Raw genomic sequence first — 57,671 nt, 5'->3', positions numbered from 1 at the left:
TATATCATTTGCAGGGCAACCCTTCAGGGTTGTTTAACAGGCTGTTGAAAAAGTCTTTTGTGGTTCGACAGGCTCACCACGAACGGATAAATACGAATAAATTCAATACACGCTCCGTTCGCCCTGAGCCCTGAGCTTGCCGAAGGGTCGAAGGGTAAACTAAGCGTTTTTCAACAACCTGTTAAAGCAAAACTAAAGCCTTGCCCTACAGGTAACAATATTTTATGCGTTTGTATTAGTTCGGAGTATTGAGTTTGTAGTTAAGAGCATTAAATTCGGCGCTTTGGATACTGCCTCTTCTTCGGCCCTCCGAACTACGAACTCCCAACTCCAAACTGTTTTAACGCTACTCCGCCGTATAAATATAAACAGGCTTCTCCCTGCCCTTTACCTTGACATTACCGATCAACTTGCAATTAATTTTGTCCTTGATCTTCTCATACGTGTATTCCGAGAACAGCAAGGGGGTCTTATATTCCTTGGTGATGCTTTCAAGCCGCGATGAGAGATTAACCGTGTCCCCGACGATCGTATAGTTCTTTTTTTGCTCGGAGCCGATGTTCCCGATCGTGGCAACACCGGTATTGATGCCGATGCCGATATTAATTTCATGATCAAACCCAAGCTCTATCAGGGCGTTGTTCACGGTTTTGAGGCCTTCGAGCATCTCCATTGCGGCCAGCACCGCCCGCTCCGCATGGTCCTCCGTCTTGACCGGCGCTCCCCAGAAGGCCATGATCGCATCGCCGATGTATTTGTCAATCGTGCCGTTATGTTTCAGGATGATGCCGGCCATGACCGAAAAATGGATATTCAGCATTTCCACGATCTTCTCAGGCGGAGTGGTCTCGGAGATCGTCGTGAACCCCCGGATGTCCGAAAACAGGACCGTAAGCTCGACCCTCTGGCCGGCGCTCGTCTTCAGGTACTCCTTATAATTGTTCAGGACCTCATTGAGCACTTCCTTGGATACATACTGGGCGAAGAGGTGCGATACCTGTCGCTTTTCCGCGGCCTCGGTAAAGGTGAGATAGCCGAAGGAGAGGAACCCGCTTGAGACTGTGGCGAAAACAAAGGGGACCATTTCGACGAGTATGTTCGATTTAAATGAGAATAACGCAAAACCGATATAGAGCGCGAGAATGGCGAACGGGAACACTGCCCTGAAAATAAGCCGTTTGTTGAACATCACGGCCCAGGACGTGAGGAACACCCCGATGAACATGGAGGTGAATGTCAGCAATTTTTCCGGCGGCCTCATGAAATCATTCTTGAGATAGTTGTTCGCGAGGAAGACATGGAGCATTACACCGGGCGCGCTGGGGGCCATCGGTATCGGTTTGAGGTCCGCGCCGCCCACGGCGCTCACGCCGACGAACACGATGCTGTCCCTGAAGATCTCCGGGTCTACCAGGAGGTTTTCCACTTCGCCGCTTCTGATCTTCTGGAGCGACGCGAACACGCCGCTCATGGAATACGTGTCGACCTTGTTCAGACCGTACATGTTGATGATACAATTGCCGTTCTCGTCAACCGGGATGGTACGGTCATTGATCGTAATGGTATTATTTTGTATGACGACACCGCTTGTGTCATCGATAAAAGGAGCAAGGCCAAGCACGGGAAAATAATTTCCCTGATATTCACGGATCGGTTGGGTCCTCCGGTATACCCCGTCGCCGTCAGGGGAAAATTCAACAACGGTTATCCCTTTTGAAACCCCGGCCAGGCCTGCAATGGGAAGCTTAAAGTCGTTGTACTCACTGCCAGGCTGCACCTGCAGCATACCGCTGACATTCTTAAGCGCAAACCGGTTTATAAATTCACCAGGCATGGGCCGATTCAAGTATGTGTTGTTCTCCGCGTTGTCGTCCGGTTCCTCCTTTCTTATCATTATGCTATGGTATGCATTCTGCGATGCATTCGTGGCATCGATGAGCGCCCTGTCATTTTTCTCACTGTATCGGTCTCGCTCGAAAAAAACAATATCGAAGAGCACTTTCCGCGCTCCACCCATCGAGAGATAATCAAGCAGGTCCGCCCAGATGGCCCGAGGCCAGGGCCATCTGCCCGCAATGTCCGACATTGACGAGAAGGCGGCCTCATCAGCGAGAATGACTTTGATCTTGCTGTCCGAAACCTTATCAGCACGAAGGAGCTTTGCCTGGACATCGTAGAAGAACAATTCAGGTTTTTTGAACTGGCCGCTGAAATAGAGGGAGATCGTGATACCGAATACCATGAAGGCCATGAGAAGTGATATGACGATTTTTTTTGTCATGATTTTTTAGCAGTCGTTAGTAAATAAATACTACTCGAATCTTTTCAATCTGTAAAGGTAATATTCACGTTCCCTGAGCGACCTTGCGATGAACAGTGCTGTTTATTACCGGAAGCAGGTCGATAGGCGCTACCCATCCTCCGGTTTGACCATCAGGGACTTCCGCTCCTGGAGCGTCACCAGTCCCGGCTTCGCGCCCCTTGGTTTTTTTACCAGACCTGCGCGGGTATACGTCACCGGCACTTTACCCGCATGTTTTCCCTTGCTATGAAACGCCGCCAGGGCGGCCGCTTTCACCAGCACTTCGGGCGGAATGACCCCTGCATTCGGATTCCTGACGAGCACGTGAGAGCCGGGCATTCCCTCGGCATGGAGCCAGAGATCGTCGGGGCGGGCCAGTTTCATCGTAAGATGATCGTTGCCTGCCGCGCTCTTGCCCACCAGGATCTCCCAGCCGTTGAACATAATCGTTCTTATCGCCGGAGATGCGGTCTTCTGCCGCGTTATTTTATGCGGGACGGCCTTTTTATCAAGTCGTCCCTGTGCAATAAGCCCGGACCGGATGGACAGGAGGGCTTTGACCTCGTGAGCCTGTTCAATGTCATTCAAAAGCGATTTGAGATATGAGTTCTGATCAACAGACTGGCGCAGACGCCCTGCGATGATGTCCCTGCCCTTCTTTGCTTTTTTATACTTTTTGAAATAGAGTTCCGCGTTCCCCGACGGAGAACGCTTCGGGTCGAGTAGAACCGGAACTGTTGTGCCGTCATACCCCGTCAGGTCCGCCCGTTCCATTCCGGTCCTCAGCTCTTTCAGATGCGCAAGGACCAGGTCCCCGGCCTGCCGGTATTCGTCAACCCGATCGGCTGATTCCAAATCTCCTGACAAGGCGCTGATCAGACGAACGGTCTTTGAAAGGTCTTTTCTTATTCGGGAGGAAAGTTCGGTCCGGAGTGCTGCGATATGCTTCCGCTCGATGAGGTTTTCGTAATAGCGTTCCGCAGCCTTGTTGGCGGAAGCACCTGTTTCGAAGCCGCTTGGGAGGTTGCTCTTCTGAAAGCCGGTGTTGCCCGGTTTTTCGGGAGCGCTGTAACGGAGTCCCGGAAGCAGCGAACGTGACGCTTCTTCCGCGGGCGGGACCGGGTTGTACACCGCGAGGATCGTCGATGATGCATCAACAACGATAAGATTGGCCGATGAACCGAAGAGTTCGAAAAGGAGGAGACATTCTTCTCCCTGCCTGCTGAAGCGGATTTCCACGACCCGGTCCTGATTCATGAGGCTGATGCCCTTTAACCGTGCGCCGGACACGCGGCTCCTGAGGAAGAGAATAAAGCCGTGGGGCGGGTCCTCGGCATCCGGTTTCACGCTCACCAGATGCAGTCGGGGCAGGGCACGGTCCGGGGAAAGCAGAAGGATGAACTTTTTCCGCTCGCGATTAAGAAGAAGATACAATCCGCCGCCGCTCCCCTGATACACGCGGTCCACCCGCGCGTTCGTGAGGAGCGCGTCAAGTTCTTCTACGACCAGAGAGAGGATGTTGAAATGCATGCGCTGTTATACCGTTTATAATTTCTGTTTATGATTCCGTCTCCCGTATTCTTCTACGGTACGTTCAACATCGTATGCGCCTGAGGAATGACGCGAACATCTGACAGGATCCCGAGCGCCGCATCTTGAAAATCCATGAGCAGGATAGATTCAGGAGCATGAGCCCCCCCCGCAGGCTGAATAATGAGCGTCGTGAATAGGTCAAAACCGGCAATGATCCCGGCGGAAGTGAGGATATCATTCTTCTCCGTGTCTTTTGTCACAACAACTTTTATAAAAAGTGCTTTCCCCTGCGCTGCCTGCAAAAACTTCTTGTGTTCCTCCCAAAACGGTCGCAGCCCGGTGGCGGAAGGAAGCTTAAAATCGATGCTTACGACGTCCACCAGATCTCTCATGTCCGTCATGGCATCGTGATGAATACCGCTTGTTTCGAGATAAATCCTGAATGTGCCGCGCACCGTAGGAAGCCAGTCCGCCAGAAACGATGCCTGCAACAGCGGCTCGCCACCGGTCAGACTGATCACCGGGCGCGACGGGCCCGGTATCATGAGGCGTGTGCAGTATTGTGTAAGCATCTCGGATGAAAGCGAACTCGGCGCCTGTTCGCGCTTGTTCGATCCCGGCACGGGTTGAACGCTGCAGAATTGAAGGTCCGGTTCTTTAGTTCCCAAGTGAGAGTCAGTTTGTGTATCGCAGTAACGGCATCGGATATCGCACCCCGCAAAGCGTACAAAGATATGCCGCTGGCCGACCCATGGGCCCTCTCCTTGAATTGAGCTGAAGATCTCGTGAATACGGGCGTGTTCCATGCAGGCAATAATACAGAACAATACCGTGAATTACAAGTGTAACCTCGGAGGAGAGCTTCGAACAATATAGTTCAACCAGTATCACCTCAAAAAAATAATAGGCTGCGGTTCCGGCATTACAGAAACACAGTCCGCGTCGAGACACGGATTAATTTTTTTACAGGCCGTTGAAAAAGTCTTTTTGTGGTTCGACAGGCTCACCACGAACGGATAAATACGAATAAATTCAAGACACGCTCCGTTCGCCCTGAGTTTGCCGAAGGGTCGAAGGGTAAACTAAGTGTTTTTCAACAACCTGTTAAAGGACTCTTTCAGAATATTGTAGTAATATCGATGAAATCGCAATAAGTCGAATTTAACCGCGGAGACGCGGAGGCACAGAGAAAATCCTTACCATTTTCGTTGTGGTTTTACCTGAAAATAAACCAAAATTAATATTAAGTTCCACATATTTTATTCGTCTTTTTTCTTGACAATAATCAACAGATAATGTAAGTTTTAAGTACGCAAAGGAGAAAATATGAACTATAAAATTGTCCTTATTTTATTGATACTTAGTGTTCTTTCCCTTTTCCCCGTTCAACCCGTGCATTCAGATGCTATTTCACCTGAAACGGAGGAAGTAATCCCCTCTCAATTGAAGCCTCCATCCGAAGATTTGGCCCAACTGGATGAAGTCATTGAATATCCAGCCTATGTAAAACCCTATAATATCCCCATGATCCTGAACGACAGCGTGGAAAACCACCTGGATTATTTCAAGACGCGCGGGCGCGATGTGTTTCAGATCTGGCTTGACCGGTCCGCACGGTATATTCCCGTAATGAGGGAGATCTTCAAAGAAAAGAACCTTCCAGAGGACCTTGTCTACGTGGCAATGATCGAGAGCGGATTCAACCCCTATGCAGTGTCCTGGGCGCGGGCCGTCGGTCCCTGGCAATTCATGTCCGCAACGGGAAAAATCTACGGACTCAGGATCGACTGGTGGATCGATGAACGGAAGGACCCCATTAAGTCCACGAATGCTGCTGCTGAGCATCTGAAAGACCTGCACAACCTCTTTGGCTCCTGGCCCCTGGCCCTCGCATCGTATAATGCGGGCGCCGGCAAAGTCCAGCGCGCCGTGCGCAGGACCCGCTCCGATGACTTCTGGGACCTGAAAGCCTCGCGGTACATCAGGCCGGAAACGAAGAATTATGTTCCCAAATACATGGCCGCAACCATCATAGCCAAGAACCCGGAGGCCTACGGCTTCATCGTAACGGCGGTCGATCCCTACACGTATGATGAAGTGGTGATCGAAGAAAGCACGGACCTTCGACTGATAGCCCGTTGCGCTGAATGCGCTTATCAGGATATCAAAGAGTTGAACCCCGAGATCAAACGGTGGGTAACTCCTCCGCACTATGACCGGTACACCCTGAGAATCCCCGTTGGCAAGAAAGAGAAATTCCTTGCGAACTATGCCGCTATCCCTCCGGAGCAGAAAATCAAGTGGGAACGGCATGAGGTCAGAAAAGGCGAAACGCTCTCCTCGCTGGCAAAACAGTACAACACGAACCCGGAGGCTATCCGCGACATCAACGGGCTTAAAAAGAACCGGATAGCGCCGGGCAGGCACCTGCTCATTCCCATAGACATAAACGGGAAAAACCATGACGTCAGCTACTTGTCAATGGGGCAGGCAAGCAAACAACAGCAGATACTCTACCGCGTCAGGCGCGGCGAAACGCTTATTCGGATCGCGAAGAATCACAATGTGACCATCGCCGACATCCGGGAGTGGAACAAGGGTATCGGCAGAAGTGTGCGCGCAGGACAGAAGATCAAACTGGTCGTTGACACCGACCAGATTTAACCTTGCATTATGACAAAAAAACGGGTCAGGGAATATTCCCTGACCCGTTTTTTAATTATTAGCAGGCTGTTGAAAAAGTCTTTTTGTGGTTCGACAGGCTCACCACGAACGGATAAATACGAATAAATTCAATACACGCTCCGTTCGCCCTGAACCCTGAGCTTGCCGAAGGGTCGAAGGGTAAACTAAGTGTTTTTCAACAACCTGTTAGATCAATCATAATCTGCGAATTACGCCGCTATCACCGATGATACCTGTCCGACCCTCCGCACGATATACGGAAAGATCGAAAATCGCATTATCCTGGATAGATGCATTGCTCTATCGTTTGTTCCGGAATCCAATCTATCTTTACGAATGCCCTTCGGGTGCGCCTGATACGCTATTCTGAATTACGGCATGCAAGGTCTCTCCCAGGTCACTGATACGGAAGGGCTTTCTTACCATTCCACAGAAACCGTACTTTTTGTAATCTTCCACGATCGGATGGTCCAGATGTCCGCTCGACAAGATCGCCCTGACGTTCGGGTCGATTGCAAGCAATCTCTCAATCGCTTCGTTCCCGCCCATGCCGTTCGGAATGGTCAGGTCCATGATCACGGCATCAAAGGGTTTTCCTGCCTCCCTCGCCTCTTGATACAGATCGACGGCACGTGATCCATCACCGGCGAATTCCACCGTATAACCAAGTCGCTTGAGCACGTCTCCCGTGCTTTGCCTGATGTCCTCTTCGTCATCCATCAGCAATATTTTCCCTGTGCCCGTGAATGATATCATTGTACTGGTCCTTTTTGCGCTGTTCCCGAATCGGTTGCGGGAAGATAGATGATCAAGGTTGTGCCTTTCCCTGGTTTCGATTCCGCATAAATATGTCCGCTGTGCTGGCTGATAATGGAATATGCCATGGCAAGGCCCAGCCCGCTCCCTTTCTGCTTTGTCGTAAAATATGGATCGAATATCTTCGAGAGATTCTCCTGCGTTATGCCGATACCATGGTCCCGAATGTTGATCCTCACGTAATTTCCCTGTTTCAAGGGCAGTTTTGAAGGCTCAGCAACAACGGTATTTTCACAGCTGATCGTGATCGTCCCCCCCCTGGGCATTGCCTGGTCCGCATTGATGATAAGATTATGGAGAACCTGGCTGATCTGACCTTCGTCTGCGTCCGCAGGCCAGAGGTCCTCGGGGAGGGAAAAAAAGAACTTTACGCGTGAACCGTGCACGGTAAAACCGGTGACTTCCCGGATCAGGTCGCCGATGGCCACCGCTTTTTTTACCGGAGCTCCGCCCTTCGAGAACGTGAGCAGCTGTCGGATAAGGTCCCGGGCCCTGAGCGAAGCCTTCTCCGCTCCTTCGAGCTGCCGATAGGCGCTGTTCGTTGGATCGACGTCCAGCATTGCGAGCGAGATGTTACCCGCAATCGACGCAAGCAGGTTATTGAAGTCATGCGCAATGCCGCCGGCGAGGATGCCGAGCGATTCGAGTTTCTGCGACTTGAGCAGTTCCTGTTCAATTTTTTCACGATCCGCGATCTCACTGAGGAGCTTCTGATTTGCGCTTGACAGTTCCCGGGTGCGTTCTTCAACCAGCTTCATAAGCTGGTCATGATTCTGTTTCATGGTCTCTTCTGCCTGTTTGCGCTCGGTAATATCCTGAATGGAGCTTATCATTGCAATGGGCCGGCCGTGCTCGCTCTTCACGAGGGACGTGGAAAACCAGATTGGAAAGGTTCTCCTGTCCTTATGGACAGCCATAAGCTCTCCGCTCCACTGACCCGTTTCTCTGACCTTCGGGATGATGAACCGGTCGGCAAACTCCCGGTCAGCGTTCATCTCACTGATATGCTTCCCCACAAGTTCCTCATGCGAAAATCCGTAGATCAGCCCTATTGCTTTGTTGGAATAGACGATATGGTCGTCGAGATCGACGATTTGAATGCCGTCAATCGCCTCTTCAATGGCAACGGAAAACATCCTTAATTTCTCTTCCGCGCGTTTGCGTGCCGTAATGTCCCTGACCTCTTCGATGCCGGCGACGACATTGCCTGAGGCATCCAGCACGGGAGAGGCTTTGATCTCAACGATTCGAACATCACCATTACTTGACAGCTCTTTTTCCAGCCGATGGATCTTTCCATCTTTAAAGGTATCCTCCACCGGACAGCCGGGACAGAGTGAATCAGCATGAGTGTATGCCTGGTAACAATATCCACCCCCGGCCTCCCTGCCGAAGATACGCAGGTGCGCCTGATTCCGGTAAAGGACCTTAAAATCCGTATTCTGAATACTGATGCCCTCGTCGATCGTTGAAAGAATGGATTCCAACCTCGTCTTATCATCAGTTACTCGCGCAAGAGCCTTCTGCATCGATTCTTCCGCGCGCTTGCCCTCGGTAATATTTCTCGCGATGCCAAGCATCCCGACAAGCGCTCCCGCATTATCAGTGAGCACGCGGACCGTGTGGAGGACCGTTATGGATTTTCCGCTCTTCGTACTGAACCGGCTCTCAACAATGAACGTATCGGTTCTCAGTTTTTCCAGTTCTTCGCGCTTTCCCAGGTATCTTTTTCTGTCATCGGGGTGCACGAGTTCCATGAACGGGCTGCCGATCACTTCTATCGGTTTTCGTTCGAGAATACGACAGGCTGCATCATTCATGAACAACAATTTCCCGTCCTTGTCGGTGATCGTGATAATGTCGTTCGATAGTTCGACGAGATTCTTGAATTGTTCCCCGGTCAGGCGATATTTTGCCAGTATTCTTTTAGCCAGCATGCCGAACAGGCCTGCAAGGGCTCCGAAAACAACGAGACCGGCAAGAAATAATGAGTTAAAATTAAGTTCATAATCGGAGAGGTCAAAAAGCAACGCATTCGGAAACGTCCCGTGCGGGAACAGGAACGAATGAACAGCCGTATATGCCGCAAAGAGCAGGAAGCCCGCGACGATCAAGAACAGTATTTTCTTATTCTTGTTCTTTATCTTCATAGGACACTGCAACAGGATCGATGAAAATCAGATGAAGTGGGGACCGGTGACGACACTCGACATTTAGTACGTATGCTGTAAACTACCTGGGAAATAGCGGGTTGAGTCTTATTTTATTACGCGTGAACGAGCATCATGCGGCGTCTGCACCGTATAGATATGGCGGCTATCCGCATGCCTGACCCTCTCGGGCATCTTCCCCTCGGTAAGAGCGCTAATTCCGGCAAGGATGATCTTCCGCATTCCATCCGAGTAGCGATTTTTCAGAGAGCGGCATTCAGCAACCGGGACAGGGAATGTTCGCGTTTTCCTCCGAAAATGCATGTATGGCCGTTACTATCCCGTTCCAACCGTTACTTCCCCGCTTTTTCAGCAACCGGTTTCGAAGCAGGTTCGATCGCCTGCGTCTTTCCCATTGCTTCTACGCTCCATGTTGAACCGACGAGTTTCTCTTTCACTATTTTATATTTTTTCTGTGATTCGGGAATATTCCCGGAAGCCTCATAAAGTCTCGCGAGTTCGATAGTAGCAACGCCCGGGTCTCCGATGGCATCTGATTGTTCGAATGCCTTGATGGCCTCGGCCTGTTTCCCGAGCATGACGTACACATACCCCATGCGCTGATACACAAGTTTCAGCAGAAATTTTTTGCCCGAGTAGGTATTTACAAAAGCCTGATATTCTTTGAGCGCCTCTTCCGCCTGACCGAGATTCGCCAGACAGTTGCCGGCGTAATACTGTGAGATCGCCGCGCTCATGGTCCCGGAATATTTATTCTGGACGCCGCGGAAGAGTTCAAGAGCTTTTCCGTAGTCCGCCGGCGAATACCCCGATGAACTATAGGATTCATAGGCAGTAGTGAGAAGCGACCTGGCCTTCCGCTCATCCCCGGACCGCATGAGTGAATAGCCACCGGTTATCACGAGCAGCGCTATCAGCAATAATACGGCGATGACAACCTGTTTTTTGTAAGCTAACAGAACTGTCGTGACCTTGTTCATGATGGTCGCGATCTCCTGTTCCTGTGTTTGCTTTGTGACACGTACTTTTTTCTTGATCGTAAGCATTTCCAAAAACCTCCCTTGCATGGTTAGATATAATGAGAATCTTATTGGCACAAAGACAGTAAAGACTATGCGGCATACATGATTCCGTTTTTCCGAGTTATCCTGTTTTTGTGCCGCTGTTACTTATTGAAAGACGCAATCGCTTTTGCGGCCAGACTCTTCGAATTTTGAAAAATCGCGGCAATCGCATCCGTGCTCAGGCCCGCGCCGAGCAGGATGTTCCGCGCAAACTCATCGGTGATCAAGTCTCCCGGTTCGTGGGTGTCCGTATCGATCACGAGTTTGGCGCCCGTCTCGCCTGCTCTCTTTGCCACATGTCCGTTCGACAGGCTGTGTCCCTTGCGCGCAGTGATCTCAAGATGTACCCCGTTTTTGAAAGCGAGTTCGGCTTCTTCTTTGGTGATCAAGCCGGGATGAGCGAGGATGTCAACCCTCGCCTCGATCGCCGCCCTGTTCGTCCCCGGGTGGACAGGTTCCACGAGCGTTTCGCCGTGGGCGACCACGATCATTGCGCCGAGAGCGCGGGCCCGGTCGGTGAGTTCGGTGAAGGTTTCCGGCGGAATGTGCGTGAGCTCGATGCCAGGCAGGGCCGTGATCTTCCATCGACGGTTAAGTTCTTTGCACGCGGCGGCCACCCGCGGGATAGTGAAATCAAGGTTTGAGGCGTCGGCGTGGTCCGTGATCGCGATAACTTCGTACCCTTTCATCACCGCGCGCCGCACCAGTTCCGACGGTACCAGCACGCCGTCGCTGAATAAAGAATGGGTATGGAGATCGATCATAGCCTCACCTTCGGTGTATTGGAAATTGGAAATTTTAAATTTATTTTGCATTTTTCAATTTCCAATTTCCAATCTTCAATTTCCAATTCGCGCGATCAACGCGCCTTCCCTTGGTAACTTCCCCGCTGTTCCATGAAGGCATCAAGGTCGCGAAGCAGTTCGCTCCGAGTTTTGTTCCAGAGCGGCGCTATCAGGATTTCGTCCGGCGCAGCCGCGAAAAGCCGCTGCAACACGATATCCGGCGACAGCCGTTCCAGAAAATCCGCCAGCATCTCGATATATTCATGATAACCGAAGACCGCAAAAGGCTTTTCCGCGTAGAGATCCGCAAGCGCCGTCTCCTTCACCACCTGAAGCTGGTGGATCTTGAGGAACTCGATCGGCAATCGTGAGACCTCATCGGCCATAGCGAGCATCTCTTCCCGCGTTTCCGTCGGGAAGCCGAGTATGAGGTGGGCTCCGACATGAATTCCCCTTCCGATGGTTATTGAAAGTGCGTGCTTAAAGCAGGCGTAGTCATGCCCCCGGTTGATGAAAGAAAGAGTCGTATCGTAGATCGACTGGAGCCCGTATTCCACCAGAACGAAATGGTCGCGGCCAAGCGTTTCGAGCAGCGCGATCTTTTCCTCGTCTACGCAGTCCGGCCTCGTGCCGATGGCAAGGCCGACAACTCCGGGATTGTCGAGCGCCTCGCGGTAAAGCCGATCGAGAATCCCGACGTCCGCATACGTATTGGTATAGGGCTGAAAATAGACGATAAACTTCTCTGCGCCATAACGCGAGCGGAGGTAGGGAATACCCTTGCTAATCTGCTCGCGCAGTGAAGCCGTGCTCGTGCACGCCGAGGGCCGGAAACTGTCGTTGTTGCAATAAATGCAACCGCCTGTAGCAACCGTACCATCGCGGTTGGGGCAGGTAAACCCCGCGTCAACGTTCACCTTGTAGACCGGCGCGCGGTACAACTGCTTCATGTACTGCCCAAAAGCGTTGTAACGTCTTACCGTTGTTTTCTTATCGCTGATTTCCGCCACTTTCATAATACGGACCGGCACGAATGTTTGCACCATACCCGGTTTCTGTTCGGGCCAAAAAGTCTTGCGTACTATACCAGAGGCAGGCAAAAAAATCCAGAAGGGATTTATTATTGACGGCGCGTCGTTTTCAATGCGTTATTGAATGTTTTTTTCAACAGCATCCAGAAATTCCTGCGCAACGGGCAAGAGTTCCTCAATATCCGTTTTGGCGATATTTTTCTGACATTCGCAAGCCGGCCGGAGGTCAAAAGCCTTTCGGAAAGCATCGAGGAACCTGCTTTCAAATATCCCTGTTTGAACGTACTCCCGCTCAAAAAGCGATATCGCCGTGCTCTGAATCGGAGCCGGTATCTGTCGTGCCTGGAGCAGTCCGAGCACCGGATAGAGGAATGTATAGTACAGGCTGTTCATCACAAAGCTCGGCTCCGCGCCTTCAGTAAAGAGAGCCTTTGCGTCTTTAAGGGAATCTCTTGCGTGACTCAGCCGTTTTTGGACTTGATTTCTTTGTATTTCATCCATGTTTTATCATCCTCGCTTTTTGCAAAAGATTTGTTCCTTTTTTGATGACCTCGTAAAATATCAAATTATCACACGGAGGCACAGAGATCACGAAGAAAGATCCGATAATAACGGTAACTATTCAGCACATCTGAACACAGAAGAACGTTACACCAGAGAAAAACCCTTTTATCCGCAGATTAGATGGACGTCACGCCGAGGCGTGATGAAATCTGCATAATCTGCGGATAACATCTTGACCTGAACAGTTACTATAGCAAACGCAATAATTGTTGTTATATCATTTGTAGGGCAACCCTTCAGGGTTGCTTAAAGCAAGGCTAAAGCCTTGCCCTACAGGTAACAATATTTAATGCGTTTGCATTAATCACGAAGGTTTATTCTCTTGATGACTTCGTGGCTTTGTGTGAGACATGACTTTTTTACGATTTCATCAGTTGTTGTACTTTTTCATTTTTTACAGATTCACTCTCGTCCATGTTGCTGTCCTGCCAAGCAACGAGATGCCGAGGAACCCGCGCATCTCGAGTTGACCCGGAGTGACCAGCGTCATCTTGCCGCTGTAGGTCTTTCCGTTCTTGGGATCGTAGACTTTTCCCCCGGCCCATTTGTTCTCTCCTGCATGCGCAAAGTCACGCAGGATGGCAAGTCCCAGACGCGGCGTCTTCCTGAGATTCGGATCAGGGTTGTTATTGTCCAACTTCGGCGTGCCCGGGACGCCTTCCCGGGAACCTTCCGGATAGTTCGGCTCGGTGAGCTCGACGAGCTTTCCGCAGTATTTATCTCCGCATTTGAATAGTTCGATCTTCGCGCTCTTCTCTTGATTGTTCCAAACGCCCAGAATGTCGTCATCTCCGGCAAACACGGCAGTCGGAACCAGCAAAATAAGGACCATAAGAATTTGCAGAATACGTGTATTCATGATGTAGTTCTCCTTTCGAATATTTGTCATCTGCCCCCCCTCACCCTAACCCTCTCCCCTCTGGGGCGAGGGAACATTTACTTCCTCTCCCCAAGGGGAGAGGACCGAGGTGAGGGGGAATTTTCATGCTCCCATGTGAGCGTCAGTTCATAAACGTTTCATATCATTCAACAGCGATCGAACGGTCTTCATATTCCTCGGATCATCGTCTTCAGATTCCTTTGGTGTTTCCATAATCTTCGGCACCTCTTTGAACGCGGGATGGGCAAGCAATGCCCTAAATCCCTCGAGGCCGATATTGCCTTCACCGATATGCCAATGGCGATCGACACGCGAATTGAAGTCGCGCAGACAGTCATTGAGATGCATGCCCTTCAGCCGCTCCATGCCGACAGTCGCCGTGATCTTCTTTGCCAGCGCCTCCACCCCTGTCCTGGTGCGAATGTCATACCCGGCCGCAAAACCATGACAGGTGTCGTAGCAGATGCCGATGCGGGAAGGATCTTTCAGTCGTGAGATGACTTCCTGTATCTGCTCAAGTTCATAGCCGATATCGCCTTTTTCTCCGGCAGTATTTTCAAGCAGGATCATGGCCTTCGGTGCATGAAGCTTGATGGCCATGTTCAGCGCTTCTGATACGCGGTCGATCATCCATTGCGGTTCCTGCCCGCTGGCCGAACCAAGGTGCGTGACCAGATATTCCGCGCCGATCGCCTCGGTGCGCTCCAGGTCGATGACGAAGTGTTCAATGGATTTTGCGTAAAGGTCGGGCTTCGACGACGCGAGGTTGATGAGGTAATTCGTATGCACGAAGACCGGTTCGATGTCCCATTGCTCGCGCAGTTTCTTGAACTCGGCAATATCGTCCTTATCGAGCGGCTTGACCGTCCAACCGCGCGGATTCCTGCTGAATATCTGCATGCAGCTGCAGCCGAGTTCGTAGGCGCGCCGGACCGCGAGGGAAAAGCCGCCGGAGATGGAGACATGAAAACCGATGCGCAAAGGCATTCTTTCACCACTATCAATCATGACATATTAATATCGCATCGCTTTTGCTAATTTTTAGTATTCATCGGACCATTCTATTCTTTCTTAGTCTTTGCCGTATACGTCGTCCCCTTTTCGGCACAACAGGGTGTATGTGCCTCGTGGCCTTTTTGACGCAGCCACCATTCCTTGAAGTGCCCGGTTTCCGCCTTGTTGTGAAAATACGCAATTTGTTCTTCTCTGCTCATATTCTTGATTTCTTCATAGATTTGCAACTGCGCCGATCGTTTGAAAGCAATGCAGTCGAATGTTTTATCACTCTTCTTCATCTGTCACAACCTCCACCGGAGAGATGATGGTCAATATACCGTAACCATTCAAGAGGTTTACCTGATTGTACGCCTTCATCTTGTCAAGCCTGACAATATGCTTAAAATTCCATGAAACAATTGCATCTGCCCGCGATACAGTGGCAAGCGCAACGTGTGTCATATCGTCGAGCCATTTGGGACCAAGTATTTTTGCTTCACGGTACGCATCCCTTAATGCAAAGGTCTCATTGTCGGAATAGACTCGTTCAACACAACTGTCCGGCAATGAGCTGAGCAGATTACGAACAAACTCCGGAGCATTCTCCAGTTCCTTCAGCACAACATCACTGACCAACAGCAGAAGTCCGCCGGATATTGCATGGTCAATCAACTTGTTTGAGGTCTCTGAATATTCTTCGTCAAAACAACCGCCGATGACCGAGGTATCAACATAAATACGCATTAATTTATTCATACGCCGCACCTCCAAACTTCTTTTTCGGCTTCTCTTTCATGGAAAGTTATAATCTGATTATAGTGGAAATGGGGCGAATTGAAAAGAATAAACTTGCGGTATTTTTAGGTACGCCGGTTCTCCGGGATGAATATATTTGCTAATCTTGAATTTTGACTTAGGCGCCACTGACCATGCGTTCAAATTCCTCCTCGCTGATGACCTTCACCCCAAGGGCCTTCGCCTTCTCCAGTTTGCTTCCCGCCTCTTCACCCGCCAGTACATAGCTCGTTTTCTTCGATACCGAACCGGCAGCATGCCCGCCCAGCCGTTCAATAAGTTCCTCAATTTCGTTCCGCGGTCGTGAAAGAGAACCGGTTACGACGATGGTAAGTCCATCAAGCGGGCCCCGCTCTTTCTTCGTACCAGTTTCATAGTCGGAATTCGATATCATCACTCCCAACTTCTTCAGCGTACCTAAGGTCTTCAGGTTTTCCTCCTCACTGAAGAAGCCCGAGATCGATTCCGCCAGCTTTTCACCCATCTGTTTGATCTCGATGATATGCCCGGGTTTTACGTTGTACAGGTCTTCGATCTTCTCAAAGTGCCGCGCAAGCTGCCTGGCGGCATATTCGCCGACATGAAGGATGCCAAGGGCAAAGAGAAACCTGCTAAGCGTCGTCTGCTTGCTCTTTTCGATGGCTTCGATCAGATTCTGTGCGGATTTTTCCGCGAACCGCGGGAGTTCTATCAATTGTTCCTTCCTGAGCGTATAGAGATCAACAAAATGTTTTATGAGACCCTGACGATAGAGAAGTTCCACGTTCTTTTCTCCGAGGCCTTCTATGTCCATTGCTCCCCGTGAAGCGTAATGCATGATACGTTCAAGCACCTGAGCGGAACAGTTCAAGCCTATGCACCGGAAAGCCACTTCGCCTTCTTCCCGCACAACATGAGAACCGCATATGGGACAGTGTTTCGGCGGAGGGAATTGTTTTTCATGACCCGTTCTTTTCTCTTTGATGACCGTCACGATATGGGGTATCACGTCACCCGCCCGCTCCACGACCACCGTATCGCCGATGCGGATGTCCTTGCGCTCGATCTCGTCCCAGTTGTGAAGTGTCGAGCGAGAGACCGTGACCCCGCCGATCCTTACCGGTGTCATGATTGCAACCGGCGTTATTGCTCCGGTCCTGCCGACGGACGCGACAATGTCCTCGATGACCGTAGTGCCCTGATGGGCTGCGAACTTATACGCTATTGCCCAGCGCGGCTCGCGTGTTTTGACACCCAACGCTTTCTGGAGCTTGAACTCATTTACCTTGATGACAGCGCCATCGATCTCGAAAGGAAAAGCCGGTCTGTTTTTTTCAATCTTTTTGATGGAATCGATGACCTGCTCAGCGCCATGAACAACATCCAGCACTGCGGGCGCCGGGAAATGGGCTTTTCTGAGCCACGAGATAAAGTTCGTCTGACTCGTAAACCCGATCCCTTTCATGGCGCCGACACCGTAGCAAGACATATGGAGCTTCCTCTTTGCGGTAATGGCGGAGTCAAGCTGCCTGATTGCTCCAGCCGCCGCATTTCTTGGATTCGCAAAAAGGGGTTCACCTGCCTTTTCCCTTTCGCTGTTAAGCGTATCGAATTCATCGATAGTGATGAACACCTCACCACGGATATCGATCTCATCGGGGACGTCCACACCTTCGATCGTGAACGGCAGCGCCTGGATGGTCCTGATATTCGTCGTTACCTCTTCGCCTTCATACCCATCACCTCGTGTAGAGGCATGGTCAAAAAACCCTTTTTTATAGGTTAGTTCCATCGCAAGACCGTCGTATTTCGGCTCAACCGTATATTCCACAACATCATCGGATTTAAGGAATCTTTTTACCCGCAGGTCGAATTCCCGAACCTCGTCATACGAGAAGGCATTGCCGAGCGACAGCATGGGTTCAGCATGTTTGACTTTTTCAAATTTGTCGAGAGGCGGGGCGCCGACGCGCTGCGTTGGAGAATCAGGCAAGACGTATGCATATTGCTCTTCGAGTTCCTTCAGTTGCCGGAACAGCTTGTCATATTCAGCATCAGAGATAACGGGGGCATCGAGGACATGATAGCGATAATTATACTCGTTGACTTCTTTAACGAGATTTTTGATTTCTTTTTTGATGTCAGAGATAATCTTTCCCATGATGGTCGTGGATAGGAAACCAGTGTGCAGAGTCGTTGCCCCGAACTCTGAACTCCCAACGGAGCCTGCCCCCGAATGATTCTATCGGGGGAACCGTGAACAGTTACGTATCCCCCTTCTCCTCCAACTGATAATCCTTGATCTTCGTCAGGAGCGTCTTGTAGCTCACCTGGAGCACCTCCGCGGCGCGGGTCTTGTTATTGCCCGTCTGCTTCAATACTTGCTTGATGCGCCGGGACTCGGCTATGCGCGTGGCCGCTGCCGCAACATCCTGGAGCGGGCCATCCATGGGCACATGCTCCGAAAGCGCGTCAAGGATGCTCGATTCGCTGATGCCGAGGTCCTGGCTGCGTATCACACCGCCTTCCGCATAGATCACGGCGCGCTCGATCACGTTCTCCAGCTCACGCACATTCCCCTTCCATGGCGATTTCATCAGAATATCCATCGCCTCTTCAGAGATTGTGAGCGGCCCCTTCCGCACTTCGGCTGAATACTTATTCAAAAAATTCTGTGCAAGCGCCGGGATATCGTCACGTCGTTCACGGAGCGGCGGGATGGTGATGGGGAATACGTTCAAGCGATAGAACAGGTCTTCCCTGAACAACCTTGCGGCCACGGCTTTTTCAATGTCCTTGTTCGTTGCTGCAACGATGCGAACGTCTATTTTGATCGGCTTGCCCCCTCCCACGCGCTCGATCACCTGTTCCTGAAGCACGCGGAGCATTTTCGCCTGAAGGGCCATATCCATATCGCCGATCTCGTCAAGGAATACCGTGCCTTTATCGGCAAGTTCGAATTTCCCCAGCTTTCGCGCGTCCGCTCCGGTGAAGGCGCCGCGCTCGTACCCGAACAATTCGCTCTCCAGCAGTTCCCGGGGAATGGCGGCTGAATTGATCGCAATAAACGGCGCGTTTTTGCGAAGGCTCAGGTAATGGATGGCCCGCGCGAAGAGTTCCTTGCCTGTACCGCTCTCGCCGTGGACCAGTACCGATGCGTTGGTCGGCGCCACTTTCTGTATCTTGGCCATGATCTCCTGCATCTGGCCGCTCTTTCCGATGATCTTTGGAAGACCGAGCTGGTCGGCGAACTCTTCTCTCAGGAGAATGTTTTCGGTTGCCATGCGCGAGGCGTCGAGCGCCCGTTTGATCAACACGAGCAGATGGTCGGTATCAAAGGGCTTGGTCAGGAAATCGTAGGCACCTTGCTTGACTGCCTTGACCGCGGTCTCGATGGTTCCGAATGCGGTCATCACGATCACCGGCAGGAGCGGGTTTTCCTGCTTGACCGCCTTCAGCACTTCGAAACCGTCCTTTTTCGGGAGTTTGAGGTCCGTAAGCACCAGGCCGATGCGCTCGTCGGAGAGCTTTCTGATGCCCTCGGCGCCGTCTCTGGCCGGGATCACCTGGTAGCCTTCGGCCTCAAGGGTCTGCTTGAGCATGTCGAGCATGCTTTCTTTGTCTTCAATGACGAGAATGGTATCCATATTTTTTATCCGAGAACACCCGCGTTTATTCGCGAATCTTATGATAATGGTTGATCAACCAGTCTTTCCTATTCGACTGTCCCGTGCCATAATTCAATACAGTTGCCAATCGCATGCCGAATAACGTCATCCTCTCCCGTTTAAACAATACCCTGATTTTGCCCGCTGGTACACAAAGATAGATTATATCATATGGTAATGCCGGTCGCTGTCATTGCCCAAACGCCGGATAGCCGTCTATGCCTGAATTTGCGTTCGTTATGTTTAGCTGATAGCCTGCGCCGTACGGATCAACAAGCCAGATATCATAATCTCCGTCCCTCATGGAACCGATGGCTATGGACATCTCGTCGAACGACCAGGCAGGCGTATATTCATCATACCCCACACCCGGAGAATCCGTAAGCTTGATGATCGTCTTTGTGGCTACAACAACTTTATGAAGCTGAGATGACCTCCCGACGTATCTTCTTCTGGTGAAAGCTATCTCCTGCCCGTCCGGGCTCCACGCGGGATCGAAGTCCCCAACCGACATATATTCCCCCTCTGGAGGGCAGGTCAATGATCCGATGGAGTTCCCCGCCGTGTCCATGAGGGAAATAACATAATTAGTTGCGCAGCCTGTCTGGGATTGAACAAATTTTGAGTATGCTATGGAGTTGCCGTTCGGCGACCAGGCCGGGCTGCCGCTGTATGAAGATCCCGCTATATCGGTAAGCTGCGTCTCCGCCCCGGTCGCTACATCGACTGTGAATATTTCTATATCCGCGGAATACGGATCCTGGCTTATGTCCCGCTCAAAGGCGATCTTCGCGCCATCCGGCGACCAACTCGGCCAATTCCCTGAGGTAAAAACAGTGGGGGTAAGAGTCGTGTCGGTTAAGTTTAATGTCTGAATGGCGGCATTCACAACAAGTCCGTCAGGGCTGCTGGCAAAAGCAAGAATGTTTCCGTCAGGCGACATGGTGATCTTGCCGATATAGTATCCGTCCGGGTTGTCATAAACTATGCTCTGGTTCGTCCCGTCTGCGTCAATTTTGTATATTTTGTCCCATCCGCTCATCGTTGCCACATAATAGACATGCGGGGGAAGGGCGACTTTACCGATCACGGCGCCTTCTTCGTTTCCGAGTTTGCCGCGAAAAACGACGATGTAGCGCTTTGGCGTAATGTTGTCTGAGGGTGGCGCAAAGGAGATGACGTCTGTCTGCGCTCCGGGTTCGAGGGGAGTTGTTAGATCGAGATCTGCGAGAAATGCCCTATTGCCTGATGTGTCATCATAAAATAGGGTGATTGTCCCAATGGTTGTCTGGGTGGCTTGATCAATGTAGGAAGACATCGTTTCCGTTCCGAGGTTTTTGACCTTGATTCCGCCCGATACCTGAGTTATCCCAAGCTTGCCCCGGAAGAAGTAGTTCAACAGACCCGCGGAGTAGCCGATAGCGCGGGGGAGAAGTTCTTTTGCATAGGTGTTATGCACATTGTTGTCAAGCCAAACTTCCTTTATCTGCGGATTATTGCCTGCCGTCTCCACTTCGCTATTTATAAGACTGAGCGCAGCAAAATGATCTACGCTGCTTTGATCCGCCGGGCATTGCTTTCTACTCACATATTTGGTAGGCGTGTTTGAGCCAGGTAGATAGTCAGTGCATAGATACTGATTGATTGAATCGATATTGATCTGAGGAGAAGTGTAAATATGTTCGGATGTCGGGTTATTGTTTGGTATCGTAGAATCGCTGAAGTAATTGGCATTGGTGAATTCGGCCAAACCCAGAACAGAACCAATTTGATCGGTGTCCCAATAGTCCGTTACTCTTGGGTTGCTGAATGCCGGTAATTCTATCGTTTTGGTTGCACTCGAAATAAGGTCTGGATTACCCTTAATATAATCTTCAAATGGATTACCAAACCATTTTATAGGATTCATGGAAGTAATCCCATGGTAAGTGAGGTGTGATCTGAAATCATTTCTGACATGAGCAGGTACTGCCATATCTTCCAGAAGGTGCACCACTTGTCCGACTGCCTGAAAAGTCTTCGCAAAATTTATTTCACGAGCAGTGCCGGTAGGTGACGTTAAGGCTGAATAGTAATATTCCCTGGCATTCTCCCAGCCCATTGTCTGACTGTTGCGCTGTATTACCGGACTTCCGGGGGCCTGATATCCGGTCGCCCAGACAATGTTCGAGTACCATGGTTTCCAGCCATAGCACCATATATCCAACCACAGCGGCTCATCACTCATGGCAGATTCATTCCATGGCTTCAAAGGATTATGAAAATGATTTGAGGCACGGCAGTTGGGGGTATCTTCAAGAAAAGAACCTTCTGTTAACCACCAAAGAATTGTGTTGCCATTTAGCACTGATGACACGCCATCTGTAAATCCTAGAATTACTTTCAAATACGAATTAGAATTAGTTGCAAAGTTATCGACGGCTTTTGCTGTCAGGTCTCTGTGAGTCCTTTCGTTATCAAAACCGATAGCAGAATTTGCATAATAAATAATAAGAAGAAGAATGCATATAATTCCTTTTTTCATCTTAGCCTCTCTCCTTCTAGTTCTTCCCATCTATATGCTTCATTAATTAGTTTTCCCCAATGCGTCATACTATGTAAGAAGAAGACATGATCTTTTCTCAAGTATTCTTTTCGAAAAGAATATAACTTTATTATTTGTTCATTCTCCCACTTGAAATCCGTCCTTTTTTTATAATCAGGGAAAATAAACTCGTTATTCCAAGCAACATAACCTTTTTTATAAACAGTAATATGGGGGGGATTTACCCATGGATCGAGAACACCTGAAATAGTGACCTTTCCCTCTTTGTCGGAAAGCATTTCAATAACCTTGTATGATTCGGTCGCAGCCATTCCAGGCACTCCTTTTGTCTTTGTCCATTCTACAAGCACCACAGCGCCTTCTACCGGCTGCTGGGTCTCAGCATCAATGACCTTGCCGGTTATTCCAGCATAACATCCAGGGCAGACAACTGAAATAAACATTACAGCAATAAGGATAATCTTTACTTTGCTAATCATATTTTGAGCCTCCTTGATTCTTTATTCATTTTGCAATATTGTGAAATATTAGAATCCCAGAATTTTCCACATGCCGTTATCATCGATAACAAACGTAAGAGGATATGCGTATTCTCCATCGGATTCTTGTCTGATTGCGACGCACTCCGCGGCCACATCTTGGACAGAATAGATTTCAATTCGAGTAATTTCCGACAGTCTTGCTGCAATATTGCGGGATGGATTAATAAATATGGACCCGTACCTGTCCCGCGCGCCTGGGACAAAATAGTCTAAAGCTGCGTCCGTATTCCCGCTAAGAACAGCCGCCTTCATCCCCTCCCATTTGTTTCTGAGCAGGGAATCAAGTTGTGCCCTATTCATCACTGTGATGGTTATGATATCCTGATAAGTATTACTGTCCGGCCCTGTTGAACTGATGGTGAATGTGTACCTACCCTCTGTAGTCATCCTCACCTTGTACTGATCCGTGGTTGATGAAATGACTTGTGGTTGGACCGGGCCTGTTGCGCTCAGAGTTGAATTTGCAATGCTGAACGTCCCGTCCACGCTCAAAGTGACTTCCAGAGGCGATATTCCTGATTCAATATTCGACGTTAAGCGGATGTAGTTTCCGGTAGTCGTTGCGTTCACCGTCACCGATGCCATTGCCGTATATCCTGCGGTATCAATTGCGCTGACTGTGATAGTATTCGCCCCTTCTGCCAGCGGCACATGATTAGCGACAAACTCGCTGCCATATACGGTTGCCACGATGCCATTCACCGTCACTCCGGTCTCGTTGCCCGTTGTATTTGTGATCATGCCCTTAACCATTACATCAGGCCTGGATATGGTTGCGGAGTTTGCGGGCGACGTTATTGCGATGTTGATCGGACCCGAAGTCGTGAAGGTGCTGTCATTTGATAAAGCAGAGATGCCATAGCTGTTCGTTGATGTCACACTGAAATGATATGTTGTCTGCATAGCGAGATTTGTGAGCGTAAGGCTGTGGTCTGTTGTAAGCGTCGGATCGCTGATCGTGTTTTCGTATGCCGTTGTCGTGCCGTATGAGACGAGGCTGTCTGATGGCTGATCTGTTGTCCAGGTGATTGTGGCCAAACCTGTGGTTATGCTACCGGCTGCCACTGCGCTGATCGTCGGAGGGATGTTTGTGCCTATTGTATTGAAGGTATTATCTGGTGAAGATGATGTAAGTTCATGGCTGTTTGTAGACGAAACTCTGAAGTGATATGCCGTTCCAGGAGTAAGATTATTTATTGTGATGCTGTGTTTTGTGGTCAACGCTGGATCAGAAACCGAATTACCATACGCTGGGGATGTTCCGTATTCGACAGTACTACTGGCGGCCTGGTCGGTGGTCCAGGTGAAGACCGCCGCTTCTCCGGTAATGTTGCCGGCCGTAACTACGTTGATGATAGGCGGCGTGAGACTGATCGACCCGTTAACCGCTACTGTCTGGCCTGCGGTCAAATTGCCGGAGAATTTGAATGCGCCATAATCTACCTTCGTGATCGTTCCGCTGTACAGCCCCTGGCTAACCGTTGGTATGGAATATTGCCCGGCTGGATCGGTAAAAGTTGTGTGGATTATGGACAGTGAATCAGTTATCGATGCCTGGGCAGAGGGTATAGGCTGGCCGGTTAAAGAATCGGTCACTATTCCTTTAATAGTGCCCTTTGTCACGAGAGTGACTATAACGCTGCTTGTAATGGTTTGGTTATAGGCATCTATAGCCGTTGCCGCTATCGTGTTCTGGCCCTCGCTTAAGGAAAGCGTCGCTGTGAAGGTATTACCGCTCACGGTCGCTTGTGTGCCATTGACCGTTACCTGTGCATTCTTGCTCACGCTTCCGGTAACTGTTAAAGGCGAAGAATTGAGCACTGCCCCGGATTGCGGAGACGTTATTTGCAACGTGAGGGTTGGTATTGGAGCAAGTTGAACATGTAAGGTACTAACCTGGCCTGCTGTCTTCGTCCCGTTTATTGTCTGTTTGATATATCCTCCTTTTTCGAAAATTGCCGTGAAACTACCATCCGCGACTTCCAGTATTGTATATGTACCGTTTGAATCAGTTGTTGCCGTATGTGTGCCGAGAGAATCTGAGACAGTTATCGCAACATTCGGCAAAGGCAATGCTGTGGAAGAATCAGTGACCGTTCCTGTGATTGAATTCGACGGCAAGGTGCCGGTTCCGTTCACCTGTATCGTAATGGTAGGGTGATCTGCATCGTTCGATAGGACTTCTATAGCATCGGCAAAAGTGCCGGTAGCGGTTGGAGCGAAGCTTACCGTCAATGTACAAGAGGCTGAAGCAAGCAGTACGGCGCCCGTGCAACCATCAGCAGTTATTGTAAAAGGTACCCCCGGCTTGGTGACATTCTTAATTATCAATTCACCGCCGCCGGAGTTAGAAACATTAACGCTTATTGTTGGCGAGCTGCCGATTCCAACAGCATTGAAATCAAGACGGGAAGGTATTACCCCAATTTCCCAATTATCAACCAGCTCGGTGAAGTATGCTTCGCTGACGTTGAACCAGTTTTGCGCTGCCACGACCCTGAACTTCATAAATCCGGCGCCGTCCATAAGATGGAGAAGAGGAGTAACGTCGATATGGTTCCAGCCAGCCCAGACATTCCCTGTCACAGCCTTGGACGGCTGCACGGTCTTGCCGTCCGGGTAATAAGCGTATATATGAACAGGCTGAGGGGTGCCGCCATACAGATCGTTTAAATATACGTGTAATACGGCACTGGACAGCTTCCGGGCCTCCACGTTGGATCGAAAACTCATGACATCGTAATTTGATTTGTTTTGCTGAACCTGTAGGGCCTGGGTGTACGATCCGTCCTTCATAAGAACGGTCACGTCTTGGGTGTTTTTATCGGGAGCCGATTCCGTCCTTAACCCGGCGATGAACACCGCCTCCTGGAAAAGATCCACAGAACCGTCACAGGCATCGCCGATGCTGTCCCCATCGAGGTCAACCTGTGCCGGATTGTACAGGGTAGGACAATTATCCTCGGTATCGCCGATTCCATCGCCATCGATATCTGTCCCGGCTTTTACTTCTATATAATCCCTTTTGATCTCGGTATCTGTAGAGCCGCCGGAGTCCGTTACGGTAAGCACAACGGTGTGCATCCGGACGGTATTATAAACCGCAATGGGATTCTGCTCATTAGAGTCAATAAGGCCGTCATTGTCAAAATCCCATGCCCATGAGAGAATATTTTTACCTTCGGCGGCGCTCGACTTATCAGTAAAGTTTACAGTCATGGGTGCGTAACCACTCGTGGGGGTGGCTATAAAAAACGAATCCATGGCTGCACCGTATTTTGTGTACCAGAAGCTTTGAGTAACCATGTTGGTGTAGTACGCTTGAAACCCCATGTCGATAATCTTCGAATTGTTACTATGGTAAAAGCTCCATCTCGCAGTAGGGTATTGCCAGAGATCTCCCGAAAGCTTCGACGCCACTATAATCGGGGGCTCAAAATACTTCTGGACTGCGAGCCCTTCGTCAACCACTTTGACCTCATACGGAATGTCGTCAACAAGTATCAGAATGCCGCCCTTGTCGGGGGTGCTTGAAACCTGAAGGTCCCAACCGCTCAGCCATGGCTGGGTATGCAAATGAAGGTAATGGGCATAGTTGCTGTTACTGGATACCGCGACCCTCGCATCGCCATTTTGATGAATCACGAAGGAGTAGCCGTTCACTCCAAGGTTCATTGTTTCAAAAGAGGACGGCTGGTTGGCGTCTCCCCGAAGCACTCTTGATCCCATGAGAATATACGGGACGTTATCCGGTCCGACGGCAATATCGAATTCTCCGGATAAACTGCCGCTCGCGATCGGCCAGACGGTCGTCTTGTGCCATGTGCCGCCTACCCGGTTAGCATAAGTGAGGGTTTGAGCGCTTTTTCCTTTTGATGTTTCATACAACTGATAGACGACGTGGGGTACGCCGTTTGCGTCTATTGCGATGGCACACTTCGGTTGAATAGAAGTCTTTCGGCTTTCTAGTATTTCATAGCCCTCCCATGAATGGTTTGCTTTCGGGCTGTTCGCAGTGTTGAATTTCTTGTAAATGGGATGATAATCCCAGTTAAATGTTACCATGTGCACCACGTTCTGGCCGTCGATTGCGAGGCCGATCCCGGCCCCACCACGCCACTGATCCTCCCAACCGACGCCGCTCCAGCTTGACCCATCCTGGGATGTGTACACTTCCACCCACCCGTCCCACTGACCGGTATGCCCCGCGTCACCGATGAAATAGTAAATTCTGCCCGATGAAGTCCTGATTATCCGCTTGCCGTTATTAAGAGCGTTTACCAGCCCCAGATTGAGCATGACCGGATCATCAATAGCGAAAGCATAAAGCGAAGACGCCAGCACTAATAAAAAGGCCATTAAGAACTTGGACATTCGAATGATTCCGCTCTTCATGTCTTTCAGCTTTTTCTTCTTTGCACGTATATCCCTCATTCGGTCCTCCCTCACTTGATATGCTGCAATTGATCTTAACTTTTTATCATCTAGTGCTAAAGCTTTTACAACGATTAACATGGCATCATTTTATTATTGCAATCATTCTATACCAGATCCCGATTGCACTCCAATGACGAGATGCATCACAATATGGTTTTCCCTAAAATATAAATTTATTGATTTTGTTTCCTTGGTCTGAGGCGAAGCCTCGTTCAGAATTGTTCATTTGCGGACACTCGCATTCATTCGAGCCGAAAGAACTTATCCTTTCGGCAGCGTTACCACAAACTCCGTTCCCTGCCCTTCCCTGCTCTTCACCTCGATGCGACCGCCATGGGAGGTAACAATCTTATGTACAAGGGCAAGCCCCATGCCCACACCCGTATCTTTCAAGGTAAAAAAGGGAAGGAATATCTTTTTCAATTTATCGGAAGGTATGCCAATGCCCGTATCGCGAACCACGATCTTGAGGTCACGATTCGTCTTCGCCTCAATGGTAAGCGTACCTCCGTCCGGCATGGCCTCGACCGCGTTCTGAAGAAGATTGGAAAACGCCTGCCGCATCAGGACTTCATCAACGGAGACCTCGGCATCCGCGAGTTTCAATATTGTCTCGATCCGTGAATTCCCGCCTTTGGCCTGCAGGACCGCGGCCATACAGCTCGTGATCATTTCCTTGATGGTGACCTTAACCCGGTTGAGCGATGCCGGACGCGCGAAGGTCAGCAGGTCTCCGATGATCCGATTCATGCCGTTGATCTCGTTCGCGATGCTCCGTATCGTCTCTTGACCGGCCGGATCGTTTTTCTTCGACAGCAGCGTGAGATATCCCGAGATGACCGCCATGGGGTTCCTGAGCTCATGCGCAATGCCTGCCGACATCTCACCGAGCGCGGTCAGGCGTTCCCGAAGCTCCACCTGTTCCAAAAGCCGCTTGACCTCCGTAAGGTCCGAGAAGGAAACGATAACACCAAGTGCGGCCGCTTGCCGGTCCATGAGCACGGCAGTATTGTAACCCAGCCAGAGCTTGCCGCCGGGCCTGTCAAGCATCGTCTCCATCCGCGCAGACGGGACTCTCTTCTCAAGCGTCTCGTGCACCATCCTCGCGATCTCACTGTCTCCGAACAACTCCTGAGCGGTCTTCCCCATGGCCTGTTCCCGATGTAAACAGAGCATCTCCAGAGCGGCGCGGTTGATCGTCGCAAGATGACACTCCTTATCGAAGGTCATTACTCCGTTCGTGACGCACTGGAGAATATTTTCGTTGTAGGTTTCAATGTTCTCGGCGCGTTGTTCCGCAAGTGCCCTGAGCCGCTCCAGCTCTTTTTCCTTCTCCTTGAGCTGTTTGGTAACTTCCTGGAAGGCGTTGATGATGAACGAGGTGTCGGTGGTCTTCTCGCGCTCCACATTCTGCATGCCGAGTTCGCGGCGATACCGACGCGCAATGCTCCACAAGAGCATCGATCCGATCACGACGATCAAAACGCCGAGCATCAGTATGAAAAAGGGTTGAGACGTCATACGCGGAACAGTCCGAGATACCACAAAACGATGGAAGGGCCATGGAACGCGCTCGCTACCGCGCCGATCGCAAGGAACGGTCCGAAGGGAATGAACTTTTCCATTTTATGTCTCTTCAGAACGATCAGTAAAACTCCGACCACGGATCCTGCCAGCGCGCCGAGCATGATGGTAAGGAGAGCGCCCTTCCACCCCAGGAAGCTGCCCACCATGCCCATGAGTTTCACGTCTCCGCCGCCCATTGCCTCGACGTGCCGGAGCTTTTCCCAGATCCATCCGATTGCGAGGAGCGGGCCTCCGCCGAGGACCAGACCAATGAGAGAATTCAGGAAACCCGTCAGGTACGGCCCGGCGTGGGGAATAAGGCTGTCGAGGTGGAACGGCAGCGGATCGCCGAGCGGGGACATGAAGAACGGCGCGAGTGAAAGGCCGACGAGCATGCCCGGCAGGGTAATGCTGTCGGGGATGATCAGGTGGTGGTAGTCGATAACCGTGATGACGATCAAGGACGAGCAGAGGGCCATCATGAGGAATGCCTCTCCGCTGATACCGAACTCGCTGACGATCCAGACAAAGAACAGCGCGTTCACCAGCTCGACAAACGGGTATTGCCAGGAGATGGGCTCTCCGCAATTCCTGCATTTACCCCGCAGGAGTAGAAAACTGAGAAGCGGTATATTGTCGTAGAACCGTATCCCGCCTTGACAACGCGGGCAATGGGAAGGCGGGGTGACGATGGAACCGCCGCGCGGCAGGCGCACGATGCAGACATTCAGAAAGCTTCCCACGAGCAGGCCAACGACAAACGCAACCGCACTGATCATACGCTGGCGTCCCCCTTCCGCTTCGGAGCAAACTTGAACAGGTTTTGCTCGCTCTTGATCTTGGCATTCAACTCTTCGAGTTCCTGTTTCCGGTCAATCAGCTCCTGCATGGCATCGGAGATTTCCTCGTTCTGGATCAGTTGTTCACTCATTTTCGGCAGCGCATCCCCCATGGCGAGGTTTACCACCTTGCGGCCGATGCTTTGGTGCAGTTCATCGATCCGTGTCTGGACCTCGCTGATCCTGATACGCAGTCGGACAATGGCGATCTCAGCCCTCACCCGATCGGCAAAGAGAACAGCGGCAATTGATAACCTCTGCGCGCCTCGTTGCATGTTCAATACCGCTTTTTCCCAGATCGTCATCTTGACTCCTTATTGCGGGTGCAGGGTCCGGGGTACAGGGTTCAGGGTTCAGGTTACAGATTAACAGATAATTACGGTCCTTCCTCTTTCCCTGAACCCTTTAACCTGTTTTTTACTCTATCAGAATACTCGCAAAATATCAACCCACGGATATCAGTCCGAGCCTGCCCTGCCACTTCCGCTTCAGAAGTTCACGGAGCTGCGGATACTGTTCGAGTGTCGGGTCCTGTTGGACCAGTTCAAAGGCTTCTGTTCTTGCCTTTTCGAGCAGGTCCGCGTCACGAATGATGTTCGCCGCTCGCAGGTCCGGCAGGCCAGACTGGCGCGTGCCGAAGAATTCTCCGGGACCGCGCAGCCGCAGGTCTTCTTCGGCGATCATGAAGCCGTCATTCGTGCGGGTGAAGGCATTCAGCCGCTCACGCGCTTCTTCCGCGAACATCCTCGGTCCCATGAGAATGCAATAGGATTGTTTTTCGCCCCTGCCGACCCTCCCCCGAAGCTGATGGAGCTGCGCCAGACCGAACCGCTCGGGGTGTTCGATCGCCATTACCCCGGCATTCGGCACGTCCACGCCGACCTCGATCACCGTGGTCGAGACCAGGAGGTGTATTGCTCCCGCTTTAAAGGACGTCATGACGGCTTCTTTCTCTTCGCCCTTCATTCTGCCGTGCAAAAGCCCTACCTTCCAGTTCGGGAAGATGTCCGCCTGGAGATGCGCTGCCATCTCGGTCGCTGCCTTCAGATCGCTCTTTTCCGTCTCTTCCACAAGCGGATACACCACGTATACCTGCCGTCCTTTCGCAAGCTCGCTTTCGATGAACTGGTACGCATCCTTCCTCCGGTTCTCGAAATAAAGACGGGTGATTATCGGGATCCTGCCCGGCGGCATTTCGTCGATCACGGACACGTCGAGATCGCCGTAGACCGTAAGCGCGAGCGTGCGCGGGATCGGCGTTGCAGTCATGACCAGCACATCCGGCTCATACCCCTTGGACGTGAGCGTGGAACGCTGCATCACGCCGAAACGGTGCTGTTCGTCGATGACCGCGAGTCCCAGGCGGGCGAACTTCACGTTCTGTTCGATCAACGCGTGGGTGCCGACCACGATCTGCGCCGCGCCGGACCCGATCTCTCCCAGCAGTGATTCTTTTTCCTTCTTTTTCATGCGGCCGGTAAGCGAGCGGACGGATATTTTGAGTGACGAGACCATGTCCGTGATATTCTTGAAGTGCTGTTCGGCAAGGATCTCCGTCGGCGCCATGATACAAGCCTGGTATCCATTCTCCACAGCCATGAGCGAGGCGATCAGAGCGACCACGGTCTTGCCGCAGCCCACATCACCCTGCACCAGCCGGTTCATGGGCCGGTCCGCGGTCATGTCTTTTTTGATCTCGCCGATCACCCGCTCCTGTGCGGCCGTCAGTTTGTAGGGCAGGTCCCTTCTGAGCGCTGTCTCGAGCAACGTGAGCGATCTGAACGTTATCCCCTTCTTTTCAACGACCACTCCCCGCTTCCTGAGCGCGAGCCCCAGCTCCAGTGAGAACAGTTCCTCGAAGCTTAAGCGTCGGTGGGCCGCGCTCGTGCCGCGGTTCAGGACAACAAGGTCCTTTTCTTTTGTGGGGAAGTGCGCTTCTGACAATGCTTCAAGAGAGGACATGAGTGAGTATTTCTGGATCAGGAAGTCAGGCAGTGCTTCCCGCACCGATCCCGCGCAGGAATCCAGGATGGTCTTCATCATCGTGCGGATCGCGCGGACCGACAATCCCGAGGTGGCGCGGTAGATCGGAACGGTCCTGCCGGCGTGGATCAGGTCATCCGATTCGTCCTCACCCATGATCTCGAATTCCGGATTGTCAATCTGAGGCAGACCGCTCCGATAGGGATTGGACTTCACGACACCCGAGAGAATTACCCTTTGGCCGGGCCTGAATGTCTTTTTCATAAAGGCCTGGTTGTACCACGAACCAACAAGCATTCCGCTCTTGTCCGTGATCACCAGTTCGAAGACCTTAACGCGTTGCCGTTTGGTCTGGACCACGTCGGCGGATACAACCTCGCCGGACACTGTCTCAAAAGAACCATAGGTGAGTCTGCCGATCTTTTTGAGATTTCCCCGGTCCTCGTAACGCCACGGGAGATACGAAAGCGCGTCTTCGATCGTAGTGATACCGAGTTTCTGGAGCAGTTCAGCCCGTTTGGGGCCGACGCCTTTGCAGTACTGGATGGGGGCATCGAGCCGCAGAACCGTGCCGGCCTCCCCCGTTTGAGGCGCAGCCTCTTTCGGGGGGTGAGGGGGAATAACAACTGGCGCCTTGCCTCCATCGGTCTTTTTTTCATTTTGCTCAAATGCGTCGATCACCGCCACTGCCGTGACGATCCGGTCCTTTTTCTTTTCCAATGAAAGCGCATCGAATCCGGCAAACAGATTTTCCATCTTGGCTATTTCGTCATGGTCCTTCACGATTTGTTTCAGGTCCTCGACCTGGGATTGAATGAAAGGTTCCATGGCTGTCAGGCTTTTAATATGGGCAAAATCGTCCCGTGCCGCAAAAGTCAGCGGTTTCCTGATCCGGTCAAGGATGGTTTTGAGGTTGTCCATGGGCATGGACAATATTAGAATATTTTAGGGGTTTTGTCGAGGAAAAGGAGCTCTGTGTTGACACTGGGCATACTAATTTATCGGGTTATGCGAAAAACACAATGTCTTTCATGGGATAATGCTTCTTGTTCAGTGTCCAGAGAGGAAGGTCGGTAACGTGGGCGGTAGCGGCGATAAGGGCATCGGCGATCTCCGTACTATGTGAGGCGCGATATGACTTCATATATTCGCCTGCTTTATGTCCGATTGTATCGTCAATTTTAAGGCACTCCATGAGTCCGAAAAGTTTGGTTGTGATCCCTTCCTCGCCCCTTCGCAATCCAGCGACGATCTCCGCTCTCGTGATCGGGGAGAAGCACAGCTTCTTTTCCCGTTTATAGACTTCGGTAAACTTTTTTACAATCTTTTCATTATCCCGAAGATACTCGATCAGGACATCGGTATCGATCAGGATGCTCATGATTTGATACCCAGCCGTTTCTTCCTGGTATCCTTCCTCATTTGCCGAACATATTCTTCCGACGAAGCGATATCTTTTCGGTCTTTCCAGATGCCCGCTGATTCCTTTAAAATCATGTCGGCATTGTCGGGTTTATCCAGCGCGTATACCTTTTTAACCGCTGCCCTCACAAGCTCGGATATTGAAACCGCCCTTTCCTTGCCTACACGCCGGAGCATTTTGAAAACATCGTCTTCTATATATAATTGTGTTCTTTTCATGGTATTCTCCATTACCCGTTGTTGCGTAACGTAATGTATAGCATACATCACTCTTCATGTCAAACGGTTTTCTCAGGACATGATTAAGGGGAAACATACACTGCACGGCAATTGTTCCCTCAATTATTAGTATCTCAACAATAAAGTGAGGGAGTAAATGTACGACAATAATAAATACTAAAACCTTCAGCAGTCTTCCGTATCTCCGTGTCTCCGTGTTGAGAAAAACCTTTTCAACATTATTGCAGCGTCAATGTCGTATTTCCTGATACGCCTGTTATCGGGTCTTTTGCTGTAATCGTGACAGTGCCCGCGGCTACTACCCGGGCAAGGCCTGTATTGTCTATCGTTACAATTCCGGTATTCGATGAGCTCCAATTCCATGATGCTGTCACTGACGGCGTCAGGGTCTGCGTCGTCTGACCATCTTGAAACGTTCCTATCGCCGTAAACCGCAGCGTCGTGGTGCTCATGGAAACTATCGGATTGATAGGATCGAGCGCGATGGCTGTGAGCGGCGTGCTGGTGACCGTGAGCGTTGTTGCGCCGGTGGCCCCGCTCATCGTCGGATCACTTGCCTGAATGACCGTTGTCCCGGTTACCGTACCTGCGGAGACAATGCCATTGCCGATTACTCCCGGGGTGTCGATGATGGTTGCATCCCCGGTAGATATAGCGGTCCATTTTGCGAACGTTGTTATGACCTGCGTGACCGTTCCGTTGGAAAATAATGCTATGGCTGCAAACTGGTGTGTTGCCCCGAGTGCCATATAGGGGTTGGTTGGGATTACCGAAATTGCTTCAGGAACGGTGACATCGATCCTGGCAGTCCCGGAGATATTATTTGCCGCGTCATACGCCGTAATAGCAGCCGTGCCTATATCCACTGACGTGACGATGCCGTTTGAGCCTGCCGTATTGCTGACGGTAGCAACCGCGGTATTGTCCGAGCTCCAGGTAACGACCTGCGACCAGGTAAGGTTCATACCGTTCGAAAACGTTCCGATTGCTGTTAACTGCTGCGTCGTTCCTTTCACCATGCTTTGAGCGGCCGGGGTGATGGAGACTGATTCGAGGGTGCTGCTATGCTGATTGCAGCCCATCAGCCCCGGAACCGCTGTAAGCACTGAAACTATCGCGATACAGAATGTGAAAATCTTTATGCGTATCATCTTCCTTGGTCTCTCCTTGCAACAGGCGGTTATTTAGACACAATGTTGTGCGGATATCTTGATGCGGTCATTACACGCTGTTTCATTCCGGCTATCATAGCATAAATCGGATGTTCTCGTCAGAAAAAACTACTCGTACCTCAGCGCATCGATCGGGTTCAGAAGCGATGCCTTGTACGCGGGATAGAAGCCGAAGAAGATCCCAATGAAGCCGGAAAAACTGAATGCAAGCAGGATGGAAGGCACCGACACGACCGTGGGCCATCCGGAGACGGATGAGAGTATCATTGCCGTGGAGACCCCTGCGATGATGCCGATGATTCCGCCGATCAGGGACAGGGTCAGCGCCTCGATGATGAACTGAAGACGGATGTCCCACGTCCTGGCTCCGATGGCCATGCGGATGCCGATCTCGCGCGTCCGCTCGGTCACGGACACGAGCATGATGTTCATGATCCCGATCCCCCCGACAAGGAGCGAGACTGACGCGATCGCGGCAAGCAGCAGGGTCATCACCTTTGAGGACTCTTCGCGCGCCTCCATCATCTGGGTAAGGTTCCGTACGGTGAAATCATTGTCCTGCTTCGGCCCAATGCGATGACGCTGCTTCAGCAATGCGGTGATCTGCCTCTCCGCGTCACTGAGAACTTCGGCGCTCATTGCCTTGACCGTTATGTTACGAACCATGCCGGGAAACTGGGTCCCGAACAATTTCTTCTGCGCCGTAGTCACGGGAACAAGGACCGCATCGTCCTGATCGTGTCCCCTTGCGTCCTGCCCCTTCGGGCTCAGTATCCCGACCACCGTAAAAGGAACATTCATGATCCTGATCGTCTGGCCGACCGGATTCTGTTCGCCGAACAGGTTGTCCACCACGATCTGCCCGAGCAGGCAAACCTTTGTGGCGCTCTTCACGTCCTGCGCGCTAAAGGACCTGCCGGCGGTCATCGACCAGTCTCGAACGATAAGGTATGACGGAGTCGTACCGATAATGCCGGTCGACCAGTTGAGATGTCCAAAGACGACCTGGGCCACTCCATTGAGATTGGGAGCAACATCGGAAACCGCGGGACATTCCTTCTGGATAGCCTCGGCGTCGCCCAGCGTAAGTGTTGACTGCGTTCCGGCGCCCATCCGGACCCCTCCCGAAGTCATGGCCCCCGGTATAACGATAAGAAGATTGCTTCCCATGCTTGCCATCTGTTCTGCGATCTTCCTGCTTGCGCCGGTGCCGATGGCCACCATGGCGATCACGGCGCCCACGCCGATGATGATCCCGAGCATGGTGAGGGCCGAGCGCATCTTGTTCACTCTGAGTGCGCGAAAGGATATCTTGAAGGTGGAAGGAATGTTGATCATAAATAATAGTGACTAAAGTACATTAAAGTGAGCTAACGTGCGCTAAAGTGAGTACTTCCATTTTAGGCACTTTAGGCATTTTAGGCACTTTTCTTACCGACTTTCTCATCGCTGATTATATGTCCATCAGAAAACCGGATAATCCGCTTGCTGTACGCCGCGATGTCGGACTCGTGGGTCACCAGTATGACCGTTATATGTGACTCCTGGTTCAGCTTCACCAAGAGTTCCATGATCTCAGCGCTTGTTTTCGTGTCAAGATTCCCGGTAGGTTCATCCGCGAGGATGATCGGCGCGTCGTTCACGAGCGCGCGGGCAATGGCGACCCGCTGCTGCTGGCCTCCGGAGAGCTGGTTCGGGTGATGGCCTTCCCGTCCTTCGAGCCCCACGCTCTTGAGAGCCTTCCGCGCACGTTCTTGTCGTTGGTGGGCCGGGAAACCGTTGTAGAGCATCGGAAGTTCGACATTTTCAAGGGCCGACGTCCGTGACAACAGATTGAATCCCTGGAACACAAACCCGAGCTTTTTGTTCCTGATCTCGGCAAGCGCGTCGCGCGACAGACCGCCGGTATCGACACCGTCCAGGAGATAGTGTCCGTCCGTGGGCGTGTCGAGGCAACCGAGAACATTCATAAAGGTCGATTTACCCGATCCTGACTGTCCCATGATGGCCACGAACTCGCCTTTTTCGATGGACGCTGAGATGCCATCGAGCGCGCGAACATCGACATCACCGAAACTATACACCTTGGTGAGCTTGTGTGCCTCGATCAGCGCCATCTTAGAACATCCTCGGTCCGGCCTGGGATTGAGTCTTGTTCTTTTTGAACGATTCAATAATAATATTTTGCCCCTCTTTTAACTCTCCGGAAACGATCTCCGTATACGCCCCATCGCTGATGCCCGGTGTGATGGCGACGCGTCTCGGTTTTTCATTTTCAAGCACCCAGACAGATGGACCCTTTTCCCCCGCCCCATCTCCCCCCGTCTTCGAACCGTTGCCGGCCCCCGCCGCTCCCGTGGGCGCGGTCATTCGAAACCGGAGTGCCGCATTGGTGATTTTCAGGACATTGCTCTTTGTCACGATGATAATGGAAACATTCGCGGTCATCCCGGGCATCAACTTCATTTCGCGGTTGTCCACCTGGATCACCACATCATAGGTGACCACGTTCTGCACGGTGATCGGGGCCTGCCTTTTCTGCCATACCTTTCCTTTAAATATCGTATCAGGATAGGCATCCACGGAAAATTCCACGTCCTGCTCGATTTTCACCACGCCGATGTCTGACTCGGCAACGTTCGTATCGATCTGCATCTTGGTAAGATCCTGGGCGATCGTAAACAGCGTGGGCGTCTGAAAACTTGCGGCAACGGTCTGGCCGATATCCACATTCCGGGAGATCACGATGCCGTCCACGGGCGATACAATGCGCGTGTACCGAAGGTTCGTGTCCGCCACCTTGAGTGCGGCCTTTGCCTGTCCCAACTGTGCCTTGGCGCCGTCAAAGTTCGTCCCTGCCGTGTCGAGGTCGCTGCGGGGTATGAGATTCTTCGCAAACAGCTCCCGGTTCCTTTTAAGCGTCCGGTCGGCATCGCGGAACGTCGCGTCTGCTTTTTCAACATTCGCCTTTGCCTGCGCCGCCTGCGCCTCAAACATTTCTGGATCGATCAGGGCGATCAACTGCCCCTTTGTCACGCGCGAATTAAAATCGACAAAGAGGCTTTTTATGGTACCGGACACCTGCGTGCCGACGAGAACGGTCGTTACTGCATTGACGGTCCCGGTCGCCGTTATGGCCTGCTGAATATCGCCGATGGTTGCCGATTCGGTCCTGTAGGAGGTCCCATTCCCTGTGCAGCCGAATAATAAAGCTATAAGGATGCCTGAGTTTAAAACACGTTGTGAGGCAGATAGGTTTCGTTTGATCATTCTATATTCCTTTTCCGCGATACGTCATTCCCGTGAAAACGGGAATCCAGAGATATTCTCTGGAATTAAACATGGATTCCCGATGGAACCGATCGGGAATGACGATAAAATATCATCATCGTTGGAACCAGGTGACGCCTTGGGTCATTCCGTCGATGCGGCCTTTTTGCGTATTTGGAATATGCCAAGCTTTCCAAGCTTGCGTTGTAACCTGTCCATGTAAAGATACACAACCGGGGTGACGTACAGAGTCAGCGTCTGTGAGAAAAGAAGACCGCCGACAACGGCAAGACCAAGGGGACGGCGAGACTCCGCACCGGCCCCGAGTCCGATCGCGATGGGCAGGGTGCCCAAAAGCGCGGCCATGGTGGTCATCATGATCGGCCGGAACCGGATGCTGCACGCTTTTAAAATGGCGTCATAAGGCGTTGCCGCCTCCCTGCGCTGAGCATCGAGGGCGAAGTCTACCATCATGATGCCGTTCTTTTTAACGAGCCCGACAAGCAGGATGATTCCCACATAGGAATAGACGTTCAGGTCTTTCCCGAAGATCATGAGGGTCACGATTGCTCCGAAGCCTGCGAAGGGAAGCGCCGACAGGATCGTGAGCGGATGGATGAAGCTTTCGTACAGAATGCCGAGCACAATATAGATCACCAGGATCGCGGCTAACAGCAGGATGCCCAGTCCCTGCATGGACGACTGGAACGCTTGCGCCGTGCCTTGGAAACTCGTGGAAATCGACGCAGGGAGCGTGTCCCGGCCCGCTTTGTTCACGGCATCCACCGCGGTCCCCAGAGACACGTCGGGACGGGTGTTGAATGAAAGCGTGACCGCCGGCAGCTGGCCCAGGTGGTTCACGGACAAGGGCCCCACACTTTGAGAAAGTTTTGACACGGTCCGGAGCGGGACAAGCTGGTTGTCTGACGAACGGATATATAACAGGGAGAGCGCGTCCGGATCCTGCTGGTACTCCGGCTCAAGTTCCATAAGGACACGGTACTGGTTGTTCGGGGCGTAAATGGTCGTTATCTGCTGGCTGCTGTAGGCGGCCTGGAGCGCCGTCTGAAACTGAGTAGCGGAAATGCCGAGGGCTGACGCTTTGTTGCGGTCGATCTCCACGTTCACCTGGGGGTTTTTGATCTGCAGGTCGCTCGTCACTTCCTGCAGGATCGCCAATTCGCGCATCTTTGCCTCAAGCTTGGGAGCATACTCGTAGAGTTCGTCGATATCGGGGCTCTGGAGCGTGAACTGGTAGAGGCTCTTGGTGATCGTCCCGCCCAGGCGCACCGGAGGCGGGTTCTGCGGAAACGCCATGATCCCGGGGACCTGCGCGAGCTTGGGCCTGAGCTGCTGGATCACCTGGTCCACGTGCAGCTTTCGCTCGGAGCGGGGTTTCAGCCGGATGAACAGCCGGCCCTGATTCCCGGCTGAACTGGCGCCGCCTGAACCTGCGCTGGACATAAAGGCATCCACGTTCGGGTCCTTGAGTACGACAGCTGCAACGGCCTGCTGGTGCTGTTTCATGGAATCAAAGGAGGTGCCTTGCGCGGTTTCCGTGACAATGACCAGCTGGCCCGTGTCCTCACTCGGGAGAAAGCCCTGCGGCATGATAAGGAACAGGAATATCGTTGCTGAAAAAATAAACCCGGAGACGAGCATCGTGGCCAAACGGTGCTGGAGCACTGACGTCAGGGTCCGTTGATAAAAAAGCAGCATGTTGGCGAAGAAGCGCTCCGATGCCTGGTACAGTCTACCGTGCTGTTCCTTCCCGTGAGGCCGGACAAAGCGGCTCGCGAGCATGGGTATGAGCGTCAGGGCCACAAAACCGGAAATCAGGATGGACATGCCGATGGTGACGGCGAATTCGTGCAGGAGCCTTCCCATGATGCCGCCCATGAAGAACACGGGGATGAAGACCGCCACCAGCGAGATGGTCATGGACAGGATGGTGAAACCGATCTCCTTGGATCCTTTGAGCGCCGCCTCCATGACGGTCTCGCCCATCTCCATGTGCCGTATGATGTTCTCGAGCATTACGATGGCGTCGTCCACCACGAATCCGACGGACAGCGTGAGCGCCAGGAGGGACATGTTGTCCATGCTGAAGTCGCGGATATACATGACGGCGAAGGTGCCCACCACGGACATGGGGAGCGCCAGGCTCGGGATAACCGTCGCCGACAGGTTCCGAAGGAACAGAAAAATCACGAGCACGACCAGACAAACCGTCAGGACCAGAGTGAATTGAACGTCATGGACGGAGTTGCGAATGGATTCCGAACGATCGAACAGGACCTCGAGGTTGACCGAGGCCGGCATCTGCCGGCGGAACGTGGGAATGAGCTTCTTGATGGAATCAACGACCTCGACCGTGTTCGTGCCGGGCTGGCGTTGTATCGCAAGAATGATGGCCCGCGTATCCTTGAACCAGCCCGCAACTTTGTTGTTCTCGACGCTGTCTATCACCCTGCCCAGTTCCTGGAGCCGCACGGGCGCGCCACCGCGGTATGCCACGATGACCGGACGGTATGCCTTTGCGTCCAGGAGCTGGCCCGACGACTGTATCGTGAACGCCTGGTTCGCGCCTTCAAGCGTGCCGGTCGGAAGATTAACGTTCGCGCGCGAGACCGCGCCCGCCACCTCGTCAATCCCGATTCCCCTGCTTGCCAGGGCGCGGGGATTGAGCTGAACGCGAACGGCGTACTTCTGTGATCCGTAGACCTGCACCTGGGCCACACCGCTCACCATGGAGATACGTTGGGAAATAATGGTCTGCGCGTAATCGTCTATTGCGGAGAGCGGCATTGTGGGAGAACTGAGGGCGAGGTAGAGCACCGGCGCGTCGGCCGGATTTACTTTTCGGAACGACGGTGGACTCGGCATGTCCTCCGGCAGCTGGCGCGCCGCGGAAGCAATGGCCGACTGGACGTCCTGGGCCGCGGCATCGATGTTCCTGCTGAGGTCGAATACGATCGTGATCCGGGTGCTTCCCTGGCCGTTCGTCGAGGTCATGGAGTCGATACCCGCGATGGTCGAGAACTGTTTCTCCAGCGGCGTGGCCACGGCAGAGGCCATAGTCTCGGGGCTCGCGCCAGGCACGTTCGCGGTCACCTGGATCGTGGGGAAATCCACGTTCGGCAGGTCGGAGACCGGCAGGAGCCGATACCCCGCGATGCCAAGGAACAAGATGGAGAGCATAACCAGAGTGGTCATGACCGGACGGCGTATGGATAATTCGGAAATATTCATAGGTTAAAAAAGAATCCACCACAGAGACACGGAGGCACGGAGAAATGCAAATACGATATCTTGAATAAATTTATTTTACATGCTTTTATTTTGACTTCGGCATTTGAGTTTTTAAATCTTCCTTGCTCCGTGTCTCCGTGTCTCCGTGGTTATCATTTTTTTCTGCTTTGTTATCCTTTTCGTTCTTAATCTCCACCTTAGCCCCCGGCACAAGGCGGAGTTGTCCGTCAATGACGACTTTCTCACCTACCGCGACACCTTTTTCGATGATGGTCCCTTCCCCATACGACCTGCCGGGCGTCACGATGCGAAGATCGGCCGTCATGTCGTCCTTTATCACATACACATACTGTCCCTGCTGGCCTGTCTGCACTGCGGATGACGGCACCACCACCCGGTTCGGCTCCGTGGTCAGCGTGAGGATGACATCAACAAACTGTCCCGGCCAGAGTCTCCTGTCGGCGTTCGCAAAGGTGCCTTTCAATTTGAGCGTCCCGGTGGTTTTGTCCACCTCATTATCAATAAACGTCAACTCCCCGCGAGCCGGGCGCTTTTCATCACCCGGGATGATTGCCTCAACCTTGAGCTCGTGCATGGCAGTATATTTATTGATGTCAGACAGATTCTGTTCAGGCACGGTGAACGTGACATAGATCGGAACGATCCGGTTGATGGTAGTCATCGCGCTATCGTTTGCCTTGATGACGTTGCCCGCATTGACCATCACGCTTCCGGCCCTGCCATTGATGGGTGATTTGATCGAGCAGTAATCAAGTTGGAGCCTGCTGTTCTCAACATTGGCCTTGTCAGCCTGGACGGCTGCTGCAAGGGCATCGGCATTTGCCCGAAGCTGGTCATACTGGTCCTTGGAAACATAATCCTTCTGGACAAGGAGGGCATACCGCTTTGCCTGTTCTTCCGCGTTCTTTGCCTGGGCCAGGTCCCGCGCGAGCGCTGCCTCCGACTGTCTGAGCGCTGCTGCATAGGGGCGCGGATCTATCTTGAACAAAAGATCGCCTTTTTTGACGTCCTGCCCTTCCCTGAAGTACACACCTTCCACTTCGCCGCCGACCAGCGGCTTGATCGATACGGCATTATAGGCCTCAACATTGCCGATGACCTTAAGCTGCAGCGGAATATTTTTCTGATCCGCGCTCCCGACGACCACCGGCACGGTCCGTGGAGGCGCAGGTTTTCCCTTTGAACAGGACGAACCGGTGATACAAAGTACTGTAAGTAAAACCAGCAAGCTAAGTAAATAGGCTCGTTTCATTCTTTCCTCTCCCAGCTACAGAATTCGTGAAGTCCACAATTCCGCATTTCACATGGTTCGACTTCGCTCACCATCATGAGCCCGTCGAATGACTCCGTAATCCGAATTGAATCTACCGCGCTCCCATGGACTTTTCGATGGCAGCCTGGGCTATTTTGTAATTAGACAGGGCGCTGGTATAGTTCGCCTGCGCGGCAACATACGTAGCGAACGCATCCGAGACCTCTATGGGGCTTCCTACTCCCGCCGCGTATCTGCCGTTTGCGAGATCCAGGTTCTCTTTGGCCTGTGCGGAGGCAAGTTCGGCGGTTGCTATGCTGGCCTCCGCTGCGTGCAGATTCAGATATGCCTGGCGTACATCGAGCAGTATCTGTTGTCGTAATGACTCTTCGTTTGCCTTCAGGATATAGAGGTTTGATTTTGCCTCCGCCGCTTGATGAACAGTCAAAAATCCGCTGAACAGGGGAACGGTCAGAAGCACCCCGGCATTCCAGCTGTGGTCCAACGTTGATGTTGTCTCGCCTATCCAGTTATAGTTTGCGAAACCGGATAAGACCGGGTAATAGCCGGACCGTGCCAAACTGATAGTGGTCTCCGCAGCCTGCCTTTTTGAGATGATCGACTTGAGATCGGACCTGTTCTCAAAGGCACGCGCCTTTGCCTCTTCCAGGGTAATCGCATACTGCTGGAATGAGAGATTGTCTTCAATGGTATACTCAGGCGCATCGGGGGTCCCCATGACATTGCTGAGGGTCACCCAGGCTATTTTAAGCGCGTTCTCGGCATTGATAAGGCTCAGTTTAGCGTTACTCAGGTCCACTTCCGCCTTGATGACGTCGATCCTCGCCTTTGTTCCGACATCATAAAAACCTTTTGCCTGATCAAGGTGCAGTTGAAATTGTTTCAGAACATCCGCGGCAACATCACGGTTCCTCCTGGCTTGCAAGACGCTGTAATATGCCTGCTTTACGCTCAGGATGACAGCATCCTGCGTTGTATTCAGATCTGAACGGGAGGATTCGAGATTGTATTTCGAAATATCGACCTGCTGCGAAGTCTTCCCGAAATCCAGTAAGTTCTGATTGAGCGAGACTCCGCTCGAATACTGGTTGTATGCCACTGAGCTGCCGAAGCTGTTCGTCGGGGAAGACACGGGACTGATCCTGGTATATGCCCCCGAAGCGCTGAGCTGCGGGTAGTAGCCGGATCGAGCTTCGCCCACTCTGCTCCGGTTTACATCGACACCGTACATCGAAGCACGGATCGTTTGATTGTTCTTGAGCGCTATTTCGATGCACTGGTTCAGGGTAAGCGGCCGGGCCTGGGATACTCCTCCTGCCGCGGTTTTATCACCTTCGGCAGGAGCTCCCTGAACCGTTGCAACCTGACCGGATGATCTGTTTTCTGCTGCTGAAAGACGCGCAGGCGTCAGCTGCAGCAGAACCATTGACAGGACGAACAGGACATGCAAAGCCATTTTGTATCTTCCCTTCATACCGATTCCCCCAGAGTACATGTTTATTACCTATTAAGACACAGGATCGAGGATTTAGTTCAATGCAAGAAGAATAAAATCTGTTTCTTAATCATGTTTTATTGTGCCGAATATGAATATATCAACAAATTCCTCGATATTCTTTTCCATTTTTTGTTTTTTCATGCCGCCTTTTCGCATGATCTCCTCGGATCGAAAATACGAGAACAGGATCCCCAGAAAGAGCTTGGCCGCCATTTCCGGAGATACGTTTCTCAGAAGACCTTTTTTCTGCAGCCCCCTGAAGTATGATGCAAGGGTCAATTGGAGGTCATCGATGAACTTGTTATAGAGTTTTTTGATCTTCTCAGGATAGATCGTTACTTCCGAGTACATGATTTTGACCATCGACTTGCGCTCTTTCAGCGACAGCAGGAATCTCGTTGCGATCAGCCTGAGCGAGTCCTCATAGGAGAGACCGTCCAGTTCCGGCAAGAGTTCCTTCAATCTCGGGAGAAAGGTGTGGTTCTTTAAAAGCTCTTCAAAAAGCCTTTCCTTGGTCCCAAAGTGCCTGAAGAGGGTCAGCTCGGTCACCCCCGCTTCATGGGCGATCTCGCGCGTGGTTGCCCCGATATAGCCCTTTTCTGAGATCAGCTTCAGCGTGGCGTCCAGCAGCCTCTTTTTTGTAATGCCCTTCTTCATAATGATAGCAGGCGCTTACATTACAGCAGAACCGGATGAAAGTCAAGCGTTCCCCCGGCTTTCCCCATTTGCCCCAATTCGCAAATTCCCTAATTTTCCCCTTGCATGGAACGTATTCTTATGGTATGTTACGCCTGCTTTTAAACTTATGCACTACGGAGGATTTTACAGTGGCCGGTACATGCGATATTTGCGGTAAGGGCAAGCTCAGCGGAAACAAAGTGAGTCATGCCAACAATAGATCAAAGAAATTTTCCAAGCCAAATTTACAACCGATCAGGGCAGTGGCAGCCACTGGCGCTCATGTGCGCATGCATGTCTGCACACGCTGCATTCGTTCCGGCAAAGTAAAGAAAGTAAGCTGATCCCTCGATTTCCGTCTTGAACCATCCCCCGCTTTTTATGAAAAGCCGGGGGATTTTTGTTTCACCGCATCTCTACGCATTCCCATTCAACACGTTATCTGCGCACATAATGTTGCATAAAACAGCGTGTCTGACCTTGCCTCAAAACCATTTCATAGGTGTTTAACAGATCTTTCTGCACTTCCAATCTGATAGATTATATTGTAACAAATAGATAATATAAAATCAGAACTACATGTTGACAAGCATTTGTCATCGACTTATATATGCATCAGCCTTAGTTAAAATGATATTCTCATATTCGTAACCGCTGCGCCACACGATCATTTCCCCGTGTTATGAATAAAAGGAGGTGGAAGTCCGTACGGAATAGAAACATTTGATCTTAAACTCGAACGGCAACAATCGCGAATCACTTGAGCACATCAGTGCTCGTCACAACACAATGCAAATTAGGAGGAATTTATGAAAAAGATTTATTTTGTCGGGTTGGCAGTCGTAAGTATTGTTGGACTGTTTTTTGGTCAGTCACAGAGAACAATGGTTGAGGCGGCCGATGTTGCCGTCATCGAAGCAAAAGAAGTACCTGCAGCAAAGATCCCGACCTTTAACGCAACAGCATACATCGCCGGCCATGGCGGTCATATCTCGATCATCGACATGAATACCATGAAGTCGCCCACGGATGTAGTGAAGGACAGGATCGTCCTTACCGAGCCGGGGTCCGAGATGGAAGGCAAAATCGCGGGCATGAGCTTTGAAGCAGTGCAGAAAGGCGGCGGGAACCATGGCCAGGCCATCGTCACCGAAAAAGGGAAAAAGGTCCTTGTTGCCGGAACACTGGCTGGAGAAATCTTTAAGATAGACCTGGCAACAATGAAGAAGGAAGGCCCCTTCAAGGTCGGCGAAAAGTTCTGCGGAGCGATCTCAGGTCCTGACGGGAACATATACTTCCAGGATATGGCGAACGGCAATGTCTACATATGGGATTCGAAGTCGCTGAAAACCGTTGACAAGATGCCGGTGGGCAAGGCGGTATGCGGTATCCAGTGGACCCAGAACGGCAAAAAAGCCTACATTTCCGACATGCCGCAGGGCATTGTCTTTGTGTATGATTGGAAAACTAAAAAGGAAATCAAACAGATTACGAGCCCCGAGATGACGTTCCTTCATCAGGTACGAATGACACCGGACGGTAAATACCTCTGGGTCAGCGCCCCGAACGAATTTGATCCGGGTCTCAAGCCGGGCACGCATAAGAGCCAGGTTATCGTGATCGATACGGCCACTGACAAGATCGTCAAGCGCATCATCCTTCCCGATAATGTGCGGACGCATGATTTTGCATTTACCCCGGACGGCAAGTATGCTTTCCTTTCTTCAAGAACCTATGGTGATGACAGCACGTTGAACGTCATGGATATGAAGAACTACAATCTCGTAGGGAAAGTGTCCGTCTGCGCCGGTTGCCACAAGGCGAATGGCGTGGAAGTCAAGATCGACAAGGGTTCTCCGCTCCTTTGCGGTATTGAAATCGACTGGCATAAGTAGTCTGGATCCTTGTTCATCAAACTCAGCCTCGGCCGGGGTCAGGTTTTACCTGATCCCGGCTTTTCTTTACCCTGTTAGAGACGGATAGCGACTCCCTTCGGTTGACTATATATTTAACAGACACGGTTGAACAAAACCGCACTCTGCAAGTTATGGAGCACTTATTCTCTGGCGAGGTTTACTGTCCATGTATCTTCAGCTATACTATTATCAATAACGAGTCGGACTCGAAGGGATAATCGCATATCACTATGAACATACCCACGGTTGCCTTGAAAAATCTCAGGAGAAAGCTCACCAGGACCTGGCTTTTGTTCGCCATTGTCACGGTGGTGTCCTGTACACTTTTTTCGGCAACGCTGTTCTTGAAGAGCATCAACAACGCCCTCATGATCGGGACCTATCGGCTTGGCGCCGACATCCTTGTGGTCCCCGAGAGCGCAAAAGATAGGGCCCAAACGGCATTGCTTTCCGGAGAGCCCACGCAATTTCTGATGGACCGGGCCATTCTCGACCGGGTAAGGACCATCGATGGCGTCAAGAGCGCAACGCCTCAGTTGTTCGTAAAACCGACCAGCTTCACCTGCTGCTTCAATGTTGATGTCTTCCTCGTGGCTTTTGATCCGGAGACCGACTTCACGGTCAAGCCCTGGCTTGAGAGGAATCTCAACCGAAAGCTCGGACTGAACGAGATCATCACCGGCAGGTCCGTTCCGGTGATCACAGGAGATAAAATACCCTTTTTCGGAACGACCTTCACGATAGCGGGGACCATGGAACCGACCGGGATGGATTTTTTCGACCGTGCGGTCTTCATGAGCCTTGATGCCGCATACCTGATGGCCGAGAATTCGAAGACCAGGTCTCTTCAACCCATTGAGATCGGCAGGGACCAGATCTCCACCGTCCTGGTGCAGGTACAAGACGATTTTACACCGGACCGCGCCGCAATCCGCATCGAACATGACATCAGCGGCGTCAAGGCGCTGGTCTCTGATACCATCATCAGCACCGTGCGGAAACAGCTTTCAGGACTTATCAGGGCTATTCTGGTCATCAGCTTTATTCTCTGGTTCATCGTCCTCCTGATCATGGCATTTGCTTTTTATATGATCGTGAATGAGCGACGAAGGGAGATCGGCATCCTGCGCGCCATGGGGGCGAACAGAGGGCATATCGCAGCAATTATTTTGAATGAGGCTGCCCTGCTCTCGGCAACAGGCGGTGCAGCGGGGATACTGCTCGGATACGGGATACTCTTCAGCTTCAAGAATCTGATGCTCCATTACCTTAAACTCCCCTATCTCTTCCCCTCCGCCCCCGAGCTGATCACCTTGACGACGAGCGCCTTCCTGTTATCCATCATAACAGGCCTCATCGCCGCGCTGCTGCCGTCGCTCACGGTTTTGCACGTGGAACCCTATGAAGCCATAAGGAGTTCAGAATGAGATTATTGATACTGGTGCTCATGACATCCCTGCTGATCATGGCGTGCAGCAAAGAACCTGAAAAAACCGCGGAACAAGAACCGGTCACGGAAAGAACCCTCTTTGAAGAGGTAAAGACACAGACGATCAAAAATCCCGGAGACCCCGAAGCTTGGTATCATCTCGCCGACCTCTATGAACGCTCCGCGATGTATCGCGAAGAAGCGGATGCCCTTCACAAGGTCATCGCCATCGACCCGCAGCGGGGATACGCCTCGGTGAAGCTTGGAAACACCTATAACAGGCTCGGACAGTATCAGGAGGCCATCAAGAGTTACACGAGAGCGATCACGTTCTTCCCTAAAAACCCGGTGTTGTATAACAACCTGGCAATATCGTACGGCAAGGTCGGAAGAGCGGACGACGAGATCATGACCCTTCAAAAGGCCATCACGCTGCGGCCGCGATACGCGACCGCCCGGTACAATCTCGGTATTGCACTGCTCAAAAAGGGAAAGCGTTCGGAAGCGCTCATCCAGTACCATGAGATTGACAAATTTGACGCGGGCGTTGCAACGGCGCTCAAAAAAGAAATCGACAAAAAGGAGAAATAAGCTGTGAAAAAAAGATTGCCGATCATAGGAATTGCCATAGCGCTCATCGTGATATCCCTGTCTTCCGTACACGCCAGGGAAACCAGGTGCACGGAATGCGGGATGATGGTCATGATGGATTCAAAATTTGCCTCAAAGATCACCCGGGGAGATGCACCCTTCTATTTCTGTGATATCGGGGACCTGTTCACCTATCTCAAGAAAAAGAACGTACAAGACGCCAGGATCGAGGTCAAGGATTACACGAGCGGCGAGTGGATCGATGCCCGGAAGGCATTCTATGTCAAATCAGCCGAGAAATTCAACACTCCCATGGGTTGGGGCATTGCGGCCTTTAAAGATAAGAACCAAGCAGCCCAATCAGGCAATGTCATGGACTTTGAGAGCACTGCAAAGGTCTGGAAGTGAAGATGGTGGTCGTGATAACGGCGCTTGTCTGCGGGATACTCTTTCTCCTGGTCCCGAGATATGTCCTTCCTGCCTGTGAATATGCCGGCTACTCCCGGATGCATTGTTCCGATACGGCGCAGGCGGAACAGGTCATCGGCGCTGTGCTGGTAGTGGTCTCCGCCATTACCTTCTTTGTGAAATCGACATCGATGCCGCTTGTCGGCGCCATTATTTCGACAATCGTGTTCGGTATTGCCTTCTGGCTTCCCGATAAATTCGGTTATTGCCTGAGCCCGAGAATGCCTTGTAATTACGGTATGGTGCCTGCTGTCAGGTTTCTCTCCATTATCGGCATCCTTACCATGATCGGAGTTGTTTTCAGCATTGCCAGGTCCTCTCTAAAGAAAGGAAGTTCATGATCGAACTGAAGGGGCTCTCAAAAACCTATTCTATTTCAGGAAAAACCATCAAGGCTGTCCAGCCTCTTGATCTTATTGTGCAGCAGGGAGATTTCGTCTCCATCGTGGGACATTCGGGAAGCGGTAAAAGCACCTTCCTGAGCCTTATCGGCGGCATTGCCCGGCCCGACACGGGATCGGTCAGTATAGATAATCATGACCTTTGGAACTGCAATGATAAGGAGCGATCAAAGCTCAGAAATGAGAAGTTCGGATTTGTGTACCAGTTCGCGAGCCTCCTACCCACCCTTACTGCTGCGGAAAACGTCCTCCTTCCAACCGTTTTTGGTAAAGGCAAATCAGCAGCCGATGCCGCGGGTCTGCTCCAGCTTGTAGGACTCGGCGACAAGTCCGACCGTTACCCGTCTGAGCTCTCGGGCGGTGAACAGCAACGGGTGGCGATTGCCAGAGCGTTCATCAACGGACCGGAGATCATCCTCGCAGACGAACCAACCGGCGACCTGGATGAGGAAACGGAAGCGGAGATCATGGCGTTTTTCAAAAAAATCAATAAAGATAAGCATGTTACCATGATAATGGTAACTCACAGTTCAGAGATCGCCCTCCGCGCTTCAACACGATTCAGAATGAAACAGGGCGTCCTGGAACAACTCAATTAGGCCCTTCACCTCTCCTGCTTAACCTTTCATAGATATATATCACTCTTTATCCCTCGATATCGTTTGCACTAATGCAAAAGTTAAATCTATGATTTGCATGCATGCAACGTTAGTTCTATTTAATTCTGTATAATATCAACGTGTTACGGCATGGCACATAATCTGCATAATACATATCATAGAAAGGGGGATAATAAAATGAAAAAAACTATATCAAAAACAGGATTATATATGGGCATAGGAGCAGGATTAGTTCTCTTTGTAATCAGCGGTCTGCTCCCTGGCTCATTCATAGGAGGCTCTGTCGGTGTGCAAATTGCGAAGAATGTATTTGGCGGAACGATTGAGAGTTCTCTTCTGCCGCGATTGATCGTGGGAATCTCCATGTTTTCGGGGATCGTGGCATCCGGATTATTTTTACTGATGTTTACTTCATCTCTGGGTTGGTTAAGCGGTTATAGTATCGGTTATATTATTGATGCTCTTCATTCCGGCAGGACAGTTGAAATAATGAAAAAAGAAGCAACGGTTGACAGCAATTAGGATAATAGTGTATCATGACAAAAATTAAATAAAGTATCCCGTCTGCAAAAAGGAGAGAAGTGTCAATCATGAAATTTATCGTCAGCACGAAATCGGTTTCTCTTACACAGAGTAAAAAACCCTGCAATGAGGCGAATGAAATCGGATTGACACCATTGGATTTCAGAGATGTTAAGACCCTTGAAGAAGCCAAAGGGAAAATATGGTATAAAAACTGGATCGATAATGGTGAAAATCATCGAGAAGAAAACGGAATAATTGTAAGCGATAAGAAGGTAAAAGTGAATCAATGGGTCGTTGATATTAACAGTCTTGAAGAATTGTTGTCATTCCAGAACAAGTATGGTGATATTGTGATCTCCGACAGTTCTCCGTATAAGGAAGTACAGAAAGAAATTATTCTGCAACACACAACAAAGGGAAACTAATAAACCAAATCAATACATAATCCGGAATTAAGGAGGAACAGACAATGGATAAAATAGAGACATCAAAAAAGGGATTGTATATAGGTACCGGCATAGGGCTTATCCTTTTTGTCATGGTTGGCTTGCTTTCCGGATCTCTCGTTGGCGGGCTGATCGGACTGAAATTGGCAGGGCTCATTTTCGGAGCGCCGCTGGAAGGGGCGTTGCTCTCCAGAGCGATCGTGGCGATTTCCATGATAGGCGGCGTGTTCGCCTCGGCCGTGATCTTCATAGCCGGAATGGGTTTTCTCGGCTGGACTGCGGGTTTCATATTTGACGCAACCTCAAAAGCAAGTGTGGAGACACCGCACGCCCATCCGGCAAAAGGACACTGATCTCTTCGAGAGAACGCTGTTCTCTCACGCTTTTCTTTGGTGGTTTGGGACCTTCATTTCCAACGAATGACGTAATGCCCCGTTAGAAAACACAGATTCTCTAACGGGGCTTTCTCTGCCGCCTAAACCCCGTTAGAGAACTTCAATTTCTAACGATATAAGATTGTGGCGTTGAACCACAATCTAAGGAATGATGCGTACCACGCCATAGGCGTTGCGGATTTCTCTAACGGGGTAAAAGACAGCAAGGAAAGAGTCAAGGACATCCTCGCATCCCTTGCAAAAAAAAGACTTGCTAAACAGGGATACGAGGAAGTAGTATTTTACGGACAAATATGCGTCACCTGTTAGAATACCTCTGCGAGTCAAGGAGAAACCACGTTGAACGAATCCAAGGATGTGAAAAAATCCAAGAACACCTCTGAGATGGTGAAGGACCTGAAAGAGTCTTTTCAGGCCTCTTTTTTGACCGACTGGTATACCACCCTGGTCGGTTTTTTATCGGGCACTAAATCGTTCTACATTGTGCTGGTAGTCGGTCTCGTGATAATCTACGCCGGCGCCATGGGGGCATTTGACGCGGTCCGCATCGGGTACCGGCACGCTTATGGAGTGACCCGGGAAGTCTCCTGGGGCATACTCATTTCGACCTATGTTTTCTTCGTGGTGACCTCCACCGGCCTTTGCATTGTCTCATCCATAGGACATGTTTTCGGCGTGAAAGACTTTATGCCGATCGCAAAACGGGCCGTCTTTCTTTCTATTGTGACCATCATGGCCGGATTCACCATCATTGCCTTTGAGATCGAGAACCCCTTCCGGATGGCTATCTATAATGTGCTTTCTCCCGGACTGACATCCAATATCTGGTGGATGGGTACGCTTTACGGCGCGTACATGGTCTTTATGATAGTCGAATTCATTTTTTTGCAACTGGATAACCATCAGTATGCCACCTATGCGGGCCTCGCGGGGCTGATTTCCGGCATCATCGCTCACAGCAATCTCGGGGCCATTTTTGGCATGCTTCACGGCAGGGAATACTGGTATGGTCCGTTCCTGCCGATCTACTTCATTGCCTCCGCGCTGATGTCAGGATGCGCTGCAATCATCTTCTTCACCTGGCTGGGGCATAAAATCACTAATGAGAAAATGGATCGGCCGATGGTGCGCTCCATGGAAGTCGTCGCCAAGCTCTGTACGCTCATGATTGCAATGGTGCTTTTCATGATCATATGGAAGATCATTACCGGCTTTGCGGGCGGTCCTGGAAAGATCGAGGTGTTGAAGGCCATGCTTACCGGGCCGTATGCGTTCAATTTCTGGGTACTTGAAATGGGCGTCGGACTCGTTATCCCCTTCATCATTCTCCTGACTTCCCGGTGGCAGAATTTGAACTCCATGTTTCTGGCCACGTCGATGATGATATTCGGGATTTTCTTCATGCGCTATGATCTGATCGTCCTTGGCCAGGTCGTACCGCAGTTTCATGAATTAGGGGTAAATGAATACAAGGGTCTTCTTCCCTATATGCCGTCCTTTCATGAGATCCTCATCGTTCTGATGGGCTTGGCTATGACGATAACGACGTTTATTCTTGGGGAGAAGGTATTCCAGGGACATAAGAGCGAGATCCATTAAGATCTGAACGGAGATGAGTCTATTATGAAGAAACTGAAAATAAATCTTGACGATTTGAAAAACGAGGGCCTGGCTTCTGTATCACCGATGGAGCGGAGGGAGTTCCTGAAGATCGGACTGGTCATAACCGGGGTATTTGCAGGCGGTACCATCTTCTCCGCGGTGTCGACTATCGACCGGGTTTTCGCCTCATCTGACGAAATGACGGAAAAATATCCGTATAAGCCGCATTACAGCATGGTTCTGCGCCAGTCCCGCTGCATTGATTGCGAACGGTGCGTGGAGGCGTGCAAATTGACCAACGAAGTACCGGACTACGGCTATCGGACGAGAATATTCGAGCGGGACGTTCCCGATGCCATCGGAAGGAAACGGGAATTCATCCCGGTGCTGTGCAACCACTGCAACAATCCGCCGTGCGTACGGGCCTGCCCGACGAAAGCGACCACGAAAGACAAAACAAACGGCATCGTCATGATGGATTATGATAAATGCATCGGCTGCAAGTCCTGCATGCAGGCATGTCCCTATGACGCGCGGTATTTCAATGAAGAGAAGCACGCCATCGACAAATGCAACTTCTGCATCGACACCCGTCTTTCCAAAGGTGAGAAACTGACCGCGTGTGCCGCAGCGTGCCCGGCCGGCGTGCGCATCTTCGGAGATCTGTCGGATACGACCAGCGATGTCTACAAGCTCATACATCAGCTCGAGACGCCGGTGTGGGTCTTACGTCCCGAGGTCGGCGCATTCCCGAACGTCTTTTACATGAAGGGATAATCCCGTTCAGAAAGGTGATCTATGAATCAAGTGCGACTTTCCCTGCTGTTCAGTAGTGTAATGATGGTTATGATGATTGCCGGACCGGCGTTTGCAGACAGCGGAGGAGGAGAGATCTATTATACAAAACCGCTGAAATCAGTTCTGTTCAGCCACAAACTGCACGCGGATGAACTGGGGCTCACCTGCGATATGTGCCACATGAAACTCTTTGACATGCAGGCTTTGGCCGCGCAGGAGAAAACCGACTTCACCATGAATTCGCTGTATAAGGGGAAATATTGCGGAGCCTGCCATGACGGCAAAATCGCCTTTGCTTCCAATACGCAATGCGCCCGCTGCCATGGCGGCGTAAAGGAATATGACGCTGCTCTGGAGAAGGAGAAAAAGAACCCTTCTCCCAAAGTTTCACGTGCGCCGAAGACTTTCGTGTACAAGCTCAAGGACACCGGGGCGGTCACGTTCAGCCACGAGTCACATTTACAATCATTCTCCTGTAAAGACTGCCATGCCGGCCTGTTCGCCCTGAAAAAAGGCGGCAGCAAGATGAAGATGGACTCCATGTATTCGGGCGGTTTCTGCGGCAAGTGCCATAACGGCAAGATTGCCACCGACATCACGGAATGCGCCAAATGTCATGCCCAGTAGTTCAGACAGAAAAGGGACCGGAAAACTCCGGTCCCTTTTCTGTTCATGTCACCTGACCCTTCAATACCGGGCACACTATATGAACTGCAGATATTAACCGCTCTGCGGCCTTCGCGTCTTTGCTGTTCGCTCCTTCTTTTTCCGGTAATAAACCTCCACGAGATAAAGTCCCTGCGGCGGTGCCGTCCTGCCTGCCCTCTTCCGGTCCTTTGAATCAAGTATCTCTTTTACTTCTTCGGCTTTAAACCTGCCGAGTCCCACTTCCACAAGAGTACCGACAATGTTACGCGCCATATACATAAGAAAGGCATCCGCCTCCACCAAAATCTCGACAACCTCGGCTCTTTTCCTGATTGAGACAGAGGTGATGGTCCGGACAGGCGTCTTCGCTCCGCACCCCGCACCCCGAAATGATGAAAAATCATGTTTGCCGACAAGGAACGCGGCCCCACGCCTAATAGCGCTCAGATTGAGCTTGCGGTCGATATGCCAGGCGCGGTTCCGATACAGAGCGGAAGGCGCATGCCGGTTCAGTATGATGTACTTGTAGGTTTTTCCAGAAGCACTGAATCGTGCATGAAATTCCGCCGGCACCTCTTCGGATGACAAAATCCTGATATCATGCGGCAGTAAACGATTTAAGGCCGGAGCCCAGGCTTCCGGAGGCATGCTCTTTGTTGTTGTAAAATGAGCGACATGTCCAAAGGCATGCACTCCTGCATCGGTCCTTCCCGAGGAACAGGTAACGGTAGTTTCTTTCGTGAGATCCTTGATGGCGTTTTCGAGGGTCTCCTGGATTGTAGCCGTCCCGCTTGCCGCCTGCGACTGCCAGCCATGATAATTCGTGCCATCGTATTCAAGGATAAGTTTGATGTTTCGTTTCATTCCGCATTCACCATTCCGCACTCGGTTACTCTCCCAGATACGCTTTTTTGATCCCGGGGTCTTTTTCAAGCATCGATGCCTGTCCCTGGAGCACGATTGTTCCTGTCTCCATAACGTACGCCCGGTGCGCGAGCCGAAGCGCTGCCTTTGCGTTCTGTTCCACGAGGAGGATGGTCGTCCCCTGCTGGTTGATCTCTGAGATGATCTTGAATATCCTGCTCACGATGATGGGGGCGAGACCCAGCGATGGTTCGTCAAGAAGAAGAAGCTTGGGACGGGACATGAGCGCCCTGCCGATGGCGAGCATCTGCTGTTCGCCTCCGGAGAGCGTGCCGCCGAGCTGTTTATTCCTGTCAGCAAGAGTGGGAAATATCTCGAATACCCGCGAGAGGTCATTGGCAAGCTCCTGTTTGTCCCTGATATACGCGCCCATTTCCAGATTCTCGCGCACCGTCATCCTCGCGAAGATGCGCCTTCCCTCAGGCACTTGCGAGATCCCCAATTGCACGATCTCATGCGCGGGACGGCCCGACAGCTCCGAATTGTCATACAGGATGATGCCCGACCGAAGTGCGGCAACCCCGGAGATGGACATCAAGGTCGTTGACTTGCCTGCTCCGTTCGCCCCGATCAGCGCTACGATCTCCCCTCGCTCCACCCTCAGGCTGATGCCTTTAAGAGCATCGATCATTCCATAGGAGACGGTCACCTCACGCAGCTCAAGCATACACGCCACCGAGATGCGCCGCAGCACGAAGGCAGCATGGAGGATAGACGACAAAGTAAAAAGCTCCAGGTGCAAGGCGCGCAAGTACTGAGGAATGAGGCGTACTTTTCCGTACGCCGCAGTGACGAAGGACGCCGCGCAACGCCGCAGATGGACTTTTGACGAAGTCGTCAAGCATGATGCAGACTCTCCTTGCCGAGATACGCCTCAATCACATCCGTGTTCTGCTGAATATCTTTCGGCAGGCCTTCGGCAATTTTAACACCGTGGTCGAGCACAACCACCCGGTCCGAGATTCCCATTACGACCTTCATGTCATGTTCGATCAGGAGGATTGCCACACCGTTATCACGGATCTTCCGGATCAACGTCATCAGGTCCATCGTTTCCAGCGGGTTCATCCCGGCGGCAGGTTCATCAAGGAGCAAGAGGTGCGGTTCGGTCCCAAGCGCCCGGGCGATCTCCAGCCGCCGCTGCTCCCCATAAGAGAGGTTCGTCGCAAGAGAATCATACTTTGCATCGAGCCCCACGAATTTCAAAATATCCACGGCCCGGTACTCCATGTCCCGTTCCTCTTTTATTACCCGCCGGGGCCTGATGATCGCACCGAACACCCCGGCACGTGTGCGGCAGTGTGCCGCCACCATGACGTTCTCGACCACGCTCATCCCGCTGAAAAGACGGATGTTCTGAAACGTACGCGCAATTCCCATGGACGTTATATCGTGGGGCGACATACCCGTGATGTCCCGATCGCAAAATATGGCCTTTCCCATGGTAGGCTGGAACATGCCGGTGATGCAATTGAAGAACGTGGTTTTCCCCGCCCCGTTCGGTCCGATGATGCTCACGATCCTCTCGCGTTCAACACGCATGTTGATCCCATCGAGAGCCCTGAGCCCGCCGAAGTGCTTGGCCAGATTTTTAGTTTCAAATAATAACATGATCCTTTTAAGCCTTTTAAACTATCCGGACGATCTAACCTTATTTTTCACCGCTCCCAAAAGCCCCTGCGGTCTGAACACCATCATCAGGACAAGCGCTATCCCGAACGCAAGCATCCGGTAATCCTGGAACTCCCTGAAGATCTCGGGGATCGTGATCAGGAGAAGCGCGCCGAGGATGATCCCGGGGATGCTCCCCATGCCGCCCAGGACAACCATGCAGAGAATCATGACCGATTCAAAGAACGTGAAACTCTCCGGCGAGACAAAGGCCATCTTGGCAGAGAAAAAAACCCCGACGATGCCGGCCCATGCCGATCCCAGCACAAAAGCGAGCAATTTCATCCGATAGGTATTGACCCCCATGGCCTCCGCGGCAACCTCGTCTTCGCGGATCGCCACCCATGCCCGGCCGATGCGAGACGCGATAAGCCGGTGCATGGCGAATACGGTAATGATCACGATCACGGTAATGAGATAATAGAAATCCAGGGTTGTGTGGAGCTCGTATCCGGCGATAATGGGTCTGCCGATCTTCGAGATGCCGTTCGGACCGCCGGTCATACTGTCCCAGTTGTTCAGGATGATGCGGGTTATCTCACCGAGCCCCAGGGTGACGATCGCAAAATAGTCGCCTCGCAAACGCAAGGTCGGCAAACCGAGAACGACCGCGAATACCGCGGCCACGAATCCTCCGGCAACAAGTCCGTACCAGAATGGAAGCCCGAAGGTTGTCGAAAGGATAGCATAGGTATAGGCGCCGATCGCGTAGAACGCGACGTATCCCAGATTCAGCAGTCCCGCCTGCCCTACCACGATGTTCAAACCAAGGGCAAGAACAATGTACATGCCTGTCAGTGTCATGATGTCGCGATAATAATCATTCAGGAAAAGAGGAAGGATGATCACGAAAACTACGATGAACACGTAGGTCAGCGGAACGGACGCATATCGGGAGATCGGAGGAAAGGCCGCAATTGCTTTTGAGAGCCTTTCAGCGACCGCGTTACGGACAGCCATGACCGAATCGATCCTGAGCACCCTCCAGAGAAGCATTACAAGAATGGCCGATGCTGAAACGCGAAATGCGCTGCTGATGCCGGTAAAAGGCAGCGCAAGCAGCCCAACCCAGACAGGTATCAGAAAGAGATTGAGATAATTATATCGAGCAGTACGCAGGTTGGCCATAACGAGATGCGATTATCTCATAAAAATGGCGGGATTTCAACGAATTGTTAAACGTAACTACTCATGTTCAAAGTTCCAGGTTCACGGTTCAAGGTTGGAAAG

The 57,671-nt window shown here is 51.5% G+C and carries 50 protein-coding genes; 14 read left to right on the top strand and 36 right to left on the bottom strand.

Going from position 1 to position 57,671, the window contains the following annotated elements:
• Positions 1-346: 346 nt before the first annotated feature.
• From M0R70_01480 to M0R70_01470, 3 genes are all read right to left on the bottom strand, one after another.
• Positions 347-2,281: an adenylate/guanylate cyclase domain-containing protein gene (locus tag M0R70_01480; GenBank protein ID MCK9418032.1), complete on the bottom strand. Its 1,935-nt coding sequence runs from the start codon at positions 2,279-2,281 to the stop codon at positions 347-349.
• 129 nt (positions 2,282-2,410) lie between these two features.
• On the bottom strand, positions 2,411-3,832 hold the full coding sequence (locus M0R70_01475; GenBank protein ID MCK9418031.1) for an NFACT family protein: 1,422 nt from the start codon (positions 3,830-3,832) through the stop codon (positions 2,411-2,413).
• A 53-nt stretch (positions 3,833-3,885) separates the two neighbouring features.
• The gene (locus M0R70_01470) at positions 3,886-4,641 is read right to left on the bottom strand and encodes a 7-carboxy-7-deazaguanine synthase QueE (protein MCK9418030.1); all 756 of its coding nucleotides are present in this window, start codon (positions 4,639-4,641) and stop codon (positions 3,886-3,888) included.
• A 520-nt stretch (positions 4,642-5,161) separates the two neighbouring features.
• Between M0R70_01470 and M0R70_01465 the strand changes: the two genes are divergently transcribed.
• On the top strand, positions 5,162-6,499 hold the full coding sequence (locus tag M0R70_01465) for a transglycosylase SLT domain-containing protein (protein MCK9418029.1): 1,338 nt from the start codon (positions 5,162-5,164) through the stop codon (positions 6,497-6,499).
• 351 nt (positions 6,500-6,850) lie between these two features.
• Here the strand turns inward: M0R70_01465 and M0R70_01460 are convergent, their stop codons facing one another.
• The 29 genes from M0R70_01460 to M0R70_01320 all read right to left on the bottom strand — a co-directional run bounded on the left by M0R70_01460 (position 6,851) and on the right by M0R70_01320 (position 43,986).
• Positions 6,851-7,276, bottom strand: a complete 426-nt coding sequence (locus tag M0R70_01460; protein MCK9418028.1) for a response regulator — start codon at positions 7,274-7,276, stop codon at positions 6,851-6,853.
• Entirely contained in the window at positions 7,273-9,486 is a 2,214-nt protein-coding gene (locus M0R70_01455; protein MCK9418027.1) for a PAS domain S-box protein, read from the bottom strand. The genes M0R70_01460 and M0R70_01455 overlap by 4 nt, the downstream gene beginning before the upstream one ends.
• A gap of 353 nt (positions 9,487-9,839) precedes the next feature.
• A complete protein-coding gene (locus M0R70_01450) occupies positions 9,840-10,553 on the bottom strand; it encodes a tetratricopeptide repeat protein (GenBank protein MCK9418026.1) in 714 nt (237 codons plus the stop codon).
• 119 nt (positions 10,554-10,672) lie between these two features.
• Positions 10,673-11,335, bottom strand: coding sequence for a histidinol phosphate phosphatase domain-containing protein (locus M0R70_01445; protein MCK9418025.1), 663 nt, complete (start codon positions 11,333-11,335; stop codon positions 10,673-10,675).
• A 95-nt stretch (positions 11,336-11,430) separates the two neighbouring features.
• Positions 11,431-12,402: a TIGR01212 family radical SAM protein gene (locus M0R70_01440; protein ID MCK9418024.1), complete on the bottom strand. Its 972-nt coding sequence runs from the start codon at positions 12,400-12,402 to the stop codon at positions 11,431-11,433.
• Positions 12,403-12,504: 102 nt separating this feature from the next.
• Entirely contained in the window at positions 12,505-12,888 is a 384-nt protein-coding gene (locus M0R70_01435; GenBank protein MCK9418023.1) for a HEPN domain-containing protein, read from the bottom strand.
• 457 nt (positions 12,889-13,345) lie between these two features.
• A complete protein-coding gene (locus M0R70_01430; GenBank protein MCK9418022.1) occupies positions 13,346-13,810 on the bottom strand; it encodes a DUF2147 domain-containing protein in 465 nt (154 codons plus the stop codon).
• 147 nt (positions 13,811-13,957) lie between these two features.
• Positions 13,958-14,818, bottom strand: coding sequence for a deoxyribonuclease IV (locus tag M0R70_01425; protein MCK9418021.1), 861 nt, complete (start codon positions 14,816-14,818; stop codon positions 13,958-13,960).
• 74 nt (positions 14,819-14,892) lie between these two features.
• A complete protein-coding gene (locus tag M0R70_01420; GenBank protein MCK9418020.1) occupies positions 14,893-15,126 on the bottom strand; it encodes a hypothetical protein in 234 nt (77 codons plus the stop codon).
• Complete coding sequence (locus tag M0R70_01415; protein MCK9418019.1) at positions 15,113-15,583, bottom strand: hypothetical protein; 471 nt, start codon at positions 15,581-15,583, stop codon at positions 15,113-15,115. The genes M0R70_01420 and M0R70_01415 overlap by 14 nt, the downstream gene beginning before the upstream one ends.
• Positions 15,584-15,740: 157 nt before the next feature.
• A complete protein-coding gene (gene ligA, locus M0R70_01410) occupies positions 15,741-17,762 on the bottom strand; it encodes an NAD-dependent DNA ligase LigA (protein ID MCK9418018.1) in 2,022 nt (673 codons plus the stop codon).
• Between the two features lie 103 nt (positions 17,763-17,865).
• Positions 17,866-19,248, bottom strand: coding sequence for a sigma-54 dependent transcriptional regulator (locus M0R70_01405; protein MCK9418017.1), 1,383 nt, complete (start codon positions 19,246-19,248; stop codon positions 17,866-17,868).
• A 211-nt stretch (positions 19,249-19,459) separates the two neighbouring features.
• Positions 19,460-21,793: a hypothetical protein gene (locus tag M0R70_01400; GenBank protein ID MCK9418016.1), complete on the bottom strand. Its 2,334-nt coding sequence runs from the start codon at positions 21,791-21,793 to the stop codon at positions 19,460-19,462.
• Positions 21,790-22,293 carry a carboxypeptidase-like regulatory domain-containing protein gene (locus M0R70_01395; protein ID MCK9418015.1) on the bottom strand — a complete coding sequence of 168 codons (504 nt, stop codon included), beginning with the start codon at positions 22,291-22,293 and terminating at the stop codon, positions 21,790-21,792. Before M0R70_01395 ends, M0R70_01400 begins: the two co-directional genes overlap by 4 nt.
• A gap of 48 nt (positions 22,294-22,341) precedes the next feature.
• Positions 22,342-26,871, bottom strand: coding sequence for a carboxypeptidase regulatory-like domain-containing protein (locus M0R70_01390; GenBank protein ID MCK9418014.1), 4,530 nt, complete (start codon positions 26,869-26,871; stop codon positions 22,342-22,344).
• 183 nt (positions 26,872-27,054) lie between these two features.
• Entirely contained in the window at positions 27,055-28,314 is a 1,260-nt protein-coding gene (locus tag M0R70_01385) for an ATP-binding protein (protein ID MCK9418013.1), read from the bottom strand.
• Positions 28,311-29,138 (bottom strand): prepilin peptidase, encoded by an 828-nt coding sequence (locus M0R70_01380; GenBank protein ID MCK9418012.1) that lies wholly within the window; start codon positions 29,136-29,138, stop codon positions 28,311-28,313. Before M0R70_01380 ends, M0R70_01385 begins: the two co-directional genes overlap by 4 nt.
• The gene (locus tag M0R70_01375) at positions 29,135-29,503 is read right to left on the bottom strand and encodes a hypothetical protein (GenBank protein ID MCK9418011.1); all 369 of its coding nucleotides are present in this window, start codon (positions 29,501-29,503) and stop codon (positions 29,135-29,137) included. Before M0R70_01375 ends, M0R70_01380 begins: the two co-directional genes overlap by 4 nt.
• Positions 29,504-29,642: 139 nt before the next feature.
• Complete coding sequence (recG, locus tag M0R70_01370; GenBank protein MCK9418010.1) at positions 29,643-32,102, bottom strand: ATP-dependent DNA helicase RecG; 2,460 nt, start codon at positions 32,100-32,102, stop codon at positions 29,643-29,645.
• An 85-nt stretch (positions 32,103-32,187) separates the two neighbouring features.
• Positions 32,188-32,562 (bottom strand): type II toxin-antitoxin system VapC family toxin, encoded by a 375-nt coding sequence (locus M0R70_01365; protein MCK9418009.1) that lies wholly within the window; start codon positions 32,560-32,562, stop codon positions 32,188-32,190.
• On the bottom strand, positions 32,559-32,822 hold the full coding sequence (locus tag M0R70_01360) for a hypothetical protein (protein MCK9418008.1): 264 nt from the start codon (positions 32,820-32,822) through the stop codon (positions 32,559-32,561). Before M0R70_01360 ends, M0R70_01365 begins: the two co-directional genes overlap by 4 nt.
• A 239-nt stretch (positions 32,823-33,061) precedes the next feature.
• Entirely contained in the window at positions 33,062-33,994 is a 933-nt protein-coding gene (locus tag M0R70_01355) for an Ig-like domain-containing protein (GenBank protein ID MCK9418007.1), read from the bottom strand.
• 129 nt (positions 33,995-34,123) lie between these two features.
• Positions 34,124-35,353, bottom strand: coding sequence for an ABC transporter permease (locus tag M0R70_01350; GenBank protein ID MCK9418006.1), 1,230 nt, complete (start codon positions 35,351-35,353; stop codon positions 34,124-34,126).
• Between the two features lie 80 nt (positions 35,354-35,433).
• A complete protein-coding gene (locus tag M0R70_01345) occupies positions 35,434-36,132 on the bottom strand; it encodes an ABC transporter ATP-binding protein (protein ID MCK9418005.1) in 699 nt (232 codons plus the stop codon).
• Position 36,133: 1 nt separating this feature from the next.
• On the bottom strand, positions 36,134-37,285 hold the full coding sequence (locus tag M0R70_01340; GenBank protein ID MCK9418004.1) for an efflux RND transporter periplasmic adaptor subunit: 1,152 nt from the start codon (positions 37,283-37,285) through the stop codon (positions 36,134-36,136).
• Positions 37,286-37,429: 144 nt separating this feature from the next.
• Positions 37,430-40,537 (bottom strand): efflux RND transporter permease subunit, encoded by a 3,108-nt coding sequence (locus tag M0R70_01335; GenBank protein MCK9418003.1) that lies wholly within the window; start codon positions 40,535-40,537, stop codon positions 37,430-37,432.
• Positions 40,538-40,622: 85 nt separating this feature from the next.
• Positions 40,623-41,810 carry an efflux RND transporter periplasmic adaptor subunit gene (locus M0R70_01330; GenBank protein ID MCK9418002.1) on the bottom strand — a complete coding sequence of 396 codons (1,188 nt, stop codon included), beginning with the start codon at positions 41,808-41,810 and terminating at the stop codon, positions 40,623-40,625.
• A 112-nt stretch (positions 41,811-41,922) separates the two neighbouring features.
• Positions 41,923-43,287, bottom strand: coding sequence for a TolC family protein (locus tag M0R70_01325; protein ID MCK9418001.1), 1,365 nt, complete (start codon positions 43,285-43,287; stop codon positions 41,923-41,925).
• A gap of 105 nt (positions 43,288-43,392) precedes the next feature.
• Positions 43,393-43,986: a TetR/AcrR family transcriptional regulator gene (locus M0R70_01320; GenBank protein ID MCK9418000.1), complete on the bottom strand. Its 594-nt coding sequence runs from the start codon at positions 43,984-43,986 to the stop codon at positions 43,393-43,395.
• Positions 43,987-44,156: 170 nt separating this feature from the next.
• On the opposite strand from M0R70_01320, the gene rpmB reads away from it, so the two are divergent.
• From rpmB to M0R70_01255, 13 genes are all read left to right on the top strand, one after another.
• Complete coding sequence (rpmB, locus tag M0R70_01315) at positions 44,157-44,351, top strand: 50S ribosomal protein L28 (protein MCK9417999.1); 195 nt, start codon at positions 44,157-44,159, stop codon at positions 44,349-44,351.
• 465 nt (positions 44,352-44,816) lie between these two features.
• Complete coding sequence (locus M0R70_01310; protein ID MCK9417998.1) at positions 44,817-45,902, top strand: hypothetical protein; 1,086 nt, start codon at positions 44,817-44,819, stop codon at positions 45,900-45,902.
• A 251-nt stretch (positions 45,903-46,153) separates the two neighbouring features.
• Positions 46,154-47,350, top strand: a complete 1,197-nt coding sequence (locus M0R70_01305; GenBank protein MCK9417997.1) for an FtsX-like permease family protein — start codon at positions 46,154-46,156, stop codon at positions 47,348-47,350.
• Positions 47,347-47,943: a tetratricopeptide repeat protein gene (locus tag M0R70_01300; protein ID MCK9417996.1), complete on the top strand. Its 597-nt coding sequence runs from the start codon at positions 47,347-47,349 to the stop codon at positions 47,941-47,943. The genes M0R70_01305 and M0R70_01300 overlap by 4 nt, the downstream gene beginning before the upstream one ends.
• 3 nt (positions 47,944-47,946) lie before the next feature.
• Positions 47,947-48,351 (top strand): nitrous oxide reductase accessory protein NosL, encoded by a 405-nt coding sequence (locus tag M0R70_01295; protein ID MCK9417995.1) that lies wholly within the window; start codon positions 47,947-47,949, stop codon positions 48,349-48,351.
• 2 nt (positions 48,352-48,353) lie between these two features.
• A complete protein-coding gene (locus M0R70_01290; protein MCK9417994.1) occupies positions 48,354-48,752 on the top strand; it encodes a DUF4418 family protein in 399 nt (132 codons plus the stop codon).
• Positions 48,749-49,411 carry an ABC transporter ATP-binding protein gene (locus M0R70_01285; protein ID MCK9417993.1) on the top strand — a complete coding sequence of 221 codons (663 nt, stop codon included), beginning with the start codon at positions 48,749-48,751 and terminating at the stop codon, positions 49,409-49,411. Before M0R70_01290 ends, M0R70_01285 begins: the two co-directional genes overlap by 4 nt.
• 198 nt (positions 49,412-49,609) lie before the next feature.
• A complete protein-coding gene (locus M0R70_01280; GenBank protein MCK9417992.1) occupies positions 49,610-49,954 on the top strand; it encodes a hypothetical protein in 345 nt (114 codons plus the stop codon).
• 68 nt (positions 49,955-50,022) lie between these two features.
• Entirely contained in the window at positions 50,023-50,382 is a 360-nt protein-coding gene (locus M0R70_01275; protein MCK9417991.1) for a hypothetical protein, read from the top strand.
• 44 nt (positions 50,383-50,426) lie between these two features.
• On the top strand, positions 50,427-50,756 hold the full coding sequence (locus M0R70_01270; protein MCK9417990.1) for a hypothetical protein: 330 nt from the start codon (positions 50,427-50,429) through the stop codon (positions 50,754-50,756).
• Positions 50,757-51,137: 381 nt separating this feature from the next.
• A complete protein-coding gene (nrfD, locus tag M0R70_01265; GenBank protein MCK9417989.1) occupies positions 51,138-52,397 on the top strand; it encodes a polysulfide reductase NrfD in 1,260 nt (419 codons plus the stop codon).
• Positions 52,398-52,421: 24 nt separating this feature from the next.
• The gene (locus M0R70_01260; GenBank protein ID MCK9417988.1) at positions 52,422-53,177 is read left to right on the top strand and encodes a 4Fe-4S dicluster domain-containing protein; all 756 of its coding nucleotides are present in this window, start codon (positions 52,422-52,424) and stop codon (positions 53,175-53,177) included.
• A 21-nt stretch (positions 53,178-53,198) separates the two neighbouring features.
• The gene (locus M0R70_01255) at positions 53,199-53,825 is read left to right on the top strand and encodes a cytochrome c3 family protein (protein ID MCK9417987.1); all 627 of its coding nucleotides are present in this window, start codon (positions 53,199-53,201) and stop codon (positions 53,823-53,825) included.
• A gap of 93 nt (positions 53,826-53,918) precedes the next feature.
• Here the strand turns inward: M0R70_01255 and truA are convergent, their stop codons facing one another.
• The 4 genes from truA to M0R70_01235 form a co-directional block, all read right to left on the bottom strand.
• The gene (gene truA / locus M0R70_01250; protein ID MCK9417986.1) at positions 53,919-54,710 is read right to left on the bottom strand and encodes a tRNA pseudouridine(38-40) synthase TruA; all 792 of its coding nucleotides are present in this window, start codon (positions 54,708-54,710) and stop codon (positions 53,919-53,921) included.
• A gap of 25 nt (positions 54,711-54,735) precedes the next feature.
• Positions 54,736-55,437, bottom strand: a complete 702-nt coding sequence (locus M0R70_01245; protein ID MCK9417985.1) for an ABC transporter ATP-binding protein — start codon at positions 55,435-55,437, stop codon at positions 54,736-54,738.
• Positions 55,438-55,607: 170 nt separating this feature from the next.
• Entirely contained in the window at positions 55,608-56,381 is a 774-nt protein-coding gene (locus M0R70_01240) for an ABC transporter ATP-binding protein (GenBank protein MCK9417984.1), read from the bottom strand.
• A 21-nt stretch (positions 56,382-56,402) separates the two neighbouring features.
• Positions 56,403-57,569: a branched-chain amino acid ABC transporter permease gene (locus M0R70_01235; GenBank protein ID MCK9417983.1), complete on the bottom strand. Its 1,167-nt coding sequence runs from the start codon at positions 57,567-57,569 to the stop codon at positions 56,403-56,405.
• Positions 57,570-57,671 lie beyond the last annotated feature (102 nt).

The organism is Nitrospirota bacterium (assembly GCA_023229435.1).
Taxonomy (GTDB): domain Bacteria; phylum Nitrospirota; class UBA9217; order UBA9217; family UBA9217; genus JALNZF01.
This window is presented reverse-complemented; position numbering and strand designations above follow the sequence as displayed.

What these genes read in the sequence shown, in the direction of transcription:
- M0R70_01480 (MCK9418032.1), bottom strand. Translation starts at nt 2,281, where the DNA reads ATGACAAAAAAAATCGTCATATCACTTCTCATGGCCTTCATGGTATTC.
- M0R70_01475 (MCK9418031.1), bottom strand. Translation starts at nt 3,832, where the DNA reads ATGCATTTCAACATCCTCTCTCTGGTCGTAGAAGAACTTGACGCGCTC.
- M0R70_01470 (MCK9418030.1), bottom strand. Translation starts at nt 4,641, where the DNA reads ATGGAACACGCCCGTATTCACGAGATCTTCAGCTCAATTCAAGGAGAG.
- M0R70_01465 (MCK9418029.1), top strand. Translation starts at nt 5,162, where the DNA reads ATGAACTATAAAATTGTCCTTATTTTATTGATACTTAGTGTTCTTTCC.
- M0R70_01460 (MCK9418028.1), bottom strand. Translation starts at nt 7,276, where the DNA reads ATGATATCATTCACGGGCACAGGGAAAATATTGCTGATGGATGACGAA.
- M0R70_01455 (MCK9418027.1), bottom strand. Translation starts at nt 9,486, where the DNA reads ATGAAGATAAAGAACAAGAATAAGAAAATACTGTTCTTGATCGTCGCG.
- M0R70_01450 (MCK9418026.1), bottom strand. Translation starts at nt 10,553, where the DNA reads ATGCTTACGATCAAGAAAAAAGTACGTGTCACAAAGCAAACACAGGAA.
- M0R70_01445 (MCK9418025.1), bottom strand. Translation starts at nt 11,335, where the DNA reads ATGATCGATCTCCATACCCATTCTTTATTCAGCGACGGCGTGCTGGTA.
- M0R70_01440 (MCK9418024.1), bottom strand. Translation starts at nt 12,402, where the DNA reads ATGGTGCAAACATTCGTGCCGGTCCGTATTATGAAAGTGGCGGAAATC.
- M0R70_01435 (MCK9418023.1), bottom strand. Translation starts at nt 12,888, where the DNA reads ATGGATGAAATACAAAGAAATCAAGTCCAAAAACGGCTGAGTCACGCA.
- M0R70_01430 (MCK9418022.1), bottom strand. Translation starts at nt 13,810, where the DNA reads ATGAATACACGTATTCTGCAAATTCTTATGGTCCTTATTTTGCTGGTT.
- M0R70_01425 (MCK9418021.1), bottom strand. Translation starts at nt 14,818, where the DNA reads ATGCCTTTGCGCATCGGTTTTCATGTCTCCATCTCCGGCGGCTTTTCC.
- M0R70_01420 (MCK9418020.1), bottom strand. Translation starts at nt 15,126, where the DNA reads ATGAAGAAGAGTGATAAAACATTCGACTGCATTGCTTTCAAACGATCG.
- M0R70_01415 (MCK9418019.1), bottom strand. Translation starts at nt 15,583, where the DNA reads ATGAATAAATTAATGCGTATTTATGTTGATACCTCGGTCATCGGCGGT.
- ligA (MCK9418018.1), bottom strand. Translation starts at nt 17,762, where the DNA reads ATGGGAAAGATTATCTCTGACATCAAAAAAGAAATCAAAAATCTCGTT.
- M0R70_01405 (MCK9418017.1), bottom strand. Translation starts at nt 19,248, where the DNA reads ATGGATACCATTCTCGTCATTGAAGACAAAGAAAGCATGCTCGACATG.
- M0R70_01400 (MCK9418016.1), bottom strand. Translation starts at nt 21,793, where the DNA reads ATGAAAAAAGGAATTATATGCATTCTTCTTCTTATTATTTATTATGCA.
- M0R70_01395 (MCK9418015.1), bottom strand. Translation starts at nt 22,293, where the DNA reads ATGATTAGCAAAGTAAAGATTATCCTTATTGCTGTAATGTTTATTTCA.
- M0R70_01390 (MCK9418014.1), bottom strand. Translation starts at nt 26,871, where the DNA reads ATGTTAATCGTTGTAAAAGCTTTAGCACTAGATGATAAAAAGTTAAGA.
- M0R70_01385 (MCK9418013.1), bottom strand. Translation starts at nt 28,314, where the DNA reads ATGACGTCTCAACCCTTTTTCATACTGATGCTCGGCGTTTTGATCGTC.
- M0R70_01380 (MCK9418012.1), bottom strand. Translation starts at nt 29,138, where the DNA reads ATGATCAGTGCGGTTGCGTTTGTCGTTGGCCTGCTCGTGGGAAGCTTT.
- M0R70_01375 (MCK9418011.1), bottom strand. Translation starts at nt 29,503, where the DNA reads ATGACGATCTGGGAAAAAGCGGTATTGAACATGCAACGAGGCGCGCAG.
- recG (MCK9418010.1), bottom strand. Translation starts at nt 32,102, where the DNA reads ATGGACAACCTCAAAACCATCCTTGACCGGATCAGGAAACCGCTGACT.
- M0R70_01365 (MCK9418009.1), bottom strand. Translation starts at nt 32,562, where the DNA reads ATGAGCATCCTGATCGATACCGATGTCCTGATCGAGTATCTTCGGGAT.
- M0R70_01360 (MCK9418008.1), bottom strand. Translation starts at nt 32,822, where the DNA reads ATGAAAAGAACACAATTATATATAGAAGACGATGTTTTCAAAATGCTC.
- M0R70_01355 (MCK9418007.1), bottom strand. Translation starts at nt 33,994, where the DNA reads ATGATACGCATAAAGATTTTCACATTCTGTATCGCGATAGTTTCAGTG.
- M0R70_01350 (MCK9418006.1), bottom strand. Translation starts at nt 35,353, where the DNA reads ATGATCAACATTCCTTCCACCTTCAAGATATCCTTTCGCGCACTCAGA.
- M0R70_01345 (MCK9418005.1), bottom strand. Translation starts at nt 36,132, where the DNA reads ATGGCGCTGATCGAGGCACACAAGCTCACCAAGGTGTATAGTTTCGGT.
- M0R70_01340 (MCK9418004.1), bottom strand. Translation starts at nt 37,285, where the DNA reads ATGATCAAACGAAACCTATCTGCCTCACAACGTGTTTTAAACTCAGGC.
- M0R70_01335 (MCK9418003.1), bottom strand. Translation starts at nt 40,537, where the DNA reads ATGAATATTTCCGAATTATCCATACGCCGTCCGGTCATGACCACTCTG.
- M0R70_01330 (MCK9418002.1), bottom strand. Translation starts at nt 41,810, where the DNA reads ATGAAACGAGCCTATTTACTTAGCTTGCTGGTTTTACTTACAGTACTT.
- M0R70_01325 (MCK9418001.1), bottom strand. Translation starts at nt 43,287, where the DNA reads ATGGCTTTGCATGTCCTGTTCGTCCTGTCAATGGTTCTGCTGCAGCTG.
- M0R70_01320 (MCK9418000.1), bottom strand. Translation starts at nt 43,986, where the DNA reads ATGAAGAAGGGCATTACAAAAAAGAGGCTGCTGGACGCCACGCTGAAG.
- M0R70_01310 (MCK9417998.1), top strand. Translation starts at nt 44,817, where the DNA reads ATGAAAAAGATTTATTTTGTCGGGTTGGCAGTCGTAAGTATTGTTGGA.
- M0R70_01305 (MCK9417997.1), top strand. Translation starts at nt 46,154, where the DNA reads ATGAACATACCCACGGTTGCCTTGAAAAATCTCAGGAGAAAGCTCACC.
- M0R70_01300 (MCK9417996.1), top strand. Translation starts at nt 47,347, where the DNA reads ATGAGATTATTGATACTGGTGCTCATGACATCCCTGCTGATCATGGCG.
- M0R70_01290 (MCK9417994.1), top strand. Translation starts at nt 48,354, where the DNA reads ATGGTGGTCGTGATAACGGCGCTTGTCTGCGGGATACTCTTTCTCCTG.
- M0R70_01285 (MCK9417993.1), top strand. Translation starts at nt 48,749, where the DNA reads ATGATCGAACTGAAGGGGCTCTCAAAAACCTATTCTATTTCAGGAAAA.
- M0R70_01280 (MCK9417992.1), top strand. Translation starts at nt 49,610, where the DNA reads ATGAAAAAAACTATATCAAAAACAGGATTATATATGGGCATAGGAGCA.
- M0R70_01275 (MCK9417991.1), top strand. Translation starts at nt 50,023, where the DNA reads ATGAAATTTATCGTCAGCACGAAATCGGTTTCTCTTACACAGAGTAAA.
- M0R70_01270 (MCK9417990.1), top strand. Translation starts at nt 50,427, where the DNA reads ATGGATAAAATAGAGACATCAAAAAAGGGATTGTATATAGGTACCGGC.
- M0R70_01260 (MCK9417988.1), top strand. Translation starts at nt 52,422, where the DNA reads ATGAAGAAACTGAAAATAAATCTTGACGATTTGAAAAACGAGGGCCTG.
- M0R70_01255 (MCK9417987.1), top strand. Translation starts at nt 53,199, where the DNA reads ATGAATCAAGTGCGACTTTCCCTGCTGTTCAGTAGTGTAATGATGGTT.
- truA (MCK9417986.1), bottom strand. Translation starts at nt 54,710, where the DNA reads ATGAAACGAAACATCAAACTTATCCTTGAATACGATGGCACGAATTAT.
- M0R70_01245 (MCK9417985.1), bottom strand. Translation starts at nt 55,437, where the DNA reads ATGCTTGAGCTGCGTGAGGTGACCGTCTCCTATGGAATGATCGATGCT.
- M0R70_01240 (MCK9417984.1), bottom strand. Translation starts at nt 56,381, where the DNA reads ATGTTATTATTTGAAACTAAAAATCTGGCCAAGCACTTCGGCGGGCTC.
- M0R70_01235 (MCK9417983.1), bottom strand. Translation starts at nt 57,569, where the DNA reads ATGGCCAACCTGCGTACTGCTCGATATAATTATCTCAATCTCTTTCTG.